58 protein-coding genes (2 of these 58 running past the window's edge) are annotated in these 57,671 nt (G+C 47.2%); 52 read left to right on the forward strand and 6 right to left on the reverse strand.

What is annotated here, in order from left to right; genetic code table 11:
* Positions 1–253 carry the end of an arginine--tRNA ligase gene (gene argS / locus COP04_RS03955; protein WP_100486794.1) on the forward strand. The gene continues 1,418 nt to the left of window position 1, outside the view, so the window shows 253 of its 1,671 coding nt (coding positions 1,419–1,671); its start codon lies beyond the left edge, outside the window; it ends in the stop codon at positions 251–253.
* A gap of 116 nt (positions 254–369) precedes the next feature.
* Here argS and COP04_RS03960 read toward each other — a convergent pair whose 3' ends face one another.
* Positions 370–1,584, reverse strand: coding sequence for a phospholipase D-like domain-containing protein (locus tag COP04_RS03960; protein WP_100486795.1), 1,215 nt, complete (start codon positions 1,582–1,584; stop codon positions 370–372).
* A gap of 430 nt (positions 1,585–2,014) precedes the next feature.
* On the opposite strand from COP04_RS03960, the gene rpoE reads away from it, so the two are divergent.
* From rpoE to COP04_RS04090, 25 genes are all read left to right on the forward strand, one after another.
* Positions 2,015–2,491, forward strand: a complete 477-nt coding sequence (gene rpoE, locus COP04_RS03965) for a DNA-directed RNA polymerase subunit delta (RefSeq protein ID WP_239984754.1) — start codon at positions 2,015–2,017, stop codon at positions 2,489–2,491.
* Between the two features lie 360 nt (positions 2,492–2,851).
* Positions 2,852–4,450 (forward strand): CTP synthase, encoded by a 1,599-nt coding sequence (locus COP04_RS03975; protein ID WP_100486797.1) that lies wholly within the window; start codon positions 2,852–2,854, stop codon positions 4,448–4,450.
* Positions 4,451–4,692: 242 nt separating this feature from the next.
* Entirely contained in the window at positions 4,693–5,073 is a 381-nt protein-coding gene (locus COP04_RS03980) for a response regulator (RefSeq protein WP_100486798.1), read from the forward strand.
* A 289-nt stretch (positions 5,074–5,362) separates the two neighbouring features.
* Positions 5,363–6,658, forward strand: a complete 1,296-nt coding sequence (locus COP04_RS03985; RefSeq protein ID WP_100486799.1) for a UDP-N-acetylglucosamine 1-carboxyvinyltransferase — start codon at positions 5,363–5,365, stop codon at positions 6,656–6,658.
* A gap of 653 nt (positions 6,659–7,311) precedes the next feature.
* Positions 7,312–8,586 (forward strand): transcription termination factor Rho, encoded by a 1,275-nt coding sequence (gene rho, locus COP04_RS03990; RefSeq protein WP_100486800.1) that lies wholly within the window; start codon positions 7,312–7,314, stop codon positions 8,584–8,586.
* A gap of 130 nt (positions 8,587–8,716) precedes the next feature.
* Entirely contained in the window at positions 8,717–8,962 is a 246-nt protein-coding gene (locus tag COP04_RS03995) for a type B 50S ribosomal protein L31 (protein ID WP_100486801.1), read from the forward strand.
* 390 nt (positions 8,963–9,352) lie between these two features.
* Entirely contained in the window at positions 9,353–9,925 is a 573-nt protein-coding gene (locus COP04_RS04000; protein ID WP_100486802.1) for a thymidine kinase, read from the forward strand.
* Positions 9,926–10,041: 116 nt separating this feature from the next.
* Positions 10,042–11,115, forward strand: a complete 1,074-nt coding sequence (gene prfA / locus COP04_RS04005; RefSeq protein ID WP_100486803.1) for a peptide chain release factor 1 — start codon at positions 10,042–10,044, stop codon at positions 11,113–11,115.
* Positions 11,112–11,990 carry a peptide chain release factor N(5)-glutamine methyltransferase gene (gene prmC, locus COP04_RS04010; protein ID WP_100486804.1) on the forward strand — a complete coding sequence of 293 codons (879 nt, stop codon included), beginning with the start codon at positions 11,112–11,114 and terminating at the stop codon, positions 11,988–11,990. The genes prfA and prmC overlap by 4 nt, the downstream gene beginning before the upstream one ends.
* Positions 11,991–12,046: 56 nt before the next feature.
* Positions 12,047–12,775, forward strand: coding sequence for a stage II sporulation protein R (spoIIR, locus tag COP04_RS04015; protein WP_100486805.1), 729 nt, complete (start codon positions 12,047–12,049; stop codon positions 12,773–12,775).
* A 223-nt stretch (positions 12,776–12,998) separates the two neighbouring features.
* The gene (locus COP04_RS04020) at positions 12,999–14,042 is read left to right on the forward strand and encodes an L-threonylcarbamoyladenylate synthase (protein WP_100486806.1); all 1,044 of its coding nucleotides are present in this window, start codon (positions 12,999–13,001) and stop codon (positions 14,040–14,042) included.
* 382 nt (positions 14,043–14,424) lie between these two features.
* Positions 14,425–15,033 (forward strand): manganese efflux pump MntP, encoded by a 609-nt coding sequence (locus COP04_RS04025; RefSeq protein ID WP_193437386.1) that lies wholly within the window; start codon positions 14,425–14,427, stop codon positions 15,031–15,033.
* Between the two features lie 165 nt (positions 15,034–15,198).
* Positions 15,199–15,771 (forward strand): TIGR01440 family protein, encoded by a 573-nt coding sequence (locus COP04_RS04030; protein ID WP_100486808.1) that lies wholly within the window; start codon positions 15,199–15,201, stop codon positions 15,769–15,771.
* Positions 15,772–16,209: 438 nt separating this feature from the next.
* The gene (locus tag COP04_RS04035) at positions 16,210–17,466 is read left to right on the forward strand and encodes a serine hydroxymethyltransferase (protein WP_100486809.1); all 1,257 of its coding nucleotides are present in this window, start codon (positions 16,210–16,212) and stop codon (positions 17,464–17,466) included.
* 106 nt (positions 17,467–17,572) lie between these two features.
* Entirely contained in the window at positions 17,573–18,202 is a 630-nt protein-coding gene (gene upp, locus COP04_RS04040) for a uracil phosphoribosyltransferase (RefSeq protein WP_100489517.1), read from the forward strand.
* A 503-nt stretch (positions 18,203–18,705) separates the two neighbouring features.
* Entirely contained in the window at positions 18,706–18,927 is a 222-nt protein-coding gene (locus tag COP04_RS04045; protein WP_100486810.1) for an AtpZ/AtpI family protein, read from the forward strand.
* A gap of 6 nt (positions 18,928–18,933) precedes the next feature.
* The gene (locus COP04_RS04050) at positions 18,934–19,386 is read left to right on the forward strand and encodes an ATP synthase subunit I (RefSeq protein WP_100486811.1); all 453 of its coding nucleotides are present in this window, start codon (positions 18,934–18,936) and stop codon (positions 19,384–19,386) included.
* Entirely contained in the window at positions 19,334–20,086 is a 753-nt protein-coding gene (gene atpB / locus COP04_RS04055; RefSeq protein ID WP_239984755.1) for a F0F1 ATP synthase subunit A, read from the forward strand. Before COP04_RS04050 ends, atpB begins: the two co-directional genes overlap by 53 nt.
* Positions 20,087–20,160: 74 nt before the next feature.
* Complete coding sequence (gene atpE, locus COP04_RS04060) at positions 20,161–20,385, forward strand: F0F1 ATP synthase subunit C (protein WP_100486813.1); 225 nt, start codon at positions 20,161–20,163, stop codon at positions 20,383–20,385.
* A gap of 96 nt (positions 20,386–20,481) precedes the next feature.
* Positions 20,482–20,967 carry a F0F1 ATP synthase subunit B gene (atpF, locus tag COP04_RS04065; protein ID WP_100486814.1) on the forward strand — a complete coding sequence of 162 codons (486 nt, stop codon included), beginning with the start codon at positions 20,482–20,484 and terminating at the stop codon, positions 20,965–20,967.
* Positions 20,964–21,509 (forward strand): F0F1 ATP synthase subunit delta, encoded by a 546-nt coding sequence (locus COP04_RS04070; protein WP_100486815.1) that lies wholly within the window; start codon positions 20,964–20,966, stop codon positions 21,507–21,509. Before atpF ends, COP04_RS04070 begins: the two co-directional genes overlap by 4 nt.
* Before the next feature lie 7 nt (positions 21,510–21,516).
* A complete protein-coding gene (atpA, locus tag COP04_RS04075) occupies positions 21,517–23,031 on the forward strand; it encodes a F0F1 ATP synthase subunit alpha (RefSeq protein ID WP_100486816.1) in 1,515 nt (504 codons plus the stop codon).
* Positions 23,032–23,195: 164 nt separating this feature from the next.
* Positions 23,196–24,065, forward strand: a complete 870-nt coding sequence (gene atpG, locus COP04_RS04080) for an ATP synthase F1 subunit gamma (protein WP_100486817.1) — start codon at positions 23,196–23,198, stop codon at positions 24,063–24,065.
* A gap of 33 nt (positions 24,066–24,098) precedes the next feature.
* The gene (gene atpD / locus COP04_RS04085) at positions 24,099–25,508 is read left to right on the forward strand and encodes a F0F1 ATP synthase subunit beta (RefSeq protein WP_100486818.1); all 1,410 of its coding nucleotides are present in this window, start codon (positions 24,099–24,101) and stop codon (positions 25,506–25,508) included.
* Positions 25,509–25,557: 49 nt separating this feature from the next.
* Positions 25,558–25,986: a F0F1 ATP synthase subunit epsilon gene (locus COP04_RS04090; protein ID WP_100486819.1), complete on the forward strand. Its 429-nt coding sequence runs from the start codon at positions 25,558–25,560 to the stop codon at positions 25,984–25,986.
* Positions 25,987–26,059: 73 nt separating this feature from the next.
* Here COP04_RS04090 and COP04_RS04095 read toward each other — a convergent pair whose 3' ends face one another.
* Together COP04_RS04095 and COP04_RS04100 are read right to left on the reverse strand one after the other, a co-directional pair.
* Positions 26,060–26,977 (reverse strand): IS3 family transposase, encoded by a 918-nt coding sequence (locus tag COP04_RS04095; protein WP_157800397.1) that lies wholly within the window; start codon positions 26,975–26,977, stop codon positions 26,060–26,062.
* Positions 26,923–27,477 (reverse strand): helix-turn-helix domain-containing protein, encoded by a 555-nt coding sequence (locus tag COP04_RS04100; RefSeq protein WP_100486821.1) that lies wholly within the window; start codon positions 27,475–27,477, stop codon positions 26,923–26,925. The genes COP04_RS04095 and COP04_RS04100 overlap by 55 nt, the downstream gene beginning before the upstream one ends.
* Positions 27,478–28,192: 715 nt before the next feature.
* Between COP04_RS04100 and COP04_RS04105 the strand changes: the two genes are divergently transcribed.
* From COP04_RS04105 to COP04_RS20105, 26 genes are all read left to right on the forward strand, one after another.
* Positions 28,193–28,429 carry a DUF1146 family protein gene (locus tag COP04_RS04105; RefSeq protein WP_100489518.1) on the forward strand — a complete coding sequence of 79 codons (237 nt, stop codon included), beginning with the start codon at positions 28,193–28,195 and terminating at the stop codon, positions 28,427–28,429.
* Between the two features lie 149 nt (positions 28,430–28,578).
* Positions 28,579–29,337, forward strand: a complete 759-nt coding sequence (locus COP04_RS04110; RefSeq protein ID WP_100486822.1) for a YwmB family TATA-box binding protein — start codon at positions 28,579–28,581, stop codon at positions 29,335–29,337.
* Between the two features lie 92 nt (positions 29,338–29,429).
* Positions 29,430–30,767: a UDP-N-acetylglucosamine 1-carboxyvinyltransferase gene (gene murA, locus COP04_RS04115; RefSeq protein WP_100486823.1), complete on the forward strand. Its 1,338-nt coding sequence runs from the start codon at positions 29,430–29,432 to the stop codon at positions 30,765–30,767.
* Positions 30,768–31,166: 399 nt separating this feature from the next.
* Positions 31,167–32,159, forward strand: a complete 993-nt coding sequence (spoIID, locus tag COP04_RS04120; protein ID WP_100486824.1) for a stage II sporulation protein D — start codon at positions 31,167–31,169, stop codon at positions 32,157–32,159.
* A 152-nt stretch (positions 32,160–32,311) separates the two neighbouring features.
* Positions 32,312–33,154, forward strand: a complete 843-nt coding sequence (locus tag COP04_RS04125; RefSeq protein WP_100486825.1) for a stage II sporulation protein SpoIIQ — start codon at positions 32,312–32,314, stop codon at positions 33,152–33,154.
* Between the two features lie 271 nt (positions 33,155–33,425).
* A complete protein-coding gene (locus COP04_RS04130; RefSeq protein WP_100486826.1) occupies positions 33,426–35,033 on the forward strand; it encodes a gamma-glutamyltransferase family protein in 1,608 nt (535 codons plus the stop codon).
* Between the two features lie 32 nt (positions 35,034–35,065).
* Positions 35,066–35,668, forward strand: coding sequence for a chromate transporter (locus tag COP04_RS04135; protein WP_100486827.1), 603 nt, complete (start codon positions 35,066–35,068; stop codon positions 35,666–35,668).
* Positions 35,668–36,198, forward strand: coding sequence for a chromate transporter (locus COP04_RS04140; protein ID WP_100489519.1), 531 nt, complete (start codon positions 35,668–35,670; stop codon positions 36,196–36,198). Before COP04_RS04135 ends, COP04_RS04140 begins: the two co-directional genes overlap by 1 nt.
* 24 nt (positions 36,199–36,222) lie before the next feature.
* The gene (locus COP04_RS04145; protein WP_100486828.1) at positions 36,223–36,708 is read left to right on the forward strand and encodes a hypothetical protein; all 486 of its coding nucleotides are present in this window, start codon (positions 36,223–36,225) and stop codon (positions 36,706–36,708) included.
* Positions 36,709–36,903: 195 nt separating this feature from the next.
* Complete coding sequence (locus tag COP04_RS04150; protein WP_100486829.1) at positions 36,904–37,677, forward strand: nuclease-related domain-containing protein; 774 nt, start codon at positions 36,904–36,906, stop codon at positions 37,675–37,677.
* A 335-nt stretch (positions 37,678–38,012) separates the two neighbouring features.
* Positions 38,013–38,195, forward strand: a complete 183-nt coding sequence (locus COP04_RS04160; RefSeq protein ID WP_100486830.1) for a hypothetical protein — start codon at positions 38,013–38,015, stop codon at positions 38,193–38,195.
* Between the two features lie 243 nt (positions 38,196–38,438).
* On the forward strand, positions 38,439–38,708 hold the full coding sequence (gene spoIIID, locus COP04_RS04165; protein ID WP_100486831.1) for a sporulation transcriptional regulator SpoIIID: 270 nt from the start codon (positions 38,439–38,441) through the stop codon (positions 38,706–38,708).
* 322 nt (positions 38,709–39,030) lie between these two features.
* The gene (gene mreB / locus COP04_RS04170; protein WP_100486832.1) at positions 39,031–40,032 is read left to right on the forward strand and encodes a rod shape-determining protein; all 1,002 of its coding nucleotides are present in this window, start codon (positions 39,031–39,033) and stop codon (positions 40,030–40,032) included.
* Positions 40,033–40,140: 108 nt separating this feature from the next.
* On the forward strand, positions 40,141–40,962 hold the full coding sequence (locus COP04_RS04175) for a flagellar hook-basal body protein (RefSeq protein WP_100486833.1): 822 nt from the start codon (positions 40,141–40,143) through the stop codon (positions 40,960–40,962).
* A 131-nt stretch (positions 40,963–41,093) separates the two neighbouring features.
* Positions 41,094–41,948, forward strand: coding sequence for a flagellar hook-basal body protein (locus tag COP04_RS04180; RefSeq protein ID WP_100486834.1), 855 nt, complete (start codon positions 41,094–41,096; stop codon positions 41,946–41,948).
* 14 nt (positions 41,949–41,962) lie between these two features.
* Positions 41,963–42,295: a DNA-directed RNA polymerase subunit beta gene (locus tag COP04_RS04185; RefSeq protein WP_239984756.1), complete on the forward strand. Its 333-nt coding sequence runs from the start codon at positions 41,963–41,965 to the stop codon at positions 42,293–42,295.
* Positions 42,296–42,346: 51 nt separating this feature from the next.
* Positions 42,347–42,778, forward strand: a complete 432-nt coding sequence (fabZ, locus tag COP04_RS04190; RefSeq protein ID WP_100486835.1) for a 3-hydroxyacyl-ACP dehydratase FabZ — start codon at positions 42,347–42,349, stop codon at positions 42,776–42,778.
* Positions 42,779–43,137: 359 nt separating this feature from the next.
* Positions 43,138–44,391, forward strand: coding sequence for an MFS transporter (locus COP04_RS04195; RefSeq protein WP_239984757.1), 1,254 nt, complete (start codon positions 43,138–43,140; stop codon positions 44,389–44,391).
* A 152-nt stretch (positions 44,392–44,543) separates the two neighbouring features.
* Complete coding sequence (locus tag COP04_RS04200; RefSeq protein ID WP_162297074.1) at positions 44,544–45,314, forward strand: IclR family transcriptional regulator; 771 nt, start codon at positions 44,544–44,546, stop codon at positions 45,312–45,314.
* Positions 45,315–45,507: 193 nt separating this feature from the next.
* The gene (locus tag COP04_RS04205) at positions 45,508–46,776 is read left to right on the forward strand and encodes a Zn-dependent hydrolase (RefSeq protein WP_100486837.1); all 1,269 of its coding nucleotides are present in this window, start codon (positions 45,508–45,510) and stop codon (positions 46,774–46,776) included.
* Positions 46,773–47,555, forward strand: coding sequence for a dihydroorotate dehydrogenase electron transfer subunit (locus COP04_RS04210; RefSeq protein ID WP_100486838.1), 783 nt, complete (start codon positions 46,773–46,775; stop codon positions 47,553–47,555). The genes COP04_RS04205 and COP04_RS04210 overlap by 4 nt, the downstream gene beginning before the upstream one ends.
* Positions 47,555–47,992 (forward strand): beta/alpha barrel domain-containing protein, encoded by a 438-nt coding sequence (locus COP04_RS20580; protein WP_338062829.1) that lies wholly within the window; start codon positions 47,555–47,557, stop codon positions 47,990–47,992. Before COP04_RS04210 ends, COP04_RS20580 begins: the two co-directional genes overlap by 1 nt.
* Positions 47,985–48,332, forward strand: a complete 348-nt coding sequence (locus COP04_RS20585) for a nitronate monooxygenase (RefSeq protein WP_338062830.1) — start codon at positions 47,985–47,987, stop codon at positions 48,330–48,332. Before COP04_RS20580 ends, COP04_RS20585 begins: the two co-directional genes overlap by 8 nt.
* A gap of 12 nt (positions 48,333–48,344) precedes the next feature.
* Positions 48,345–49,739, forward strand: a complete 1,395-nt coding sequence (gene allB, locus COP04_RS04220; RefSeq protein WP_100486839.1) for an allantoinase AllB — start codon at positions 48,345–48,347, stop codon at positions 49,737–49,739.
* A 439-nt stretch (positions 49,740–50,178) separates the two neighbouring features.
* On the forward strand, positions 50,179–52,362 hold the full coding sequence (locus COP04_RS04225) for a glucosaminidase domain-containing protein (protein ID WP_100486840.1): 2,184 nt from the start codon (positions 50,179–50,181) through the stop codon (positions 52,360–52,362).
* 685 nt (positions 52,363–53,047) lie between these two features.
* Complete coding sequence (locus COP04_RS20105) at positions 53,048–53,383, forward strand: hypothetical protein (protein ID WP_204988017.1); 336 nt, start codon at positions 53,048–53,050, stop codon at positions 53,381–53,383.
* 14 nt (positions 53,384–53,397) lie between these two features.
* Here the strand turns inward: COP04_RS20105 and COP04_RS04235 are convergent, their stop codons facing one another.
* The 3 genes from COP04_RS04235 to COP04_RS20695 form a co-directional block, all read right to left on the reverse strand.
* The gene (locus tag COP04_RS04235) at positions 53,398–56,466 is read right to left on the reverse strand and encodes a glycoside hydrolase family 70 protein (RefSeq protein ID WP_239984758.1); all 3,069 of its coding nucleotides are present in this window, start codon (positions 56,464–56,466) and stop codon (positions 53,398–53,400) included.
* A gap of 471 nt (positions 56,467–56,937) precedes the next feature.
* A complete protein-coding gene (locus tag COP04_RS04240) occupies positions 56,938–57,171 on the reverse strand; it encodes a hypothetical protein (RefSeq protein WP_100486842.1) in 234 nt (77 codons plus the stop codon).
* A gap of 235 nt (positions 57,172–57,406) precedes the next feature.
* A protein-coding gene (locus tag COP04_RS20695) for a PTS sugar transporter subunit IIA (RefSeq protein ID WP_420852778.1) crosses the window boundary here: on the reverse strand, positions 57,407–57,671 show its end. Its footprint extends 299 nt past the window's final position; only the last 265 of its 564 coding nucleotides appear in the window; its start codon lies beyond the right edge, outside the window; its stop codon occupies positions 57,407–57,409.

Consider the following 57,671-nt stretch of genomic DNA (forward strand, 5'->3'; position numbering starts at 1 on the left):
TAATCTACTGAAAAAGCTCGGCAATTTTCCGGCCGTTGTTGCCGACAGTGCAGAAAAGCTGGCGATTCAGCACATTCCATCTTATCTGTTCGACCTGGCGTCGAGCCTGCACAGCTTTTACAATGCGGAAAAAGTGCTTGACGAGAGCAATGTACCACTCAGCAAAGCCCGTGTTGCACTGATGAAAGCCGTCCGGATCACGCTGAAGAATGGCATGGATCTGATTGGTGTCGACGCACCGGAAAAAATGTAATCATAAAGTCTGAAAATGGACAAGGATGAAGAAACTTCTTGCTTTTTTCGGACTTTTCGAATGCCCTCTTAATAAAGAATAGGATTATAGCAGCTCCAGTACGGGGCTGCTTTTTATTACAAAAAAGGACTGAACCAGCCGGAACAAAAAGTTTTCAGTTTTTCAAGGGGAGAGCGTCCGGCAATTTTTTTCTCATCCACGAGTACTGAGTCTTCCCGAATTTCTTTATTCAACTGTTCGAGCACTTGGCGGATCAAATCTTTGTCGACGAAAAAACTGCACAGTTCATCATTCCAGAAAAAGCTGCGCCGATCAAAATTAGCGGTGCCAAGGTAGCAGAGAATCCGATCGACAACAAAAACTTTGGAATGGTAGAAGCCCTGGTAAAAATGAAACAGCCGTGCCCCTTTTTCTACAAGCGGCTGGAGATAAATGAAGGAAGCCGGTTTGACCAGGGGATGGTCTTTTTTCATAGGTAGCAGGATTGTCAGCTGGACGCCATTCTCAAGCCTGTCGAGCAGGACATTCATCAGCTTCCGGCTTGGGATGAAATAGGGCGATCCGATGACGATGGATGATTGCGCGGCTTGAAGTTTTTCGGCAAAGAGAGCTTCAATTTGTTTGCCACTGGATCCGATCAAAGTCAGGCGGGAGGCCCCTTTTTCAAGAGGAGGGAAAAATTCCGGGCGGTTCAGAATTTCCTCCCCGGTGGCCAGCTTCCAGTCTTTCAAAAAAAGATACTGCAGTTCGGCAACGCTTTCCCCCTCAACTTTGAGATGGTTATCATGCCACGGTCCTATTTCAGGTTTATTGCCGATATAGTCGCGGCTGACGTTGAAACCACCGAAATAGCCGGTTTTTCCGTCGATGACGGCGATTTTTCGGTGATTGCGCCGGTTCATATAATAAAAAGTGAAAGGGAAGCCCACCTTGCCCGAAAAAGCAACCTGCACACCTGCCTGCAAAAGCTCTGCTCGCTTCTTCCTCATATTGCCTGCACCCAATGAATCAAGCAGCAGACGCACGTCGACACCTTCAGCAGCTTTTTTTTTCAGCAATTCAAGCCATTTATTGCCAACCTGATCGGCTTCGAAAATAAAAAAAGACAGATGGACGTGGCTTTTTGCGTCCTTGATTGTCTTACTCATATCGTTGAAAAGCTCACGTCCGTCAGTAAAATAGCGGAGCCGGTTCAGCCCGTCTGCTGGCTTGTATTCGGGGAGCCCGGGGTGTTTCATTTTGATGCCGGTGAAAATGTCGAGCAGGACACTGGCGATCAGCAGAACGGCAACAAATACAGAGATGAGAATAATGGTAAGCAGCAGCTGCATGAAAACAAAGCCCCTTCTGTCTCGTGATATTTAACTACGTTCATTAATTCATCCTTTTAAAAAAGAAGAAGAAGTTCATACCATCTTTTTTTCGGATACTTCCTTTAATATATCCTAATTTTGCGGATGTATCGACCAAACGTGTGCGGTTGTTCGAATTCCAAATCTCTTACCAGCACAGCAGTACCGGAGTGAACGTTTTTCCGCACGAGAGAAAATCGCTCTGATTTTTTTGCCGGGAGACTTGATTTTGGTATGAGAACCGATTATTGTATTCATTGTATAACCTATAATGAGTCGGGATGTGTCTCCTTTTTAACGCTTTGTGCGGGTGATACCTGTTGAAGGCCGGTTAGAAGCTGCCGGCGTGTTCTCTGGACACAAGGTGAACGGGCTTGCTCATTAAAAGGGTCACTGATGAAAGGAAAGGGTGTTACCATTGACAGAACACGTAATGGAAAAGTCGAAAGTGAATCAATTGTATGATATATTGCTGAACAGCAAAGAACAGACAGATTTTTACGCGCTGGCAGATCAGGTCTTTAAGGAAGGAGAAATCGAAGCTGATAATGGGGAAACCCTTGCACGCCTGTACACGACACTGTCTCTTGACGGCCGCTTTCTGAATGTCGGGCATAACCTCTGGGCACTGCGTAATTGGTACCCGCTGGATCAGCGCGAGGATGACATTGCCAAAACGCTTGGCGATGCCCAGCATGACAAGAACAAGATTGCTGAAGATGGCTTTGATGATTATGATGATTCGGACGAAGACATTGATGACGACGAAACTGAAAACGACGATAATATCACTGACGGCTCTGATGAAGACGACTATGATGATGAAGACGATGACGATGTACAGCGGATCAGAAGAAGCGCCGGGATGGATGACGACGAGGAATAAAAAATGGCAGGCGGCATAGCCAGACTCTTTTCAATGTCTGCCATCAGGGTGAAAAAAGTTTCCTTGATTCGAATCATTAAGTCTGTTAGAATTGCAAAGGGCACAATAGAATCGTTATTAAGAACCAAAAGCGAGCCCTCCGGTAAAGGAGCGGTTTCGCTTTTATTTTTTTATGCTATAAAAAAAAGTATAAAATTTTAGCGGATTATAGTATAAGCGCAACTAAGGCTCAGCCTGCACTAGAGGCTTGGCTTTGCCAAGTTTTCTTTACAGAAATCGTGTGGAGCGATCAAAAAAGTATCTGGTGAAGGGCTTTGCATGGCTTATTTGTATTTTCGCGATAAGGGGGAAACGTGAAGAATGACGAAGTATATCTTTGTAACAGGCGGTGTGGTATCGTCACTCGGGAAGGGAATTACTGCAGCTTCCCTCGGACGGCTGCTGAAAAACAGAGGACTTAGGGTAACGATCCAGAAGTTTGATCCATACATCAACGTGGATCCGGGGACGATGAGTCCTTATCAGCACGGAGAAGTTTTCGTGACTGATGATGGGGCGGAAACCGATCTCGATCTCGGCCACTATGAGCGGTTTATTGATATTAACCTGAACAAGAACAGCAATGTAACAACAGGAAAAATCTATTCATCCGTACTGAAAAAAGAGCGTCGCGGCGACTATCTGGGCAGAACGGTGCAGGTTATCCCCCATATTACCAATGAGATCAAGGATCGTGTGTTCCGGGCGGGAAAAACGACGGGTGCCGATGTTGTGATTACGGAGATTGGCGGAACGGTCGGAGATATTGAAAGCCTGCCGTTTCTTGAGGCAATTCGTCAAATCAAGAGCGCCGTCGGCTTGGATAACGTGCTCTATATCCATTGTACACTGATCCCGTACATCAAGGCTGCCGGGGAAATGAAGACGAAACCAACACAGCACAGTGTCAAGGAACTGCGCAGTCTGGGCATCCAGCCGAATGTGATCGTTGTACGCACAGAACACCCGATTACGCAGGAAATGAAGGATAAGATTGCTCTGTTCTGCGATATCGACAAAAATGCGGTGATTGAAGCACGCGATGCGGAAACCCTCTATCAGGTGCCGCTGCAGCTGCAGGCCCAGCATCTGGACGATATTGTCTGTGAGAAGCTTGATCTCCCGGCCGGGGAAGCGGACATGAGCCAGTGGCATGATTTGGTGGACAAGGTCCTGCACCCGAAACGCCAGGTGAAAATCGGTCTGGTCGGCAAATATGTGGAACTGAAAGATGCCTATATCTCAGTTGTCGAAGCTCTCAAGCACGGCGGCTACAATTTTGGCGCGGAAGTCCATGTTCAGTATATTAACTCCGAAGATTTGCTGCCGGACAATGTGGAGGGTTATCTGAAAGGTGTCCAGGGTGTCATCGTTCCCGGCGGTTTTGGCGATCGCGGGATTGAAGGCAAGATTCTGGCAATCCAATATGCACGGGAACATAAATTGCCGTTCTTCGGTATCTGCCTCGGCATGCAGCTGGCTTCAGTTGAATTTGCCCGTAACGTGCTTGGCATGTCGGGTGCGGATTCTACTGAATTCAACAAAGAAGCAGACGATCCGATTATCGATCTGCTACCTGAGCAGCAGGATGTTGAAGATTTGGGCGGTACACAGCGTCTCGGCCTCTATCCATGCAAAATTCTCAAGGATACGAAGGCTTTTGAAGCCTATGGCAAGGAGATTATTTACCAGAGGCACAGACACCGCTATGAATTCAATAATCAGTACCGCAAAGCTATGTCGGAAAGCGGCATGACTTTCTCGGGGCTGAGCCCGGACAACAGGCTGGTCGAGATGATTGAATTGGAAGGCCATCCATGGTTCGTTGCCTGCCAGTTCCATCCGGAATTCAAATCACGCCCAACACGGCCAGAACCATTATTCCGCGATTTTATTCATGCCTCACTGGAAACTGAATAATTAAGTCCAATAAGAGGACTGTCTTTCAAACCTGGACAACAGGCTGAGGAGACGGTCTTTTTTGCACCACAATTTTATGATCACCGATTTGACAGCTCTTTAAATGTTCAATGTGTTTCATAGATTCGAATTGAAAATGAAGGAAAGGCATTCCAATATGTCGAAATTTATGAAGTGCGGGTTGGTTGTGGAAATCTGAAAAACGGCTGCCACAGCATATCAGTTGAAAGAGGGGAACCATGATGGTTGGCAGTGAGGGGAAAGACTCTGTTAAAGTAATGGTTGTGGATGATCAAGCCGGTATTCGGCTGCTGCTTCATGAGATACTGAAAGGCGAAGGCTACACCGCGCTGCTGGCGGCAAATGGCAGTCAGGCATTGAAAATGATACAAGACCAGGACGTGGCACTTGTCTTGCTTGATATGAAAATCCCTGGAATGAAGGGAACGGAGATTTTGAAAAAGATGAAGGAACTTAAGGCTGGAATCAAAGTTATGATCATGACGGCGTACAGCAATGAACAGATCGTGCAGGACGCAATGAAAAGTGGAGCGATCGCCTGCTTTTCCAAACCGTTTGATATCAGCGAACTGGTGGCGGCGATAAAACGGGCAGTAGAATAGCAGCGCCAATCTAGCGGAACAGAGATCTGTTCGAGCGCTATAAGGATACCGAATGTTTTTTTTATGGTATAATAATTAAAGACAAGCAGTATAGTGATACGTAACTTTTTCGGATGTAATATGACTGATGCCTTTCCACTGAATCTGAAATAATTTGCAGAAAATTTTTTGCAGGACATAGGCGGACTTCTTTGTTCATACATATTTAGCTGTGAAGTCCGGTTCCAGCAGTGCCACAGCCAGGCTGGCGCATGCTCATTTAAGTGACTGAAAAGGAAGTTTTATGAACATGGAAAAATTACTTATTGAGGGTGGTCACCGCTTGGACGGCGCTGTCCAGATAAGCGGAGCGAAGAACAGTGCGGTAGCGCTCATTCCGGCAACGATCCTTGCTGATTCGCCGGTTACAATTGATCAGCTTCCCGATATCTCTGATGTCCGTACGCTTTGCAAGCTGTTGCAGGAAATTGGCGGAAAAATTATTTTTCGTGACAATACTATTGTGATTGACCCGAGGGAAATGGTGGACATGCCGCTTCCAAACGGATCGGTCAAAAAATTGCGCGCATCTTATTATATGATGGGTGCGATGCTTGGTCGCTTTCATAAGGCGGTGATTGGCCTGCCGGGCGGATGCAATCTTGGCCCGCGTCCGATCGATCAGCATATTAAGGGTTTTGAAGCGTTGGGTGCTAAGGTTACTAACGAACGCGGCGCAATTTACTTACGTGCGGATCGGCTTCACGGCGCCCGTATTTATCTGGATGTTGTCAGTGTAGGCGCAACGATTAACATTCTGCTCGCTGCAGTCAGGGCCGAGGGCCAGACAGTCATCGAAAATGCCGCCAAAGAGCCGGAGATCATTGATGTGGTCACTTTGCTGACGAGTATGGGTGCGAAGATCAAGGGTGCCGGTACCGACGTGATACGGATTGAAGGTGTCCGTGAGCTGCACGGCTGCCGCCATATGATTATTCCTGACCGGATTGAGGCGGGCACGTTTATGATCATCGGTGCCGCTCAAGGCCGCGAACTGCTGATAGACAATGTTATCCCGCAGCATGTGGAATCCCTGACAGCGAAACTTCGTGAAATGGGCGCCGACGTTCAGGAAGGCGAAGATCAAATGCTCGTCTCCCGCTGCACAGGTGTGCTGAAAAGTGCTGATGTCAAGACACTGGTTTATCCTGGATTTCCGACTGATCTTCAGCAGCCGCTGACCAGTCTGCTGACTCAGGCACAGGGCACTAGCATTATTACTGACACTATTTATGATGCACGATTCAAGCACATTGATGAATTGCGGCGGATGGGTGCCGATGTCAAAGTTGAAGGACGTTCAGCAATTTTGAGCGGGTCATCGCATCTGGAAGGAGCAAAAGTCCGTGCGACGGATCTACGCGCCGGGGCTTCACTGGTTATCGCCGGATTGATTGCAAGCGGCATTACAGAAATCACCGGTGTTGAACACATCGACCGCGGCTATGATCATCTGATGGAGAAACTGGGCGGCATCGGTGCGCATGTCTGGCGCGAGCAGGTGGAAGACGCCGAAATCCGTGAGAATTTAAGAGAACAGGAATGATTTACAGATAGATCGTGCTTTAAAAATAGGGCCTGAAAACGGTTCTTTTTTTATTGGAGGTATTTCTGATTCAAGCGGGAATACGGGATAATAGTTAATGAATGGTACATTTTATTTGGCGGTTATTAATATAGAATAGGGTGATCACGCGGCGATTGAGTTTTTCAGAATCTATTTGTTTACAGAAAGTGATTTTGGAAATGAGGATCATTTTTCTGCTTTTACGCTGGGGAAGGGTTCGGGAAGCGATGCCGATAGAAGAGATGGTGCGGTCAGGTTTCTTGAAAAGAGCTCATGAGTGGGAATAATAGTTGATAAAATGGGCATAATATGCTAAAAAGGAAATAGATTAAATGATATGAACGTTTGGGCTCTTGGAAAAATTATCCCGCTTCTGACGTTTGGCAGGATTAATTCCGGCCGGATACCCCTATGAATGGCAGCGGGATATGAACCCTGGTGGAAACTTTTCTTTTTCCTCTTCAGGCACGTATCAGTGCTAAATTACAGCAACCGAAAGTGAATGCACAACAAGATGTAAAATGCCCCCATTCATGCATTGGATGCTGTAATGAGAACTTCCTATCTTTTTTCGTTCACTAAACCAATCCATTGGATCAGATAAAGACAATTTAAAGAAATGTGGTGTGGCAATGCCAATAACATTAGCAGAATTAGAGAATATGAAACTCAAAGATCTCTATGAGCATGCTAAGGAATACAAGGTTTCTTATTACAGTAAGCTGACAAAGCGTGAGCTTATTTTTTCAATCCTGAAGAAGCAGGCGGAGCAGGATGGACTTTCCCTGATGGAAGGTGTTCTTGAAATCATTCCTACTGAAGGTTTCGGATTTCTGCGCCCGATCAACTACTCGCCAAGTTCCGAAGACATCTATATTTCCGCATCGCAGATTCGACGCTTTGATCTGCGCAACGGCGATAAAGTTACGGGGAAAGTGCGGCCGCCAAAAGAAAATGAACGTTATTTCGGGCTGCTTCGTGTTGAGGCAGTGAATGGCGAGAACCCGGATACAGCAAAAGAGCGTGTGCATTTCCCGGCGCTGACACCGCTTTACCCGGATCGCCATATGGTTCTTGAAACAGAAAAAGAAAGTCTCTCAACTCGTATTATCGATTTGATTTCACCGGTCGGTTTCGGACAGCGCGGGCTGATTGTCGCACCACCGAAAGCCGGAAAAACCACGCTGTTGAAGGAAATTGCGAATAGCATCAGCATCAACTATCCGGAAGCCGATTTAATCGTTCTGCTTGTCGATGAGCGGCCCGAAGAAGTGACGGATATTGAACGCTCAGTAAAAGGAGATGTCGTCAGTTCGACTTTTGACGAGGTACCTGAGAATCATGTGAAGGTTTCGGAACTGGTGCTCGAACGGGCAATGCGTTTGGTAGAACAGAAACGCGACGTGATTATTCTGATGGACAGCATTACCCGACTGGCCCGCGCCTATAATCTGGTCATTCCGCCAAGCGGGCGTACATTGTCAGGCGGTATCGATCCGGCGGCTTTTCACAAACCGAAGAAGTTTTTCGGAGCGGCGCGCAATATCGAGGAAGGTGGCAGTCTGACCATTTTGGCAACTGCACTGATCGACACTGGTTCGCGCATGGATGATGTTATTTATGAAGAGTTCAAAGGAACTGGCAATATGGAGCTGCATCTTGACCGCCGACTGGCCGAACGGCGCATCTTCCCGGCGATCGACATCCGCCGTTCCGGAACACGCAAAGAAGAGTTGCTCGTCAATGCCGATCACCTTGACAAATTATGGACCATGCGTAAAACAATGGATGAATCTGCAGAATTTGTGGAATCTTTTTATAAACGGATCAGGGAAACCAAATCCAATGAGGAGTTTTTTGACCTGTTTGACAAAGAGAAAAACGGTCTGCTTCATGCACAAAATTAAAAGATCCGATCCTTGGCCGTGTAGCAATGCGCTTGCAAATTGTTTTTTGGTTTGATATAATGGTCGCTGTGCGTTATGTTATCAGACTCTGGTTTGAGAGAATAATCAGGGCGCAAAGGAGATGAATGAAATGAAAACAGGTATCCATCCTGACTATCACAAAGTAGTATTTGCGGACGCAAGTACCGGTTTTAAGTTTTTGAGCGGTTCAACGAAGACTTCGAATCAGACAGTTAAATGGGAAGACGGTAACGAATACCCGTTAATTTCTGTCGAAGTAAGTTCCGACTCACATCCATTCTACACAGGCCGTCAGAAATTCGCGGACAAAGGCGGACGTGTTGACCGGTTCAAACAGAAATATAATCTCAAGTAAGGATTGTATTCAGATGCTTAAAAAAGAAACGGCACTTTCTGGCCACGGCAACAGCGGAATTTTGCTGCTGCAAGTGCCATTTTGGAAACGGCCGTTTTAATTTTGCACGTTTTTCCACCTGCACCGTGGAGAAGCGACAGGCAGGATCTCCTGCCTGTTTTTTGTATATAAATATCTGCTGAAATGCTCATATATGAGAAACGTCCGGTAAAAAATAAAGCTGAGTCAAGTCGGATTTTTAAAACCTAAGCGGGTTGAGAAAAATTCAACTAACTTGTTGCGGTGTCTTAGGCTACTCAAGGCTCGCGCCGAATCAGGCGAATGCGCACCGAAATCGCGAAACAATCGAATGAGCAATTTTTACATATATTGAGAAAGGAAGACTATCCTGTGGCACAGCTTTTTTTCAAGTACGGCGCGATGAACAGCGGTAAATCTATTGAAATCATCAAGGTAGCACACAACTATGAAGAACAAGGGAAGCCGGTGCTGCTCTTTACTTCCGGCATTGATGACCGGGATGAGGTCGGCTCGATTTCCAGTCGGATTGGATTCAAGCGCTCTGCCATTCCGATTTTTAAAGAAACAGATATTTTCAACATTGTTGTCGATTATCAGCCGAGGCCACATTGCGTTCTGGTTGACGAGGCACAGTTCCTCAGTAAGGAACATGTGCTTCAACTGACCAAAATTGTCGATGAATGCGATATACCGGTAATGGGGTTTGGTTTGAAGAATGATTTTCGAAATGAACTGTTCGAAGGCAGCAAGTATTTGCTGCTTTATGCGGATAAGATTGAGGAAATGAAAACGATCTGCTGGTTCTGCGAAAAAAAAGCGACAATGAACCTGCGCATTGACGGTAATGGTAAACCGGTCTACTCGGGAGAACAGATTCAGATCGGTGGCAACGAAAGTTATTATCCAGTGTGCAGACGCTGCTATATGCATCCGCCGATCTGATTCGTTTTGGCGGATACACTGCCTTTTTTTGACGCCCAAAACCTGCGATAATATAATTAATATATAATGGAAGATATCGGTTAAAACGCTTCCCCTAAATGGATGAGGTGGAAATTATGTTTGAACGTCTGCAGTCGATGGAGGAACGGTATGAAAAGCTGAATCAGCTTCTGGCTGATCCTAACGTGATTAATGATCCGTCAAAACTGCGCGATTACTCAAAAGAACAGTCTGATCTTGAGGAGACTGTTACTGTTTATCGAAAATACACAAAAACCGAACATGAACTTACTGACGCGAAAACGATGCTTGACGATCGGCTGGATGATGGAATGAAACAGATGGTTCAGGATGAAATGGACCGTCTTGAGGTGCAGAAGAAGAGCCTGGAAAATCAGCTCAAGCAGCTGCTTATTCCTAAAGATCCGAATGATGACCGGAATGTTATTGTTGAAATCCGCGGTGCGGCCGGCGGGGACGAGGCGGCACTGTTTGCCGGTGATCTCTTTCGGATGTACTCCCGTTATGCTGAACAGCACGGATGGAAAACGGAGATTATCGATGAAAGCCCGAATGAAATCGGCGGGTATAAGGAAATTGTCTTCATGATTACCGGGAAAGGCGCGTACTCCAGGCTGAAGTACGAAAGCGGAGCCTACCGTGTGCAGCGTGTGCCGGAGACTGAAAACGGTGGGCGGATACATTCATCCACCGCGACGGTAGCCGTATTGCCGGAAGCGAAAGATGTTGAAGTTGAGCTGAATGATAAGGATATCCGCGTCGACCGGTTCGCCTCAAGCGGTCCCGGTGGGCAGAGTGTTAACACAACGATGTCGGCGATCCGGCTGACCCATATTCCAACCGGAATTGTGGTTTCCTGTCAGGAAGAACGTTCACAGATCAAAAATAAAGAAAAAGCGATGAAAGTCTTGCGTGCCCGTGTCTATGATAAATATCAGAAGGAAGCTCAGGAAAAATATGATTCAACCCGAAAATCAGCGGTCGGGACGGGCGATCGGTCGGAGCGGATTCGCACCTACAATTTTCCGCAGAATCGGGTGACTGATCATCGGATCGGGTTGACCATTCATCAGCTCGATCAGGTTCTGGGCGGCAAACTTGACGATATCATTGACGCACTGATTTTAAATGATCAGGCGAAAAAAATAGAACAGGCGGATGCCCGGTGACACTTAAAAGATTCGAAGCACTCAGATGGGCGTCTTCTTTTTTGAAAGAACATCATCGTGACGAAAATATAGGGGAGATTTTGCTTGAGAGCAGGCTTCATCTTTCCCGAACGGATTTGTTAGCCGATCTTAAGGAACCGCTCTTTCCGCAGGATGAGGAGTGGCTGAAGAAACGCGTGAGTGAACATGCGATAAAAGGCATTCCGGTTCAGTATATGATCGGTCAGGCACCTTTTTATGGAAGAAATTTTAAAGTCACACCTGATGTGCTCATCCCGCGCCAGGAGACAGAAGAACTTGTCTACCGGTGCGGTGCATGGACGGCACGTTTTTTTCCTGATCGGAAAAACATGTCGGTCTGCGACATCGGAACCGGCAGCGGGGTGATTGCGATTACACTGGCGCTGGAACATCCGGACTGGGACGTTACCGCTGTTGATATTTCACCCCAGGCGCTGGCGGTTGCCAAAGAAAATGCAGTGGCTCTGGGCGCGAAGGTCAGATTTAAGCAGGGCAATCTGCTTGATCCTGTAAAAAATCAACCATTTGACCTGCTGGTTTCTAATCCTCCTTATATCTCACAGCAGGAAATGAATGAACTCAACGATACAGTCAAAAATTATGAACCGCATCTGGCTCTGTTAGGAGGTAGAGACGGGCTGGATTTATATCGCTGCATCCTTCGTAGCCTGCCTTCCATCTTCAAAGCAGACCGTCTCCTGCTTGCTTTCGAAATTGGTGCATCCCAAGGGAAAACCGTCAGCAATCTGATCCGTAAAGAATTTTCCGACCAAATTGAAGCATTAGCGGTTGAGCAGGATCTGGCGGGACTTGACCGTGATGTGATGGCTGTTCTTCGCAGAAATAATTTTTGATCGACGTTTAGTTTTCTCGTTTCCTGACCACAATGTCTGGTAAGGAGGCGGGCAAAATGAAAAAAGTTTTAGCACTTATAATTATATTATCTATTAATCTAGTAGTTTTCGTTTTCTGGCAGAGCAGTGCAACAAAGGCTGACGCGAGTGGACCAATCCCGGAAAACGCCATCCGGCTGCGTATCCTCGCAAACAGTGACTCTCCGGCCGACCAGACCGTGAAGCGTCAGGTGCGCGATGCGGTCAACGGAGAGATCACCGGATGGGTTCAGGATCTCAAATCTTCCGGCCAGGCTGAAAAAGTAATCCGCGCGCATATGCCTCAGCTGCGGCAAACAGTGGAGCGGACACTGAAGCAGCTTCACGCGAACAGTGCCTTTAAAATAAAACTCGGGAAGGCGGATTTTCCGACCAAAATGTATGGCAGTTACGTTTATCCCGCCGGCAATTATCAGGCTCTTGTCATTTCGTTAGGCGATGGGAAGGGTGCAAACTGGTGGTGCGTCCTGTTTCCGCCTCTGTGTTTCCTTGATTTTTCAAACAGCGAAGCGGTACGCAACAATACCACTGCCGACCCGTCAACAAGCACACAATCCACTGTTCAGTCTGCGAATCCCGATGACACACAGGCAAGTTCACCGGGCAATGTGCAGCAACCGGTGAGCCAGCCTGATCCCGGTTCAAGCGGATCGGCGGGCCAACCAAAAAACACGCAGGACCAGGTTGAGGTTCATTTCTTCATTGTCGACTTTTTTTCGAAAATCTGGCACTCTGTGACAAAATGATGGACAGCAAATAAAAGTGGAACGATCTCTACTCCTGGCCGGTGAGCCTGAAACAGGGAAAAGGTGTATACTGATACTGTTGTGAAGACCGGCGGAGAGCCGGTCTTATTTAAGCGTGTTCTGTTTCTTTGGAGTGAGAATCCGGCATTTTTGGCCTGCTTGCTCACGGCCTGAATTTATGAATCAATCGAAACAGTAATTTTGGAAAAAAGGAGATTTGATGATGATAGAGACTCAGCTGTGGCGGGTGAATCCTGAAACCGCCGATCTCGAAAATGATCTGCAGATCAAAGCAGCAGCAAAATGTCTCAGTCAGGGCAAAATTGTTGCTTTTCCGACTGAGACGGTTTATGGACTGGGCGGCAATGCGAAATTCCGCGACTCAGTCCAGAAAATTTATGAGGCCAAAGGGAGGCCAAGCGACAATCCGCTGATTGTGCATGTAGCGACCGCGGAACAAGTGCGTGAAATCTGCACGGAAATCAATCCGATCGCAAAAAAATTGATGGACGCTTTCTGGCCTGGGCCGCTGACTCTTGTCCTGCCCTCGCGGGGTGAGGTATCTGATGCGGTGACAGCAGGACTGTCGACCGTAGCAGTCAGGATGCCGAGCCATCCGGTCGCCCGTGCACTGATCCTGGCGTCCGGACTTCCAATCGCAGCGCCGTCTGCGAATAGTTCAGGGCACCCGAGCCCGACAAAAGCAGATCATGTCCTGCACGACTTATATGGAAAGATCGCCGGAATTGTTGACGGAGGTGAAACTGGCGTGGGCGTCGAGTCGACAGTCGTCGACTGCACGACCACACCGGTGACCATTCTCCGCCCGGGTGGTGTCTCCCGCGAACAGCTCGAAGAAGTAATCGGACCTGTGGCCGACGATCCCGGACTGACCAGGCCCGATCAGACACCGAAAGCGCCAGGCATGAAGTACAAACATTACGCACCTGAAGCAACAATGTACCTTGTTCCGGCAGGCGAATCACGGATACAGGAACTTGTGGCACATGAAAAAAACAGTGATCGCCGTGTAGGCGTCCTGACGACTGAAGAAAATCAAAAAGATTTTCCGCAAGCTGATGTTGTGCTTACCTGTGGCCGGCGCAGCGATCCAGAAAGTGTGGCCCACAGCCTTTTTGCTATATTACGGGCCTTCGATGCTGAAAATGTAGATGTTATTTACAGTGAAACTTTTTCGGAAGCCGGTATTGGGAAAGCTGTCATGAACCGCCTTTCTAAAGCAGCAGCCGGCCGCGTGATCGAATAAACCGCACAAAAAGCTTAATTAAACGTTTGTTTATTGTTTTTGCAGGCATCGTTTCCTCCTGATCGCGGGGAACGGTGCCTTTTTATTAGTGCCTAAAAGGAATACCGATTATCACCTGTTCATAAACAACAAAAGATTCAGCAGAACTTCTGGAATACGGAATCCCTTTTTACCGACTTGTCCTGAATTTTACTTATTTACGGCAACTTCTGGATCGGTAGGATGTTTCACCGGTTCGGCAGAAATTTTTTTCAATTTGGTCCAATTTCAGACTGAGATAGAAATTCATCCACATTCCGTTAAATTTTTTTCAATCAACCTGAATTCACTCGTCCAACTCCGCTAAAATTGATCAGTTTTCTTCTTCTAATGCTTCTTGGACATGCATAGATTCTTCTTATGGACAAGGGGGGGAATAGATTTGGCCGCAGATCTGATCAGTCAGGGTTTTGCACTCTGCATTATGGCGCTGGCTCTCGGAATGGATGCATTTTCTGTTTGTATGGGCATGGGCATGACCGCGTTCCGGATAGGCCAGGCGGCAAAAATAGGCCTGTGGATCGGCCTTTTTCATGCTCTGATGCCTCTGTCAGGCATCGTTCTGGGACATCTGCTCTCACATCGTTTTGGCGAGATTGCGGGATTGGCCGGCGGACTTCTTCTTGTTCTGATCGGAACCCAGATGATTCTTTCTTTAGCCAGGCAGGATTATGGCAAAAAAGACCTGGCCTACACATCGGATGCCGGCGTTGTGCTATTTTCGCTCAGTGTCAGCATTGACAGTTTCTCTGTTGGCTTGAGTATGGGACTGTTTGGCACACGCGTTCTGGTAGCGATTACCCTTTTTGGTCTGATCAGTATGCTGATGGCCTGGGCCGGATTTTTCATTGGCCGGCGTACCAAACGATATTTTGGCCGTTACGGCGAGGTGCTTGGCGGCCTAGTTATGCTTTTCTTCGGCTTAAAACTTATTTTTCACATCCCGCTGTAATGGAGCTCAGAATAGCCGGATTTTGTTACGAATCGTTTAAAAGTGATTCCTTCCGACAATAAATTTCCCGGGAAATTGTCGATTAATGCCCGCTTTCGGGCAACCTGTTATAATGAAAAAGAACCATTCTTTAAGAACATTGCTTAACAGGAAAGGACATATAAAATGGCAGTAATGAACCGGCAAATTATTGATGAAGTCAGCGGAGCACTTGCAGATCTGGAAAAAGTAATGCCGTTTGATTCACGGCACTTGCTTGTTATTGGATGCAGCACGAGTGAAATCGGCGGCAGCCGGATTGGCACATCCGGATCAATGGATGTTGCTGCGTCTATTTATCAGGCTTTGAGAAATAGTCACGTTCAGACAGGTGTCCACTTTGCTTTTCAATGTTGTGAACACCTGAACCGGACGCTCGTCCTTGACAGAAAAGTTGCAGAGCAGCGTGGATATGATCCTGTCACTGTCCGCCCGGTTCAGCATGCCGGAGGATCAATGGCAACCTATGCATATGAGCACATGGATGATCCGGTTGTTGTAGAATACATCAAAGCAGACGGCGGCATTGATATTGGAGACACGCTGATCGGTATGCATCTGAAACCTGTGGCAGTTCCTGTACGCAGCGAAATCAAACGAATCGGCAGCGCTAATCTTGTAATGGCGAGAACACGACCGAAACTGATCGGCGGCGAGCGGGCTGTCTATCCTGAGATAGAAACTTCGGGTAAAATATAAATAGTGTCGACTGGGAAAAATTCCGTGCTTTTAAATTGCGAGCACAGGGTTTTTCCTTATTTATAGTCGAGAACAATCATATCCCAGTATTCAAGTGACGGGACTGCCATGGCGGATACTTATGTTACGAGGAATATGATGTGACTCTGAATCAAAAACTATGCGGACTGATTCAAGTAATCAGTTTAAAAACAGAAGCCGCGCGAAACAACTCGATCTTTTCTTTATGGATGGTGGTGCCTGCCCGGATAAAAATGAACGTGTCAAGAACAGCAAGTCTCCTCGCTCAGAGTGATAAAATATGATAAACTTTACTTGAAGAAAACTTGTTGCCAATTGGCAAGCTTGCGGCATAGTTTTGACGGCTATGAATGGCCTAATGCCGTTTTTTAACGGTATAATCAGACATCGAATGTTGAGAGGAGTTGCACGCAATCCATGAGTGGAATTGAAGCACAGGATCCGGATGTTTTCAATGCAATCGAGAAAGAGCTGGGAAGACAGAGAAACAAAATTGAACTGATCGCTTCTGAAAACTTTGTCAGCGAAGCAGTGCTGGAGGCAGCGGGGTCAGTCCTGACGAATAAATATGCGGAAGGTTATCCGGGACATCGCTACTATGGCGGCTGCGAATATGTCGACATTGTCGAAGACCTGGCAAGAAACAGGGCACTGAAATTATTTGGCGCAGAGCATGTGAATGTCCAGCCGCATTCAGGTGCGCAGGCAAATATGGCTGTTTATGATGCCATTCTTGAGCCCGGCGATACAGTGCTTGGCATGCGTTTGTCACACGGTGGACATCTGTCGCACGGCAGCAGCGTAAACTTTAGTGGACAGCTCTATCATTTCGTTGATTACGGGGTAACTAAAGAGACGCAGCGCATTGACTACGACGAAGTAAGAAATCAGGCACTGAAATATAAGCCGAAGCTGATTGTTGCAGGAGCGAGCGCGTATCCGCGTATTATTGACTTTAAAAAATTCCGTGAAATTGCCGACGAGGCGGGTGCAATGCTGATGGTTGACATGGCGCATATCGCCGGACTTGTTGCAACAGGATTGCATCCGAACCCGATTCCATACGCTGATTTTGTGACGACGACAACCCACAAAACACTCAGGGGACCGCGTGGCGGGATGATTTTCTGCAAAAAAGAATATGCCAAGAAACTGGACAAAGCGATTTTCCCCGGTATTCAGGGCGGGCCGCTCATGCATATCATTGCGGCAAAAGCTGTGGCACTGGGCGAAGCACTACAACCTTCTTTTAAAAAATATGCCGCACAGATCATTGCTAATGCCCAAGCATTTGCCACCGCACTGGAGGATAACGGGCTGAACCTCGTCTCCGGTGGTACGGACAACCACCTTCTGCTTGTCGATGTCCGCAATCTGGGCATTACCGGTAAAAAAGCCGAAGCGGTTCTTGACAGTATAGGAATCACAACAAACAAGAATGCAATTCCTTTTGATCCGGAAAAACCGTTTGTGACTAGCGGCATCCGCATGGGCACGCCGGCTGTAACTACTCGCGGGTTTAAGGAAGACGACATGAAGGAAGTAGCAGCTATCATTGCTGCGGCGTTGAAAAATCCTGATGACGAATCAGTGCTGTCCACAGCCGCCGGACGCGTCCATGCGCTGACAGAGAAATATCCGCTTTATGCATCAGGCACCGGCGTTTTTGCCTGATTGCCAATCCAATTATTATAGAAGAAATCCGCCGCATCGCTCGATGGATGGCTGGAAGACTTCCGGAAAACAGAGCATTTATGCTCAAAAACTGGAGGTAGAAACAATGGGGAAACTGGTCGTATTGAATCATCCCTTGATTCAGCACAAGCTGACCATGATTCGTGACTACAGGACAGGCACGAAAGCATTCCGCGAACTTGTCGATGAGGTTGCTACGCTGATGGCATTTGAAATCACGCGCGATCTTCCGCTCGAAGAGGTCGAGGTACAGACGCCCGTGGATAAGGCGAAAACCTATCGCATTGCCGGAAAAAAGCTCGGTATTGTTCCGGTGCTCCGGGCGGGGCTTGGTATGGCCGACGGAATACTGAAGTTGATTCCGGCTGCCAAAGTTGGCCATGTCGGACTTTTTCGCGATCCAAAAACACTCAAGCCGGTCGAATACTATTTTAAAATGCCGCCGGATATTTCCGAGCGGGACTTGATCATTGTCGACCCGATGCTGGCGACTGGCGGTACGGCTTCGGAGACAATCACTCTGCTGAAAAAACACGGGGCCACCAACATCAAGCTGATGTGTCTGATTGGAGCGCCTGAAGGCGTGAAGACTGTCCGGACGGCACATCCGGACGTCGACATCTATCTGGCGGCACTTGATGAAAAGTTGAATGAGAATGGTTATATCGTTCCTGGTCTCGGTGATGCCGGTGACAGACTATTCGGAACAAAGTGATTAACAAGCAAAATATAGATAACGAGCGGCCTTTTATGAAAAATATTTTCATTAGAAAACCTATTTTATAAGGATTTATTTTCATTGTTGGTGATTTGTCACATTTTAAAGGTGACGTGCGCAGGAAAAGTGATTAAAATTCTAGTTATAAAGAACTTGCGGAAAAAGTGACATCATTCAGCATAAATCTTCACATTACAATGTGACAAAATTCACAATTTGTGACGAATTGTTGACATCGAGACAGCGCTTTCGCTAAAATAAAAAGGTATATCCGTTCACAAGGCTTTTTTCAGAACTTTTCTGTTCAGTAGTTGCATGGAATGATGCTGGGATGTCGGTGGGTTTTGTATGGAATTTGCCCTGTGTCCCGAGTTTACAGATTTTGAGTCGAAAAATTGTCGACAGTGGGGAATTTACTTTCTCATAACTTTTCCAGCAACTGGGCAGTTCTAAACATTGGACAGTCAAAAGAGGCAGAGTAGGTTCTGGGGGGGTCTTGCATGAGCGGGAAAAAAGTCAACAGTCCGCTGCAGATGGCAGCCATGGTCAGTGCGATGGGATTTGAGATTTTTTCTTTTATTATCATCGGCGCACTGTTAGGAAAGTATTTGGATGGGCATTTTGCCCCATCACATCTGTGGTTGCCGTTATGCGCGGTTGCCGGTTTCTTATTCGGACTGTTCAGTTGCTACTATACCATCAAATCTTTTATGAAGGATTGATCGGCGATGAAACAGCTTATCGCATGGTCTTCCCGCGTGATATTAATCGTTTCGGCAGTTTACCTCGTGACTTTCGGGTTAATCTGGTTTTTCAAACCGATGAGGGCGCTTGCGAACGGCTTTCTTCTCGGTGGGTTAATCAGTTTATATAACATTTTTCATCTGGCATTTCGATTAAGGATAGCCGGGCTTCGCGTTCGCTCGGGTTCTCGGAAGCCCGCGGGTTTACATATGACCGTCCGTTTTCTGACAGTTATTTTCGGTGCACTGCTGGTGTATCGTTTTCCGACCCGTATCGACTATCACTCGTTTGTGCTGTCTCTGCTTTTTGGTTACCTTTTGCTTGCGACGGTGATCAGCTTTTACTATTTACGTAAGAGAAGCACAATTTCTTCAGATGAAGGGGGTGAGACTCTTGGATCTGACTCCGAAAGTAAAGTTTCTCGGAATGACGTTTGATGTAACGATGATGATCGGTACGGTAGTTACTGCACTGATCGTGATGCTGATTGTGTTTCTGCTGACGCGTAAGCTTACTATGAGGCCGTCGGGAAAACAGAATCTGATGGAATACATCATCGACTTCATCAGCGGGATTACCGGAACGATGCTTGAGAAGAAGCAGGCCGCGAGATATCTGAGCTTTGCGCTGACGATATTTTTATTTATTCTTGTGGCCAACCTGCTCGGTGTTGTGGTGATGGTGACAGCAATAGTCCACAGCCCGATACCTGCACTGGGCATTACAGCTCAAAACATGAAGCTGGCCAAGGATTCCGTCAGCTGGTTCAAATCGCCGACTTCCGACTTGAATGTCACTGTGGCGATGGCGGGGGCAATTTTCATTTATTCGCATTTCGCTGGCATCAAAAAAAACCCGCTTGGGTACTTGAAGAATTACGTCAAGCCATATTGGTGGATGCTTCCGATTCACCTGATTGACGAACTGTCCAAACCGGCGACACATGCTCTCCGGCTCTGGGCCAACATTTTCGCAGGCGAAGTACTGATTATCATTCTGCGTGAGGCACCATTTTACTTTACGGGGGTGCCACTGTTCGTATGGATGGGCTTTTCGGTATTTGTCGGCTGCATCCAGGCCTACATTTTTACGGTACTGGCAATGGTTTATATTTCGCAGAAAGTGGCAGCCGAATGATCAGATACTGACAATCGGTTTCCCAGTTTCACGTGTGTTTACAAAAATATAGACATACTAGGAGGAATCTTTTTATGAGTTTCGCAGTTCTAGCTGGTGGTATTATGATCGCATTTGGTGCTCTTGGAGCAGGTATTGGTAACGGCTTATTGTTCAGCCACTATTTGGACGGCATTGCCCGTCAGCCGGAAGCCCAGGGCAACCTCTTTGGACAGTCCATGATCAGTTTGGGCTTGATTGAAGCTATGCCAGTCATTTCGATAGCATTCGGTATTTTGGTGCTCTTCGGCCTTATCTGACCGGAAACCCGGCGGAGATTCGGAGAAACACGCTGTGTTCCCGAATGGATTGACTAGGGAATCCAGTAAATCTTCAGATTGAAAGGAGTGGCAGATGTGTCTTTTTCACTGGGAAGTATTGTCTTCCAGTTGGTCGTCATGCTTCTGCTGATGATCTTCGTTGCATGGGTCGGCGTTAAGCCGGTTTTGGCGATCATGGACAAGCGTAATAAATATATCAATAACCAGATCGACAGTGCGGAGAAGAGCCGTACGGATGCTGAAAGCTATCTGGCCAAACAGAAAGCTGAAGTAGACAAAGTACGCGAAGAATCGCACGAAATTATTGAACAAGCGAAAAGTCAGGCATCCGCAGAAGCAAAAAGCATTATTGATGCCGCAAAGAATCGTTCCGACCTGCTGATTAAAGAAGCACACGAAGAAATCAGCCAGGAGAAAGAAAAAGCTATTGCCTCCATTCGTGACGAGGTTGCCGATCTTTCAGTACTGCTTGCATCGAAAGTACTGGAAAAAGAAGTCAATGCAAAAGATTACTCTAAAGAAATTGATCAGTTGATGAAACAGGTGGGAAATCAGCGATGAGTGAAATTGTAGCGAACCGTTATGCGAAGGCGCTTTTTGAAGTTGCTGAAGAACGCAATGCCATTGATTCAATTGAAGACCAGTTGTCTTTGATCACAAAAACACTGGATGACAACGAGGATATCAGCCGGGTGCTGATGCATCCCCAGGTTAGTGCTGAGAACAAAAAAGCATTGGTTGGCAAACTTTTCGAAAATGAGGCAAGCCTGGAAGTTATGAATCTGCTCAGACTGCTCATTGACCGTAAACGCGAATCGATAATCGATGACGTGCTTGAAGCTTATACTCATATGGCGGATTTCAAAAGAGGCATCCTTGATGTAACAGTAACGACCGCAGTGCCGCTGGATGAAGAGGAAGAACAAGATCTGGCCGGCAGGCTTGGAAATGTTCTTGGCAAGCAGCTGCGCATGCATGCCAAAGTCAGGGAAAATATCATCGGCGGTATTTTGCTCCGCATCGGCGATCGCCTTTATGACGGTACGATAGCCGGCAAACTGGCAGGCTTCAAACAGGAGATTAAAGTAGGTAAACAGGGGTGAAAATATCGTGAGCATTAAAGCGGAAGAAATCAGCTCACTGATCAAACAGCAGATTGAGAATTATCAATCGACTGTTGAAGTGAGTGAAGTCGGCACTGTAATCACTGTCGGCGACGGGATTGCCCGCGTCCACGGCCTTGACAGTGTTATGTCGGGCGAGCTTGTCGAATTTTCCAACGGTGTCATGGGTATGGCTCAGAACCTTGAAGAGGACAACGTTGGTATCGTCATTCTTGGCCCATTCACAGATATCCACGAAGGTGACGAAGTTAAAAGAACCGGCCGCATCATGCAGGTTCCCGTTGGCGAGGCTCTGCTCGGCCGCGTCGTAAACCCGCTGGGTCAGGCGATTGACGGTAAAGGTCCGATCGTCACAGACAAGACGCGTCCTGTCGAAAAGAAAGCACCGGGCGTCATGCAGCGTAAATCCGTATTTGAACCACTGCAGACCGGCATTAAAGCAATCGACGCGATGATTCCGATCGGCCGTGGCCAGCGTGAATTGATCATTGGCGACCGTCAGACCGGTAAAACGGCAATTGCGATTGACACAATTATTAATCAGAAAGACCAGGATGTTATTAGTATCTATGTCGCCATCGGACAGAAGGAATCGACCGTTGCCGGCGTTGTGAACACACTTAAAGAATACGGCGTTATGGATAAAACAATTGTTGTTTCAGCGGGAGCTTCCGAACCTGCACCGCTGCTTTATCTGGCGCCTTATGCCGGCGTTACAATGGGTGAGGAATTCATGTACAGCGGCAAACACGTTCTGATTATTTATGATGACCTCTCCAAACAGGCAGCGGCATACCGTGAACTTTCTTTGCTGCTTCGCCGTCCGCCGGGCCGTGAAGCATTCCCGGGCGATGTTTTCTATCTGCACTCAAGGCTGCTGGAACGCGCAGCTAAGCTGAGTGACGAACTTGGCGGCGGTTCAATTACCGCACTGCCAATTATTGAAACGCAGGCCGGGGATATTTCAGCCTACATTCCAACAAACGTTATTTCCATTACAGACGGCCAGATTTTCCTTGAATCAAACCTGTTCTATTCAGGTATTCGTCCGGCGGTCGATGCCGGGACTTCCGTATCCCGTGTCGGTGGTGCCGCACAGATCAAGGCGATGAAGAAAGTTGCCGGTACATTGAAGCTGGATTTGGCTTCTTATCGTGAACTGGAAGCCTTCTCACAGTTTGGTTCAGATCTGGATAAGTCGACAAAGGCGAAGCTGGATCGTGGTGCTCGCACCGTTGAAATTCTGAAACAGGACTTGCACAAACCATATCCGGTTGAAGATCAGGTTGCTGTACTCTATGCGCTGACGAAAGGTTATGTCGATGACGTGGCCTTGGCTGATGTCAAACGTTATGAAAAAGAGCTGCTCGCATACCTGAGGCAGAATCATTCGGAAATCCTGGACAAAATCAAGGAATCCGGAAATCTGCCTGATGATAAGGCATTTTCAGCTGCAATTACTGAATTCAAAAAAACATTTGTTGCGTCGAAGGCTGAATAATAACGCTTTTGCAGGTTAAAATGCGGAATTAAGCCATTCGATTCGCTGCTCATCACATTGTGATGAAATACGGAGTCCGCACGAAAAGGAAAGCAAAAGGAAAACCTTTTGAAAGGACTTTTCGGGCGCCTCTTTTAACGACCTTTCAAAGGTGGTGAACGAACATGCCTTCAATGCGTGACATAAAGGAAAAAATAGCGTCAACAAAGAAAATGAGCAAGATTACCAAGGCGATGCAGATGGTTGCCGCGGCAAAGCTTAATCGGGCTCAGGAAGGCGCACAGCACTATTCAGCCTATGCTGACAAGCTGCGCGAAGTCGTAGCGAGCATTGCCAGCGGGTTGCCGGAAGGTAACAACAGCAAGCATCCGATGCTCGCATCCCGCCCGGTGAAGAAGACAGCTTATCTGGTCATGACGGAAAACCGTGGGCTGGCCGGGGCTTATGACAGCAATGTCCTGAAGTACGCTCAGAACCTGATCCGTGAGAAACATCAATCCAAAGATGAATACACCGTCATCGTCACGGGAAAAATCGGGTTAGCATTTTTTGAAAAGAGGAATTATCCGGTTGCATTCAGTAAAACTGATGTTCAGGATGAGATTCTTTTTGATGATGCAGTCGGCTTTGCCAAACAGGTGATTGCTCTGTTTGATGATAAGAAAGTCGATGAATTGCATTTGATTTATAATCATTTCGTCAATGCTATTTCCCAGAACGTGGTTGACAGGCAGCTTCTTCCCCTCACGGATCTAAGTGACGAACCCGCGAAAAAGGCGAACTACATTTATGAACCGGATGAGGACGAAGTGCTGGAGAGTCTGCTGCCGCTGTATGCGGAAGGTCAGATCTATGGTGCCCTGCTTGATGCCAAAGCCGCTGAACAGGCAGCGCGAATGACCGCTATGAGAAGCGCATCCGACAACGCAAGCGATATTATCGATCGCCTGTCGCTGTCGTATAACCGTGCCCGCCAGGCGGCGATCACTCAGGAAATCACAGAAATTGTCGGCGGTGCTGCCGCACTCGAATAAATGTGCTTAGAAAAGCTGATAGGAGGTAGTTCAATGAACAAGGGGTATGTTACTCAGGTCATGGGCGCGGTTGTCGATGTTAAATTCGAACGCGGCCAGCTGCCTGAAATCTACAATGCTCTGACCATTAATTATAAAGCCCAATCCTCCAATGAAGCGGATATTCATCTGACGCTGGAGGTTGCGCTTCATCTCGGCGATGACTCCGTACGCACGATTGCCATGGACTCGACAGATGGTCTTGTCCGCGACATGGAAGTCGTTGACACGGGCGCACCAATCTCTGTCCCTGTCGGCGATGCGACACTTGGACGTGTATTCAACGTACTTGGCGAAGCAATCGACGGCAAGCCGATTGCATCTGATGTTGAAAAAAGCTCGATCCACAAAGATCCTCCGAAATTCGCCGATCTGTCGACGAAGACGGAAGTGCTCGAAACCGGTATTAAAGTTATCGACTTGCTGACTCCATACATCAAAGGTGGAAAAATCGGCCTGTTCGGCGGTGCCGGTGTTGGTAAAACCGTGCTTATTCAGGAACTGATCCATAACATTGCTGAAGAGCACCACGGTGTGTCGGTATTTGCCGGTGTCGGCGAACGTACCCGTGAAGGCAACGATTTATACTATGAAATGACAGATTCCGGCGTTATCAAACAAACGGCCATGGTTTTCGGTCAGATGAACGAGCCGCCGGGTGCCCGTATGCGTGTGGCTCTGTCCGGTCTGACAATGGCGGAATACTTCCGTGATGTTGAAGGTCAGGATGTGCTGCTGTTCATTGACAACATTTTCCGTTTCACACAGGCTGGTTCGGAAGTTTCTGCACTGCTTGGCCGTCTGCCGTCTGCCGTTGGGTATCAGCCAACGCTGGCTACAGAAATGGGCCGTCTGCAGGAACGTATCACATCGACGAAGAAGGGTTCTGTCACATCGATTCAGGCCGTTTATGTGCCTGCCGATGACTACACCGACCCTGCTCCGGCGACAACATTCTCACACTTGGATGCAACAACCAACCTGGAACGTTCACTGACCCAGATTGGTATTTATCCGGCCGTTGACCCGCTGGCATCGACATCGCGTGCCCTGTCGCCTGATATTGTTGGCGAGGAACACTACGAGATTGCTGAACGCGTTCAGATGACACTTCAGAAATACCGCGAATTGCAGGATATCATCGCCATTCTTGGTATGGATGAACTTTCGGATGAAGATAAGCTGACTGTCAGCCGCGCCCGCCGCATCCAGTTCTTCCTCGGCCAGAACTTCCATGTTGCTGAACAGTTTACCGGCGTCCCTGGCTCTTATGTCACGGTTGAAGACACAATCAAGGGATTCAAAGGTATTCTCGACGGTAAATATGATGATGTTCCCGAAGAAGCTTTCCGCAACACGGGAACCATTGAAGACGTTCTGGAAAGAGCGAAACAACTGGTCTGATGAGCGGATTTGTGAATGACCGCCCGGACCGGATAAAGGGGGCTGGCAGATGAGCACAGTGCATACGGATATTGTCACACCCGCGGGCAAAGTGTATGAAGGAGACGTGCACATGGTTTGCGTGCGCGCCACAAGCGGCGAAATGGGTGTCCTGCCGCACCACATACCGATCGTCGCCCCGCTGGAAATCGCCTTGGTCCGCCTGAAACACGAAGACGAAAATCACATTGATTACGCCGCCGTGCATGGTGGATTCATCCAGGTAAGCCGTGACAAAATCACGATACTGTCGGAAGCCGCTGAGATGAAAGATCAGATCGACGTCAAACGCGCTGAAAAAGCGAGAACCGAAGCTGAAGCCCAGCTTGAGAAACTTCACGCAACCTCTGAAGGTTACGCTGAAGCTCAGCAAAAGCTGAAACGCTCCAAACTCCGCATTTCCACGGCAGCGATCAAAGACAGCGTTTCCGAAGCATAAAATAAAAATCAAAAAAAGAAGAGCTGCAGAGCTCTTCTTTTTTTGATCTGAACCCCAAAAGCTGGACACATTTTTAAGCTGTTTGCTCGGTAGTCGAAATCCGATAATCAATCGGACTTAGACCCCCGAGTTTTTCTTTGATTCTGGATCTATTATAGTACTTAATCCATTCACGCATGGCCCGTTTAAGTTCTTCCCGAGTCTGATAATCATGAGAATGGACTGTTTCAGCCTTCATGATGTGAAAGAAGCTTTCCATCTGGGCATTATCTAAACAGGTGGCCTTCCGAGACATACTCTGATAGACCCGATGCGATTTAAGTTCTCTGCACCACGCCTCATTCTGGTATTGGAACCCCTGATCTGTGTGCACATAGGTACGATAGTGATGCTCAGGAAGATGCTCCAGGGCCTCATGAAGCGGTTTGAGCGCAAAAGCGACAGTTGGATGGTCACTGATCGCAAAGGATAGGATTTCGTCGGAATAGAGATCCAGCACAGGTTCAAGATAAAGGCGTTCTCTCGTCGTTTTGCGGCCCCAACGAAATTCAGAGACGTCCGCCACCAGTTTCTGGAATGGACGGTCGGTTATGAAGCGGCGGCGGAGCCGATTCTTAGCGATTTTCCCAACGGTCCCCTTGTACGAGTTGTATTTACGCATCCGTTTGGTATAGAAGGTTGACTGGAGACCTTCGGCTTCCATAATGCGCTGCACTTTCTTATGATTTACAGTCACGTGCTGATTATTTTTCAGAGCTAAGAAGACACGACGATAACCGTAATCTGGATGGTCCTGCTTGATTGCTTTTATTTCCGAGGTTACCGGGTCATCCCCCTCTGCCTGTGGGCGGTGAAGCTCATAATAATACACGCTCTTAGGCAGTTTCACCACTCGAAGAATATCACTCAGAGAGTCGTGCTGCCTCAGCTCAGTAACTACTTGCGCTTGTTCCGTTCGTGTTGCTCTCTCTGACGAACTAAGGCCTCTAATTTTTTTAAATACTCATTCTCGATCCGGAGTAATTTGTTTTCTTTCTCCAGATCCTTAAGTCGTTGTTGATCTGATTCAAATGGTTCTTCCACTTTTTTATTTCTCTTAACTTGATTTGTAGGATCTGATTTCTTTCGTTTCCCCATGGGTGGACGCCCTCGCTTTGTTCTCAATCCATCCAATCCCCTTGCTTGAAACCGTCGATCCCACTGATAGATCGTAGAGGATGTAGAGATATTAAAGTGGTTGGCGGTTTCATTAAGAGATGAATGGTTCTCCTTCATCCACTTTAATACTTCCAGTTTGAAATTGCTGGCGTACTCCGACCGTTTTTCACGATTTTTGAATCCTACAGAACCATTCGATTGATATTGATGCATCCATTTCAGGACAGTGTCATGTCCTGGTATATGATATTTATGGTGTAGAAAAGTGCTGCCTGCCCCGACCAGATACTCACTAATAATTTTCACTTTAAAATCATTAGAGTACTTTGTCACATGAAAACCCCCTAAAGTTGGTTTGTTGTCCAACTTTAGGGGGTCACTTCATTTTATGCTTTTTTTATTGATAATTTACAGATTTTTACTGATGAATTTACGAATTTCTTCATTGGCATTTTCTTGATTTTTCTGATATCAGATGGAAATTCGTTGATGATCCATAAATTTTGGCGAGAAAATTTCTTCAGCGAATGAATTCGCCCTCAACGGATGAAAGGAGAGACAGAGTGTACCGCTTTGAATCCACAAAAAACGAAGTGAACCGTCTGGTTGAATCTGTTCTTGTTTCTACTGATAAAATCAGGCTCCGCTGAAAACTTCATCAGATCCTTTAGCTGATAGAATTTGATTTCCGCTGATACCCTCTTCTGCATCCACTGCATTAACTTATTCATTGTTCAGCTTTTGTACAGATTCGTCGTTTATAATCAGAAAAGATTCGGCAACATAGGCCCAAGTCAAGAAAATCTTTTCGATATCCCTGTATTAATTCTGAAAAAACAATCATTAAGAAAAAGTATGGTTATTTTGTGTCAATCGCGCTAAAATAATAACGAACTCAAGATTATTGTTTCATTAATTTATTGTTACAGAATGGTTACAAACAGGAGATGGGTGCACATCCCGGCTGCGGCTTGCGAATTTATATATGAAGCAGGCTGATTTCAGCAAGGGAAAGGCATTACATAGTAGAATTGGGCAGGTGTCAAAGATGATGACGAATGTCGGGATTCAGGCGCTGATAAGCATTTTTGTTCATTTACTTGCCTTTGTTCTGACTTGGTGGGCATTGCAGAGTTTAAAATTTGATCTCTTGTTCCGGCACCCGAAAAACCTTCAGGCGAGAATATTGTATATCCTGCTGTCTGTCGCCATCAGCTATCCAGTGGCTCAATTTTTTCTGGATTATGTAAATTGGTCGTTGTTGCTTCCACAAATTTACGGTTGAGAGCAAAGGTTTCCATCCCAAATTTGTTCCGCTCTTTTTGCTGCAACTGTCACTGAACTTTGAAAAATGGGCTTTTTTGACGAAAAGTTCCACGTATGAGCCCCTCTCTAAGCAGGCAATACTGAAGACAGGGAGAGGGGCGCAAGAAAATGAAACGGAATATTACTCTGATACTTATTGTATGGTTGGTTATTTTGATGGTCGGCGGAGCGCAAGGTAAAGCATTTTGGGGTGCCGCACCGACAACAGATACGATAGACCGGGTTCAGCTATTCGCTCAGACACTACAGAAGAATCAAGCAGAAGTTGTCGGCTGGTCAGTCTTTGCACGCGAAGAACAGTCATCTCTGATCACTCAAAAAGAGTTTGAACGGGAAACAGACAGCGAAAGGAAAAATCAGAGGGGCTTCAACTGGCATTTTTCCAAAAACGGCGAAGGAGTGCTCAGCTGGGAGGGCCTTAAAAATGTGTCTTTAGGCATGAATATCAGATTAATTTATTTTGCCTACCCGGCCGAAGGAAAATATCGGACGGCCACGCTTTACCAGAGCCAGTCCGGCTCTTTTAAACAAACGGACTGGCTCCGGCAAAAACGGGAAATGCGCGAAGATATCGCTAAAATTTTCCACAAACAAGTGAACATCTTCTCTTGTGTGAGGGCTTATGACAGTGATAAAATGAAACTTGGCTTACTGAAACAGGGAGACCGTTATCTGAAGCTTTTTTCAGCCGCTCCAATTGAACGGGATAATGAAAAAACCTTTGTTTCGATTTCCGCATATAATGAGGCATGGAACAATAGCATAATTTCTGGAAACCGGCAAATGAACTATCAGGTGGCACTGAGAAATGACGGTGAACGGACCACTATCACGATGGGGACACCGATCATTACACTTGAATATTGAAGACGGGTTGTCAATTCCTGTCCCGGGGAAGGAACCAGGCAAGGACAGCGGGTCAATCGAAGAGATATAAATGGACGCGGAGGGGAAATAGTTTGGAGAAGATTATTGTTCGTGGAGGAAAACGGCTTTCAGGCTCGGTGAAAATTGAAGGCGCAAAAAATGCAGTACTTCCCGTCATTGCCGCATCGATGCTTGCAAGCGAAGGCACAAGCAAAATATATAATGTGCCGGAACTGGCTGATGTATACACAATCAATGAAGTTTTGCGTTATTTGAACACGTCGGTAAATTACGAAAACAAGACCATCTTGGTGAACGCTGTAGCAGAGTTATTTACAGAAGCGCCATTTGAATACGTTCGGAAAATGCGAGCCTCATTTCTGGTCATGGGTCCTCTTTTGGCCAGAATTGGTCACGCAAAAATAGCACTGCCCGGCGGCTGCGCAATCGGTTCGCGTCCGATTGATCAGCATCTCAAAGGATTTGAGGCAATGGGCGCACATGTTTCGATCGGCAATGGGTCAATCGAAGCAAGTGTTGACGGCAGATTAAAAGGTGCCGTGATTTATCTCGACTTCCCGAGCGTTGGCGCGACGGAAAACATCATCATGGCTGCTTCTCTTGCGGAAGGCAAGACAGTGCTTGAAAACGCGGCCTGTGAACCTGAAATCGTCAACCTGGCCCAGTACCTTAACACGATGGGGGCAAAGATTGACGGAGCAGGCACCAGCAGGATCACCGTCGATGGTGTCGAGAAGATGCACGGCGCGGAGCACACGATTCTGCCTGATCGGATTGAAGCCGGTACCTATATGATTGCGGCTGCAATTACTGGAGGCAACGTGCTGATTGAAGATTCGGATGTGGAAGATCTCCGTCCGCTGATCGCCAAACTGCGCGAAGCAGGAGTAGAGATTAAAGAAGAACTGGGCGGACTCCGTGTCATTGGCACAGATTATCTCCAGGCAGTTGATGTCAAGACGATGCCGCATCCCGGTTTTCCGACCGATCTTCAGGCTCAGATGATGGCGCTGATGCTCAAGGCGAGAGGCACCTCGGTCATTACGGAAACTGTTTTTGAAAATCGGTTTATGCACGTTGAAGAATTTCGCCGAATGAACGCTTCTATTAAAATTGATGGACGCTCTGCGATTATCAGCGGTCCGTGTGATTTGCAGGGTGCTGAGGTGTCGGCCACCGATTTGCGTGCAGGTGCGGCGCTGGTGATCGCCGGCCTTGCTGCGAAAGGTTATACCCGTGTCAACCGGCTTCACCATATTGATCGCGGCTATGTGGATCTTGCCGGCAAGCTGAGAGCGCTTGGCGCTGACATTGAACGTGTGCGCGTCGGCGAGGCTGAACAGGAAGCACCTGCGGCCGCAGCTGAAGAAGTTCGGGCACAGATCAGTGTCAATCCTAAGTTCGCCTGAGACAATCAGAATAACAACACAGAGGTGCTGAACTTCCGCGCCTCTTTTTAAATCAAAACGATTACATACAATCGCGAGCCGGCCGGGCTTTGTATCGGCCGGCTTTTATTTGGGATGTCCAGTGACTCTTTCGCCACCACTAGTCTATTTTGGTCATCGCAACTAAGGCTTATCTGCTTCGAGCACTCGGTTCCGCCAGATCTTCTTTAGGAAAATGAATCTACCGGGCAAACAACACCCAATCAGCAGTATATGCCTGGCAATTATTTTTATTCCGATTTCCCCTGCAAAGGACTATTGTTCCCAAAATGTTAAAAAAGATGCAGCCCATCTGCACGGCGTTCTATAAAAAAAGGACCGGCATAAAATAAGATAAAAACACATCTGCCGGAGGACTTAATGAAAAAAACCGCTACACTGATTCTTGTCTTCGCACTCGTCATCATCGCCATTCCGGCCGCGGTTGTTTTGCCCTATTCGCAAAAACAGGCGGAGCAGCCTACCAATCATCTAAATCTCGTACCGGCGGCAAAAAAAAATACGGCAACATCCATCATGGTCTCTGTGCAGCGTTCTGCCAGTGGAAAAACTGAAAAAGTTGCTCTGGATCAATACCTGATCGGCGTTGTCGGTTCGGAAATGCCGGCAAAATTTTTACCCCAGGCACTTGAGGCCCAGGCGCTGGCGGCACGTACCTATATCATGGCCCGGATTATTGGCGATCCCAGCGCCAGTGTCACTGATACAGTAAGCAATCAAGTCTATCACAACCCTCAAGAGCTTCGGCATATCTGGGGTAAAGATTACAGTTGGAAAATGGCGAAGATCGGGAAAGCAGTTTCAGCGACAGATAACCAGGTCATCACTTATAAAGGAAAGCTGATTTCTCCAGTGTTCTTTTCAACAAGCAACGGCCGCACGGAAAACGCCAAAGATTATTGGACAACCGATGTGCCTTACTTGAGATCTGTACCCAGTCCCTGGGACAAACTCTCCCCAAAGTATAAAGTTGAAAAAAAGATGAATGCATCTGATGTATCGAGTGCGCTAGGGGTATCACTTCCCGGCAATGATGGGGAACTGGGCAAGGTGGTACAGTGGACAGGGACAGGGCATGTCGCCCAGTATCAGATTAACGGGAAACAGTTTACCGGGCGGGATATCCGCGAAAAGTTGAGCCTGAGCTCCACTGATTTCAAGCTAACGCGGAATGGCAACACGATTATCGCCGACACCCTTGGAAGTGGACATGATGTCGGCATGAGCCAATACGGCGCCCAGGGCATGGCAAGTGAAGGAAAAACTGCCGATCAGATTGTCACATATTTTTACCAGGGCACTGAGGTCACCAGAATAAAGGTGAATCCAGGGAAATCACTCACAAAAAAATAACGGCACCAAATCGCTTAAATCTCAAAAAATAGCGGAATCCGTGTGACATTCACAAAAAAATTGCTAATTTTTCAGAAAAAAACAGCCTTTTTTCACAGAAAATGTATAGATCACCGGCAATCTGATCAGAATGATTGCTGAGGTGATACTATTTGACAGAAAAAAGAGATCAGAAGAAATTGCAGGAAAAAGAGCTGTCCGGTCTGCGCAAACTAGCAAAACGGCGCTGGTTCTATCCCGCGTTATATTTATGTGTCGCATCACTGATCCTTACCGGCGCGCTGTTGTTTCAAGTGCGTGGGAATGATCAGGCGAAGAAGCAGGAGGAACAGAACCGTGTCGTGTTCAATCAGAACAAGCCTTCCAATCCGCTGAACGCGGGTGAAGAGGTCTTCCAATGGCCGGCGGCAAAAGCGGATACGCAAGTCGTGCAACCATTCTATGACGCGAAAGGAACCACTGAGGAACAGCAAGCCGCTCTCGTAAACTATAACAACACCTTTGTCCAAAATACGGGCATCAACATTGGCGCAAAGGATGACAAATCGTTTACGGTCACAGCGGCATTAAGCGGGAAAGTCACTGAAGCAAAGAAAGACAGTCTGCTCGGTTACACCGTTACACTGAAACATCCGGATGGTGTTGAATCACTCTACCAGAGTCTCGCATCCATCAATGTGCAGCCGGGTCAGGAAATCAAGCAAGGTGAAACAATCGGCACGGCTGGAACCGAAGCTTTCAACAAACCGATGGGCATTCATGCACACTTTGAAATCCGTAAAAACGGTATCCCTGTTAACCCTGTTGTCTATATGGACAAGACAGCAGCCGACATCAAGGCTGTAACAGTGGGCGCGCAGTCAACAACAGCACCGTCCGCTTCTGAAAAGACACAAACGGATCAGGGTAACAGCACCGGAACGCCGGGAGCACCAAACCAGGGCAAGTCAAACACCGGCACCGGCGGGCCAACACCGGGTTCATCAGGCAACTAAAGGCACAGCAAAATAATAAATGAGCATGGAACCCGGCAATTCATTCGGCCGGGCATGCAGGATTCAAGCGATGCGCAGCCGTGCATCGCTTTTTTTTTCTGATTAATTTTAGACGGGCATGAGGCATCAAAAGAATCATCATCAGGCACTGTATACAAACTTAAAGATAGATTCTGTCAAAGCTGATATTGTTTAGAGATTTTTTCATCACTATAATAAAAATATAGTCTATCAGTTAAAAATAAAAGATTTACCTGAAGGAGGCCCTTTGATGTTCGACTATCAGGATTTTCCATATGCTTCGAGAAGAACTCCATTGTTTGCAAAGAGGGGTATGGTGGCAACTGCACAACCACTCGCGGCACAGGCGGGCCTGGACATTCTGAAAAAAGGTGGTAATGCAGTCGACGCAGCAATTGCGACCGCCGCTTGCCTGACCGTCGTCGAGCCAACATCAAATGGAATCGGCAGCGATGCGTTTGCCCTGATTTGGATAAAAGGAAAATTACACGGCCTGAATGCGAGCGGCAATGCGCCCCGGCAAATTTCTATTGAAACAATGCGGGAACGCGGATTTGATTCAATGCCGGCGCACGGTCTTGAGCCGGTGATGGTGCCTGGTGCGCCCGCCGCATGGGCGGAGTGCTCACGTCGTTTCGGCTGCCTGCCGCTCACAGAGGTGCTTGAGCCAGCCATTGACTATGCAGAAAACGGTTACCCACTGTCACCTGTTGTCGCAGCCAACTGGAATCATGCGTACAAGAAGTACCGGGGGATTTTAAGTGACCCGATGTTTGAACCGTGGTTTCAGACTTTTGCCCCTGACGGGCACGCACCGCATGACGGCGAACTATGGGCATCACCCGGTCATGCCCGGACGCTCCAGGCAATCGCAGATACATATGCGGAAGCTTTCTACAAGGGGGATCTCGCTGAAAAAATCGACCGTTTTTCCAAAGCCCACGACGGTTTTATCAGAAAAGAAGATCTTGAAGCATACCGACCTGAATGGGTCGAACCGATTTCGTCCCGTTACCGCGGTTACGATGTTTGGGAACTGCCGCCGAACGGCCAGGGGCTTGTTGCTCTGCTCGCTTTGAACATACTCAAAAATTTCGATTTGACTGGGAAAGATACCGTTGATACTTATCACAAACAAATTGAATCACTGAAGCTTGCATTTTCAGATGGAAAAGCCTACATCACTGATCCGCGCGACATGAATCCGATGGCGGCTGCACTGCTGTCAGAAGAATATGCCTCCGAACGGAGCAAGCTAATTGGTGCGAGGGCTATTAATCCGGCGCCGGGCACGCTGCCCAAGGGCGGTACCGTTTATCTGGCGACTGCTGACGGTGAAGGTAATATGGTCTCCTATATTCAAAGCAATTACATGGGATTCGGCTCTGGAATTGTCATTCCGGATACTGGAATCTCTCTGCAGAACCGCGGCCACACGTTCTCACTTAATCCGGCAGATGCCAACTCGCTTGCGCCGGGGAAGAAAACTTATCATACGATTATTCCCGGCTTCCTGACTAAAGATGGTCAGCCAGTCGGACCTTTCGGTGTTATGGGGGGTTACATGCAGCCGCAGGGTCACCTGCAGGTTATCAGCAATACTATCGATTTTCATCTCCATCCTCAGGCGGCACTTGATGCACCTAGATGGCAATGGGTGAGCGGGAAAACGGTTTTTGTCGAACCGAATTTTCCGAATCCTGTTGCCCAGGCGCTTATTCGCCGCGGACACGACATCAGAGTAGCGCTCGATACGGGGTCTTTTGGCCGCGGGGAGATAATCTGGCGTGATCCCGGCTCTGGTGTGCTTTGCGGGGGCACTGAATCCAGGGCTGACGGAATCGTCGCCTGCTGGTAATAAATTTGATTGAAACAGAAAGGTTTGATTTGATGAATAACAAAAATCGGGAGGCAGGTAAAACTCTTCCTGCCCGCTACACCGATATTCTTATCGCTTTTTCCCGTTCCAGTGTTCTCAGTTTTGGCGGTGGTCCGTCGGGAATCCCAATGATCGAAACGGAAGTGGTCAAGCGGTATCACTGGATGACAATTGAGGAGTTTGGCGATATGGTGGCCATCGCCAACGCACTCCCCGGGCCGGTGAATACAAAGCTCGCCGGCTATGTCGGCTGGCGCGTCAGAGGCATCGGCGGCATGCTGGCGGCACTGGTTGCTTGCGTCCTGCCAATGGTCATCGCGATGATTGTGCTGCTTGGCTTCCTGACTGCATTTCAGAATCAGAGATGGGTACGCGGCATGACCCAGGCGGTTCTGCCGGTAGTCGGTGTGCTGATGGCACAGTTGACCTGGAGCTTTCTGTACAGCGCTAAGAAAGGACTTGGCTGGGTTGTTAGCCTGTTATTGGTCGGGCTAAGCTTCATCCTGATGCAGCTACTTCATGTCCAGGCTCCGATTCTGATTGCGCTGACGCTGCTCTTTGTTCTCCTGAAACGGTGGAAAAGAAAACAAACCTCGGCAGGTGAGCACAAATGATGCTTCAATGGCAAATTTTCATTGCATTTTTTATTCCTGGAATCCTGGGTTACGGCGGCGGTCCGGCATCCATCCCTCTGATTGAAAACGAAGTCGTCGGGCGCTTCCACTGGATGACCGTCACTCAGTTCAGCAATGTTCTGGCGTTCGCAAACTCCCTGCCGGGCCCGATTGCGCCGCAGATGGCAGGCTATATTGGTTACCAGGTGGGCGGTGTTCTTGGTTTGCTTGTAGCCCTGATCGCAACGATCGCACCGTCACTGATCCTGCTGATGGTACTGCTGCGAATTTTATACAAGTTCAAAGATTCTCCCAAAGTCAAGTGGCTGACTCTTTTGATTCGGCCGATCATTGTCATTATGCTTGGCGTTATGGCCTGGAATTTTTTTGCTGCATCAGAACAGGCATCCGGCTGGGTCCCAATGATTCTGATCGGCGCGACCAGCTTTGTGCTTCTGGAGCGTTTTCGAATTCATCCCGCTTTTATCATCGCCGGTGCGCTGCTGATAGGCGCCCTCTTTATGGGATAAATTTAGTAGAGGCAGGGTGAAGTCATGTATTCCTGGAGAATCACAAAATATGATCCGGCCAAAAGGAATCCTGACGGCAGTTATGGTGAACCTAAGGAATGGACTTCTTTTTCGGATGTCGGGGAATCGGTCGATGAAGGAACCTACTTACAGACAGAAGAAAACTACCTTCAGACAATAAAAGCATTCATGAATGAGCTGGACATCACAGAAGTGTATGTAGGTGCGCTGGAGGAAAATTCACATGGAAATAATGTTCAGAACGGGGCAATTGATTTTTTGAAAATCTGGCAGGGTAAGAAAATCAGTGCGAAGGAAGCAATGAAACTGGCCAGATTAACGCTGCGGGAAAAATTATGGTGCAAATTGATTGTGCCAGAACAGTTTTTTGTCCATTTCGGTTACGACTATCACCTGTACATTGGGGCGTATAAGGATTGTCCCCAAGCAAGAAAAAAGGCTGAAATGTCAGGACTTTATGTTGAAAATTTTAGATCTCCTTATCTATAAAAGGCTGCCTCTCTATGAGACGGCTTTTTTATAAGGGCAAGGAATGCAGTATGCACAGTTTGAATCACTGTGAAAAAATCATGAGCTCAGAAAAAGCGTCAAGTCCACCTGTCACACAATTTTAAAAATTAAGGAAGAATTGCCCAGACAGCGGTGCGAAATCAATAACTAACTCATTGAAAAGGAAGATGACGTTTGAATGTAAAAGAACAATTCATTCCGCTGCGGATGCTTGCTGCCCGCGCACTTCTCGATCATATGCCACATGGCATCACTGCCCGCGCCCCGATTGAAGATGAGTTCGCCAGGCTCCAGTCCGGCTGGCGCGGCGAGCAGAACCTCGCCTATCACCTTGAAACGGTCACGGACCCCGACACTCGAATTTTCTACAATCTTCGCCAGACGGCACTGAATCATATTTTCCAGATGGACACCCTGCTCCTAAACGACACATTCGCCCTGATCATGGAAGTCAAAAATTATTCTGGGACGCTCCTGTTTGAGTCCAGTTGCCGCCAAATGATCCGGACCATTGGCAACCGACGCGAAGGCTTTTCCAATCCATTGATTCAGGTGAGCCGTCATCGCGATATGCTCACCGCCTGGCTCGCCGATCACTGGCTGTCCCCGATTCCCATTGAGCCGCTCGTTGTCATCACCAACACCTCCACCATCATCGACAGCCCTGGTAACTTACGGGAAGTCATCGGAAAAGTCATCCATGCCGAGCAATCCATTTCCAAAATTGATCAGATTAAAGCGAGGTATCAGCACAGCCCGAGTATCGGAAGAACGGTGCCGCAGATCGAGCAGTTTCTGCTGCAAGAACACACTGACCCGCCGCTCGATCTTTTGAAGAAATATAATGTGGATCCTGCCGACTTGCAGCACGGTGTCCGCTGTCCCAACTGCTACCTCTTCGCCATGGGCCGCGCCTATGCCAACTGGATCTGCCGAAGGTACGGCTGAAGGTACGGCTGAAGGTACGGCTGAAGGTACGGCTGAAGGTACGGCTGAAGGTGCGGCTGCACATCCAGAACCGCTCACATCCAGATGACCTCGACTACTTCCTCCTCTTCGCCCAACCCTGACCTACAAACAATGCCGCGACTGGCTGGGAGTGGAGGATCATTATCTCATCACGCGGCTGTTAAACAATATGAAACTTAAAAGATTTGGCAACGGTACAGGATCAGGCCTTTATTATCAATGCCCAACTCATAGGTGGATTGATCGATATTATCACGAAAAAAAAGCTTAAGCAGTCGCACCGAAATAGAGAACTTGCACCGAAGTGAGGGAAAGTGGCACCGAAATCAGAGGAAGTCGCGCCGAATTCGCAAAAATTCGCACCCAATCCAGTGACTGCTTCTACAAAGTCAACCAATCTGACACGCTATCAAACTGAGACAACTTTTCCTTCAGCTGTCAGCGGAAAAGTTGCTTTTTTTCCGTCAAATATGTTTGGAATTTTTCTACAGTCTTAACTGAGAATCCCCGCCGCCCAACTAATGATTACCCAAAAAGTCTCGCACCGCCCCCTCCGAACCCTTGTCCCTATTGACTTTTTCGGTATATAAAAGGAACTCGTTTAATAAGATGTTACAAACTCACATACGGGGTTTCGAGGTGAGCGCGGTGGGCCTGGAACGAGCAGAGAGCGTTTGGTTTCCGTTTCCCTCCAAAGAATGTCTCATTTCGCATCTTCATAATTTCAGGAGGCGAGTGGTGTGCACGATTACATCAAAGAGCGTACGATCAAGATTGGAAAGCATATCGTGGAGACAAAGAAAACGGTGCGGGTGATTGCCAAAGAGTTCGGGGTATCAAAAAGTACGGTTCACAAGGATCTGACGGAGAGGCTCCCCAACATCAATCCCGAACTCGCAAATGCCGTTAAAAATGTGCTCGATTATCACAAGTCCATCCGCCACCTGAGAGGAGGGGAAGCAACTCGGCTGAAATACCAGAAAGACTCTGAGAAAGCGGTGCAGTCCTGAATCGGCGCCGGATCATAACGTTAAAATTTCATAAATTCAAGCACAATCCTCCTCACCTCACCCGACACTGCACCTTGTTCCATACAAGCATGACTAAAACTTTCAGCTGCACTCATCCATTTCAAGACAACGATCCATCACTCGCAAAATGTTGCATGAAAACCAGCTACAACGCACTCATTCGACACTATTCATTAAAAAAAATTAATGATGTGTTTTTTTCGACTGCCTCCCTGTTTGAATCTTTTTATGATAAAATGGGATAATGAATGATAAATGTCCCAGCGTGAGGACTGGGTATTTTGGCAGGGAGGATTATACGGTGTTTTCAAGAGACATTGGAATAGATCTCGGAACAGCAAATGTTCTTATTTACGTAAAAGGCCAGGGCATCGTTTTGAATGAGCCTTCAGTTATTGCACTGGATACAGAAACGAAACAGTTGCTTGCCGTCGGTGAAGAGGCGCGGCGCATGGTGGGACGTACACCGGGCAACATTGTTGCCCTGCGCCCGCTCCGTGACGGTGTAATCGCAGATTTTGAAATTACTGAGATGATGCTGACTCATTTTATTGATAAAATCAATGTCAGAGGCTTTCTGAGAAAACCGAGGATTCTGATCTGTACGCCGACGCACATTACTTCGGTTGAGCAGAAAGCGATCCGTGAAGCCGCCGAACGCAGCGGCGGAAAACAGGTTTATCTCGAAGAAGAGCCGAAAGTTGCCGCAGTCGGCGCCGGTATGGATATTTTTCAACCGAGTGGCAATATGGTTATTGATATCGGTGGCGGGACGACAGACATCGCTGTTTTGTCCATGGGGGATATCGTGACTTCCCAATCGATTAAACTGGCAGGCGACAAGTTCGATCAGGAAATTCTGAACTATATCAAGAAAAGATACAAACTGCTGATCGGTGAACGGACGGCGGAACAAATTAAGATTCAGGTGGGAACGGTCTTTAAAAATGCCCGTGACGAAAGCATGGATATCCGTGGTCGCGATATGGTTACCGGACTGCCGAAAACGTTAACGGTTCATTCCAATGAAATTGAGGAAGCGCTGGCTGATTCGATCGGTACACTGGTACGGGCCGCGAAAAATGTGCTTGAAACAACGCCGCCGGAACTGTCTGCGGACATCATTGACCGCGGCGTCATGCTGACGGGCGGCGGTGCCCAGCTTCACGGCATCGATCAGCTGCTTGCCAGCGAATTGAAGGTCCCTGTCGTTGTCGCCGAGAATCCGATGACCTGTGTTGTGGAAGGCGCCGGAAAAATGCTTGAACATCTGGAAAAACTGCCAAAGCGCAAAGCCAATTAATGCTCTGCGCTTTTCGCGTCCCATACTAAAGTAAAATTTACGGGTTACCGCGCACGCCGGAAGTGCAGTAAGGGGCCCGGCATCATCTAAGAGGGCGGGTGACAAACAATGATCAGAGGACTCTATACATCAGAAACAGGTATGTTGTCGCAGGAGCGGCTTATGAATATGCTGTCGAACAACTTGAACAACGTGGACACACCAGGCTATAAACAGGATCAAGGCGAATTGAGGACATTTCCCGAAATGCTGATCAGCCGGATCGGGGGTGATGCACCATCACCGTCGACAGTCGGTGATCTCTCAACGGGCGTTTACATGGACGAGACAGTTCCTGATTTCTCTCAGGGAACAATCACGCAGACCGGCAAGTCAACTGATATTGCTTTGTCTACTTCTCAGTTGCCGGTCAATCCGCGCACTGGTGCTCAGGAGGGGGCGCTGCTCTTTAATGTGCGAACCCCTGCAGGAGCGATCCGCTACACAAGAGACGGGCACTTCACGCTCAGCCCGGCCGGCCAGTTGACTGATGACAACGGCGATGCAGTGCTCAATACAGCAGGTCAGCCGATCCAGTTGCCTTCCGACCAGTTTCAGGTGGCAGGCAACGGTACGATTTTGGTCAATGGCACCCCTGCCGGACAAATCGGAGTCAGTTACGCAGCCAATACCAATCAACTGGTGCAGCAGGGCGGCGGGCTTTTCATGCTGAACGGTGCTGGGAATCTTCCGGCCGCTGCCGGACAGGCAAATGTCAGCTATCAGCTGAAGCAGGGCTTCATGGAAGGATCCAATGTTTCAGCGGATCAAACGATGACGGATATGATGGAAGCATACCGTACGTTTGAAGCCAATCAGAAAGTGATGCAGATCGAGGATCAGACGCTTGACAAGGCAGCCAGCCAGGTTGGTCAGGTCAGTGGCAACTGATCGCCATGATGATGACGGACAGCTTTAGCCTTATTGGATTGCACATAGAAATTTTTCATCTGATGACTTGAATCACAGAATTTACAGATCCCGGCACATTAGCCGGATTGCAGAAAAAGGCGGGTGGAACAATGGAACGGCAAATGATGGCGACAGCAGTTACTATGGGACAGATCCAGCAGCAGCTGGCAACGGTTGCGGACAATATAGCTAACATCGATACGACCGGTTATAAGAGCCGTGACGCGGAATTCAGTGATCTGCTTTTTCAGAATATCAGGAATATGAATCCGAACGTCGATCAGACCGATCGCGCCAACCGGTTGACGCCGTCAGGCATTCGTTCAGGATCCGGTGCACGGGTAGGCGATACACAGATTAATATGTCAATGGGTACTCTGCAGCAAACCGGAAATCCGCTTGATCTTGCCCTAACAAATGACCACCAACTTTTCATGGTCGGCCTGACGGGCGCAAACGGCCAGATGACCACGGCTTATACACGTGCAGGCGCGTTCAATGCCCAGATCGATCCGCAGAATCCGAACCGGCTCCGGTTGATGACAAAAAGCGGCCAGCCTGTGCTGAACCAGAACGGTCAAGCAATTTATCTGCCCGCCGGCTACACAAATCTTCAGATCAGCGGCAATGGTACAATCACGGCTACAATGCCGAATGGCCGGTCGATTAACGCCGGCCGATTGGGCCGCGTGACCGTCAGCCGGCCGCAGCTTCTTGAGAGCCAGGGCAATGATCTGTATACGTTGCCGAACCTTGGTCCGCTCGGCGTCGGCCTGAATCAGGTGATACAACCGGTTGCGGCAGGCAACACTTCAGTCGTTCAGGGTGAACTGGAAAATTCAAACGTTGACCTGACTCAGGAAATGACTAACCTGATTAATCTGCAAAATGACTACCAGCTGAATGCCAAATCCATTACATTGAGCGATCAAATGTCGGGACTGGTCAACAGCCTGATCCAGTGACGGGTGTGCGGGGCATGATGGTGAATCATACAAACGCTGAAGATAAAACTAAAAATAGATTGGCCCAGATCGGGGAGACACGGGAATCCATCCGCCGCGCCGCGCGCGAAGCTAAGAAAGCGCAAAAGGGACAGCAGGAAGAGAAGCCGCCTTACAATCCCTTCTTTAACTATCACAAGCGGCGTTTTCCAATCTGGAAGCGCCTGATTTTGCTGATCGGTCTTTGCGTTTTTGCACTTGTCGCCGGAGCAATGTTTGGCTATGGAGCACTTGGCCATGGCAATCCGTTCGCTGTCTTTAATCCGGTGACTTGGCGGCACATTCTCGACTTTTTCAAAACTAATTAACTGAAAGGAGAGAAGTGTCCACTCCGAATGCAGAAGAGGGATACATAGCCCATGTTATCAATTGATGAAATAAAAAAAATACTGCCCCACCGCTATCCGTTCCTGCTTGTCGACCGCGTGCTTGAAGTCGAAGACGGGAAACGGGCGGTCGGCATTAAAAATGTTTCGGTCAATGAACCGTTTTTTACTGGACATTTTCCGGATTATCCGGTGATGCCCGGTGTGCTGATTGTTGAGGCACTTGCTCAAGTCAGCGGCATTGCTGTCCTTCATCAGGGGGCAGCCAAAAATATGCTGACGCTGTATGCTGGCATCGATAAATGCCGCTTTAAGCGGCAGGTGCGTCCGGGAGACCAACTCCGGCTCGAATCGGAAATTCTTCGCTTCCGTTCCGGTTTTGCCAAAGCCAAGGGCGTGGCGACCGTTGACGGTGAAGTCGCCTGCGAGGCTGAGATGATGTTTGCTTTGAAAGAAGCGGAGTAATAAGAAACAATAAAATCTGATGAGCTTACTTCTTCTCGCCGAATAATCAGTGGGTGAAGGAAGCTCTTTTTGCGCACTGGACCTCTTTTTCTTCACCCGTCAAAGCTTGCATTAGTACAGCAGTTAAAAAAGCTGTTGAAATAATGAACAAGCACTTTTTTTATCTGAACTTGGTTAAAAAGGTGTGGGATCTTAAAAAAGTGTGTAAGATTTTGTTACACATGCCCACAAAAATCTGAATAATGTGCTTATAATGAATTTGTTGATTTAAGTGACGCTTTGTTTTTAAACAAAAATGAAACGATGTTCCACTTACCGGAACATAAATCAGCAATATAAATAGAGGGGTAGCGTGAAGTATGTCGGAAACGGGTACACAGGAAAGTTTGGGGGGCATGTCCTTAAACGAGGATAACCAGGCGATCGGCAAATATCAGCATCAGACGGTGTGGGCCGCTTCGATCGGTTATGCCATGGATGGGCTGGATATGATGATGCTTTCATTCGTCTTGCCATTAATTATTACTTATTTCAGCATCAATCCAGCACAGGCCGGCAGCATCTCTACGATCACGTTAATGGGCGTCGTGGTCGGTGGTATCGCATTTGGTATCATGGCCGATGTTTATGGACGTGTTCGCGTGTTCACTTGGACTATTCTGATCTTTTCATTATTTACTGGGCTGTGTGCTTTCGCACCAAACCTGGCGACGTTCAACATTTTCCGGTTCCTGTCCGGGCTCGGACTTGGTGGTGAATTTGGCATCGGCATGACACTTGTCACTGAATCATGGCCAAAAAAGTTACGGACACGCGCCACGTCATATGTCGCGCTCGGCTATCAGGCCGGTACTATTCTGGCCACACTGTGCGCTGCATGGATTGCGCCGCACTTCGGCTGGCGCGGTGTCTTCCTGGTCGGCGTTGTTCCTGCACTTTTTGCCTGGTGGTCAAGACGCAGACTGAAAGAACCTGAGATGTGGCTGAATGTTAAAAAAGAAAAGAAAAACAAAGTGTCTGTTCTTGAACTGTTTCGTTCTCCTAAAATATCATTGACAACTATTGGTCTGATTCTAATCTGCAGTGTCCAGAACTTTGGTTATTTCGGAATTATGTCATGGATGCCAACTATGCTTGCAACACAGCATCATTATACTATTGCCGGAACGGTCTATTGGACCATCTCGACAATCGCTGGGATGGTAATCGGTATTTTGGTTTTTGGTATCCTTGCCGATAAGTGGGGCCGCAAACCGACTTATATTACTTTTCAGATCTGTGCTGCACTGATTGTCTGGATCTATTTCAAGATACCGAATCCGATCTTGCTTGTCGCTCTCGGATCAATCCTCGGTTTTTTTGTCAATGGTATGATGGGCGGCTACGGCGCGCTTCTGGCGGAACATTATAAGACGGAAGCAAGATCAACAGCCGAGAATATTATCTTTAATGTTGGCCGTTTCTTTGGCGGCTTCGGTCCGTTGATCATCGGATTCTTTGCACTCAATCATTCGTTGAGCGCGGCGCTTGGGATTATCTCATTCGTTTATATCCTTGCGGCGCTATCGATGCTGTTCCTTGTTCCGGAAACCAAGGGCAAAGAACTGGCCTGACAAGTGTTGCAGGTACTTCGGACTTGTACTTGAAGTTACGCATTAAAGTAGCAGAGGAAAATAACAAGTAAACAAGCCGTTTTTAAAGCTATTAAAAGCCTTTTATGGAGAAAGATTATTGTGTTCGCATTTGCAATGAGGGGGTTTCATCGATGGAATGGATGGACCGGTTTGTAAAGCTGATGGATACAATCAGCGACTGCCCTCCTTCGGGTATCGGGATTACGGAACTCTCCAAGGAGACACTGCTCAGCAAAGGCACTTTGCACCGGATGCTGCAGTGCATGCTGGACCATAAAATCGTCTTACAGAGTCATGAAACGAAAAAATATATGCTTGGACCGAAATCAATGAAGTGGGGCAGCACTTTTCTGCAAATGCAGGATCCTGTCGGGTTGCTCGCCCAATACTGCAACAGGCTTGGTGAAGAGACGGGTTTATATGCCTTCATTTGCCGGTTTCAAGGGGATGAAATTTTCTGTACCTACACACACCAGCCCTCCGAGATGCGCAATAGCTTCTTCGTTCATGTCGGTCAGCGCATGCCTCTACACTGCGCGGCTGCCGCCGAGATCATTCTCGCCTATCAGGCGGCTGATATTATTAAGACTATGATAGAAAAAGAGAAACTGACCGCCTATACTCCGTTCACCGTCACCGATGAAACGGAAATCGCTCGCAGATTACGATTGGCACGAGGTGCCCGGATCGCTTCTTGCATGCAGGAGCTTGAGCTTGGCCAATCTGCGCTCTCGGCTCCAATCTTCCATCAGCCCGATCAAACGGTCATCAGCATCAGTGTTGTCGGTGATCATCACGATATAGAGGCCAGGACAGAAGACTTAATCAAAGCACTGAAGAAAATATCCGCCGAGGCCAGCGAACACCTGATGTCAATGAATACATTAAGTTCGCTGATCTGACAGTGGAAATGGACTAACAACTAAAAATCGGCTGACTGCGGCAGGAGCCCAAAGGAATCAGGCAGAAAACCGTGAATGTTGGCCGTTTCTTAATTTAGAGGTTGCGGTCACGGATCGACCTTAGAAAACCCAGGTCTGATTAGAGTAAAAAATCATTGAACTTTCGGGGAATGAATTAAGGACGGCGAAACGAATGGTGAACATAAAGCGATTCAAACAAACATTTGACCATGTCAATGAGTATGGAAAAACAGATAAAGGGATGACCCGGCTCGCCTACAGTGAAGAAGAAAAAGGCGTGACTGACTATTTTATCAGCTGTTGCCGGGAAGCCGACCTGTCCGTCACGTTTGATGCGGCAGGGAACGTAATCGCGCGGCGTCCCGGGCTGGATCCTGAACTCTCGGCAGTCGGGCTCGGCTCGCACCTCGATACCGTTATTGAGGGTGGAAAATATGATGGTGTGACCGGTACGCTTGCCGCACTTGAAATTATTCGCGATCTGAATGACAAACACATACAGACCCGGCATCCGATCGTAATCTTTGCTTTTGCATGCGAGGAATCGGCACGTTTCGGTTTCTCTCAAATCGGCAGTAAAATTTTTGCCGGACTGATCGGAAAAAAAGAACTCGCACGTCTTACTGACAAAGAGGGAAAAGACATCCGTTCGATTCTTAATGAACGCGGGCTCGATTTCGACCGGATTGAAGAAGCCAGATGTCCCGCACCAAAATTGTCGGCCTTTCTCGAACTGCATATTGAACAGGGTCCGATGCTCGAATCCTATAACAAGGATGTTGGCGTGGTTACTGGCATCGCCGCACCGACCCGTTTCTCGATCTGTGTCAAGGGGCATGCCGCCCATTCCGGATCAACACCGATGAACCAGCGGCAGGATGCGCTGATCGGCGCGGCTGAAATTGCTCTTGAGCTTGAGAAAGCTGCCCGTCGGGAAATGGAACATGGAACCGTAGCTACGGTCGGCGACATCGAAATCGAGCCTGGGGCGATGAATGTCATCCCTGGGGAAACCCAGTTGAAAGTAGACATCCGCAGCATCTCCCGTTCGTCGAAGGACCGTGTCGTCCGGACGCTCTATGATACCGTTGACCGTTTGTATCAGACCCGCCATCTGAAAATCGAGACGACTATGTTGAGTGACGAAACACCGGTCCGGATGAATCCGAAAGTGATCGACTCTTTTGAAAACATCTGTGAGAAACAGGGGATAAACTATTTGACGATGCCCAGCGGCGCCGGCCATGACACGATGAACATGGCCGCGCTCTGTCCGGCCGGCATGATTTTTGTCCCGTCGGTCGGTGGGATCAGTCATCATCCTGATGAACACACGGCTATACCTCAGATTGAAAAGGGTATCAATGTTTTGGAACAGGCTGTTCTTCACTGGGCAGAACCAGTGGATATTCCGGTGCCTAGGGAGCAGATCATCCGATGAAATATCTTTGCGGTACAATACTGGCCAATCAGCAGGTCAGCAAACGTTACTGGCGGATCGCAACGGAAGTCTCAGGACTCGATGAACCTGTCCGGCCGGGGCAGTTTTTTCATGTCCGGTGTAGCGATAACCTGAAAAATATGTTGCGACGTCCATTCAGTATCTACAAATGGAATCCGTACAACCGGATTATTGAATTTCTTTACCTTGTAAAAGGTGAGGGGACAGCCGCGTTGACAGAAAAAAGACCGGGGCAGTTGCTTGACATGATCGGGCCACTCGGGCACGGATTTAGTCTCCCGCCTAATCAGGCCCCCATTTTACTTGCGGCAAGAGGAGTTGGTGTGGCTACTCTGAACGCACTTGCTCAGAAAGCTTTAGTAGAAAAACATAATGTTTTTGTACTGATCAGCGCTCGGACACGCGCCGATCTGCTGGCGGCATCTGATCTGGAGCGAGCCGGTGCAACCGTTTTGAACGTCACTGATGAGGAAGGAACGAGCTCCGTACCTCGGGTCGCTCGTCTGGCACAGGACTTAATCACGGAACAAAGCATTTCCGCTGCCTATACATGCGGTTCAAAAAGGCTAGCCAGACTGATACGAGAGCTGGCGGCGCAGAGCGGCATTAATGCCGAAATCGCAATCGAAGCGCACATGGCTTGCGGTATGGGAGATTGCTATGCCTGCGCCGGCAGGCTTCGTGATGGCGATCAGATCCGGACGGTACGGGTCTGCAGCGAAGGGCCTGTCTTTCCGATCCGGAAGGTGGTGCTTTAATGGTGAGCGAACCGGACTTATCCGTAAAAATCGGCAGCCTGGTTTTGAAAAATCCCGTCATGCCTGCCTCAGGGACATTCGGCCCGGAAATGGCCGCATTCATTGATTTTAACCGTCTTGGCGCAATCGTGCCGAAGAGTATTACAAAAGCCGCGCGTCCGGGGAACAAGATTCCGCGCGTTTGTGAAGTTGAGGGTGGGATGATCAATTCGATCGGTATTCAGAGCAAAGGTGTCGAAGCGTACATCAGGCATACACTGCCTGTCTACACGGACTTTGATGTGCCGCTGATTGCCAGCATCTCCGGAGAATCCGTTGGCGAGTTTGCGGAACTAGCCGAACGTCTCTCGAAAGACTCGCGGGTTGCAGCGCTGGAACTCAACATATCCTGTCCGAACCTACGCAACAACGGGCGCGGACGCGCTCACCGTGGCTAATACATTTCTGGCTATGTCGATCGATATCGAGACACGGAAACCGAAGATTGGAAACATTATGGGCGGTATTTCCGGCCCGGCCGTTAAACCACTTGTCGTCCGCCTGATTTTCCAGGTGCATCAAGCCACGAAATTGCCGATTATCGGCAGCGGCGGTGTGATGAACGGGCGTGACGCCATCGAAATGATTCTGGCCGGCGCAACTGCTGTGCAAGTTGGCACGGCGAATTTTATCAGTCCAACTGCGATGCCCGAAGCCATTGACGAAATACGCCGATACATGGTAAGCCATAATATAGAAACAATCGCCGAGCTGATCGGAAAAATAGAACTGGAATAGAGGGGTGCCAGCATGGAATGGGATTATGTCATAAAAAATGGAACCATCGTCACGCCCGGAGAGACGTATCAAGCCAATCTCTACATTAAAGACGGAAAAATTGCGGCAATTTCCGGCGAACCGCTCGAAGGAACCGCTAAGAAGGAAACGGATGCCGAGGGAAAATACATACTGCCTGGTCTGATTGATGTTCACGTGCACTCGCGCGACCCAGGCCCGACTTATAAGGAGGACTTCTTTACATCTACTCAGGCCGCTGCTGCCGGCGGAATCACCACCATCTTTGATATGCCGAATACAACGCCGCCGACAAGAGATATTGAAAGTTTCCATGCACAGGTCGCAAATCTGACACCAAAGGCCCATGTCGATTTCGGTCTCTGGGGCATTTGTCTTGGCCACATGAACAATAAGGATATTCCGGCATTAGCCGAAGCCGGTGTGATCGGCTTCAAATATTTTTGGGGCTACGCCATCAACAAAAAGACTTTTCAGCTGACTTATAATTACAAAGCCGGTATGGATGACGTCATTCCGCCATTCTCAGACGGAGAAGTTTATGAAATCTTCCAGAATATTGCCAAGACCGGGAAAGTTCTCGCTGTTCATGCCGAGGACAGCAGCCTGATCTTGAAGCTGACGGAAAAGGTGAAAGAAAACGGCGGCACCGATTATGATGCCTTGCTCGAAGGCCGGCCGAATCTTGCTGAAGAAGTGACGATACAGATGGGCCTGTCCTTCTCGCAAGCATCCGGTGCCCACCTGCATGTGCTGCACGTGACCACAGCCGAAGGCGTTGATGCGATTCAGCAAGCCAAAGCCAAGGGCTCGCCGGTCAGTGCCGAGACATGCCCGCACTATCTGTTTCTGAGCAATGAGGATTATCCGAAAATCGGGCCAGTGATGAAGATTTATCCGCCGGTCAAATATGAAAAGGACAAAAAGCGGCTCTGGCGGGGAATCAATGACGGAACGATCACGATCATCTCTTCAGATCACGCACCGCATACACCCGAAGAGAAGAACGGTGATCTTTGGTCTATTCCGGCTGGCATGCCCGGCACGGAAACAATGGTGCCGCTGATGTTGAATGCCGTTAACGAGGGCAGGATCACGCTGCAGAAACTGACCGCACTACTCTCTGAGAATCCGGCCAAACGTTTCGGCATCTATCCGCAAAAAGGTTCGCTTGAAGTTGGTACCGATGCCGACATCACGATAGTAGACATGAACAAAGAATCAATCATTAAAGCGGAAAACCTGCACAGCAAAAGCAAAATCACTGCCTATGACGGCTGGCACATCAAAGGCCTACCCGTCGAAACAATCGTCCGTGGTGAAACTGTCATGAAGAATGGCGAAATTGTTCATAAACCGCTGGGTCATGTAGTCAGACCCAAAAATTAAAAAACGAAAGCAGAGGTCATCGGGCTTTTGCTTCTATAATCAAAAACAGCCTCCGTTCCTTCACTTCGGAGGTTGTTTTTGGACCCGAAAGAAATCTTGCCGCTGTATTCTGCTTCAACCGCACCTGGGAAATATACGCCAAAGTAGCTCCGTTTTGATTAGTTATTTGAAATCTACTATATTCCCATATATTGGATTAAGAAAAAATTAATTTTCATCATTTACAATAAATTGTGATACTCAGTTTATGTGTGTTTTAATTGATCCTATTGAACTTTGGTTCAATCATTTGTTGTTAGCCCAAAAACGAATCATCCATTCCAATTAAACTAAAAGTCTAATGCTTCAAAGTCAGGCCGATTGAGTGGGCACAAGCTCACTATTGATCTACCACAACTTTTGAATAGTCGCACGGGACTGATCAAAGGAGATTAGATCAATGTCAGAAAAACAAAGAAAAGAAAACAGATCAGTAAAGATGGGAAAATGGGGAAAACCACTGCTGATTCTATCAGCACTAACATCATTATCAGTTCCAAGTGTTCACGTCGCGCTGGCCGATAACGGCGAATCTGTGAGTCAGACCTCGTCAACAGGCAGCCCAACCGGGAAGACTTCATCAAATGTGGACGGTTCAGATAATCCTTCACAGCAGCCGACAAATGTTGGGCAAACAAGCACAACAGGCCCCTCAGTTCAGAATAATACTTCATCGGATACCGGCACACTCGGAGACACTCTTCCTTCGATAGCCACTTCATCATCTTCATCCATAACGAGCACAAGCTCTGCTTCCACTCCAAAATTGGGCAACACGGCTAATGTGCAGAATAACGAGCAGCCGATCGAGCCGAATAAAGTCACGAATAATGTCGGAAGCAGTACAAAAACAGTCAGCCAGAGTGTGGTGCAGAAGGCCAGTGTTAAAACGGTCCAATCACCTCAGACCAATTACACAGCAGTGCAGAATATGGTAGATTCGAGCAGTACAAATGATGTTACTGGGCAATTTATCTCTGAAATAGGCAGCGAGGCTCAGGAAATCGCTTCTGAAAATGATCTTTACGCCTCTGTTATGATCGCTCAGGCTATTCTTGAGAGTGCCTCCGGGCAAAGCGGCCTTACGCAGGAAGCAGACAACCTGTTTGGTATTAAGGGAACGTACAATGGTCAATATGTCACGATGAACACATATGAAGATGAGGGCGGAAATACGGTAGAAGTTGAGGCTCAGTTCAGGAAATATCCCTCTCTGTCCGCTTCCATGCAGGACTATGCCAATCTTCTGAAAAACGGCTTATCCTCGAACCCTGATTATTATGCAAAGGTCTGGAAGTCAAACGCGCCGACCTATCAGGATGCAGCGCAGGCGCTGCAGGGGACCTATGCCACCGATACGACTTATGCGTCAAGTCTGGATCAGTTGATTTCGGAATATGATCTGACAAAATACGACAGTGGAAAAGCCGTCCAGGACCCGGCAGGTTCTACCCAATCAGATAAGGTTCCGTCTGCTACTGTTGCAGTTGGTTCAACAGTAGCAACAAACGGTATCCTCTACGCGTCATCAGATGCTAGCAGTTCGGTCAAAACGAATTTGTCCACGGTAAAAGTCAGTAAGATCTATCCCTTGGCGATCAACAAATATCAGGTAACAAACAACGGAACAGTGGTCGGCTATCTGCGCACATTGTCTACTGCAAGTTCAGAAAAAACGCCAACAACCGCGGGCAGTCCTACTGCTGCATCTCAGCCTTCATCGGGTTCAGTGGGATCCACGGTTAAAACGAATGGTATCCTCTACGCATCATCAGACGCTGACAGTTCGGTCAGAACCAGTCTGACCACGGTAACAATCAGCAAAATTTATCCTTCGGCAACCAACAAATATCAAGTAATGAACAATGGAACGGTAGTCGGTTATCTGCGCACATTGTCTACTGCAAGTTCAGAAAAAACGCCAACAACCGCGGGCAGTCCTACTGCTGCATCTCAGCCTTCATCGGGTTCAGTGGGATCCACAGTTAAAACGAATGGTATCCTCTACGCATCATCAGATGCTAGCGGTTCGGTCAAAACGAGCCTGACAACGGTAACAATCAGCAAGATTTATCCTTCGGCAACCAATAAATATCAAGTAATGAACAATGGAACGGTAGTTGGCTATCTGCGCACATTATCAACAGCAAGTTCAGGCAACAGTACATCCGGTTCTACGGTTAACTCTTCCGCCATATCGGTAGGATCAACAGTTAACACGAATGGAGTGATCTACCTGTCCTCAGATGCAGCTGCTCCGCTGATCACGAGCCTAACGAAAGCTCAGGTCAGCAAGATCTATCCTTCTGCAAAAAATAAATATCAGGTCGAAGTCAATGGCGTCGTTGTCGGTTACCTTCGTTTTGCATCGGCAGTGTCGGCTTCAAAAAACAGTTCACCAGATCCAGCCAGTGAATCTGTGGGTTCCACAATAAATACCAACGGCATTCTCTATGTTTCATCGACTGATGCAACTTATGTAAAAACGAGTCTGACCACGGTAACAATCAGCAAGATCTATCCTTCTGCAACCAATAAATATCAAGTTGAAGTAAATGGGACAATCGTGGGATATTTACGGTGAACCATTCTAGAACGACTAAGAACTGAGCTGGACAGTACCTTATCGCTTGACGGAGCCTAAGCGGGCTATTAAAATTTTAGTTGTGTAATCATTAAACACATTGGATTACTGTATTATATAGTACATGCAGTTTGTGCGCTATCATGAGAGGAGATTTGATTTTAAATCATGGCTGCCGTTTCTTTAAAGAGCAACACAGGACTGGAACATAATACATCTTCCTGAATATCATCCTAAGGGCCACCTCCATGTTTGTTAGGACAAGGCTCAGGTATTTGCCGGCATCAAATCAATTGCCTTCATAACAAGCATAAATGTCTTGAAGTTCATTCAGCTTTTGAATAGCCGGGATAGCGGCTTTTTCTGAATTTTTTCATCAAAATCCTCCTAAGTTATAAAAGCGACAGCCACCAAACTTTATGAGACTATCCCTTGTCGCACCTCTGTGCGACAAAAATTGTGATTAATCGAGATCAACTACTCACTAACTTGGTGATAAAAAGAGATCAATATCGACAATTAGACCTATCGAACTCTACACGGCATTGTAGCATGTAATTTGGTAACAGAGTGGTAACAGATTGACAAATGCACTATTTGGATGGGTAAGTGCTTTTTTGGAACACCAATCGACGTTTGTTGTTTCTCATTGTGAAGGTATGTGCTTTATTGGTGTGTGCTTTCTGTGATGAGTTCTTTGAGCCTTGTCTTGAATTTTTCCTGTTTTGTGGCATTGAGATTATGCTCCAACTTCTTCGACGTTCCTTTATACGCTGCAAGGATTGTCTACATTCCATTCAATTTGGTGTATTTAAAAATATGGAATGAAGATATTTTTGGTGGAATCAGTAATGGAGTCATCGATGATTTTGAAGCGAAGTATATAAAGCATTTAATAGGGATGTATTTATTACAAATGAGGCCGGAATATTCTTATGTCGCCTATGCCAAGCGCGCAAAAAATCCGGATCAGAAAATCAAATTTCCGATCCGGATCTGTATGGCTGGCCTGCTTTTTTAAGAATCGTTTATCCTTTATCTTCGAACGTAATTCTTCCAGACATATCCAATTCTGCCGTTATAAACAACTTGCACCCAATAGGACCGGCTGTTAATGACTGTTATCGTAGAATTTTTATACAAATTTCTGAAGCTATGCGATCTGAAAGATGTACTCGTATACAATTTTGTATCTCTCGTCAGCTTCGCATACCACGGCTTCTTAACATCAGCACCCCAGATGTAATAGCTGGAGCCTCTGTAGCTTACTTTAGTCCACCTTCCCGGCTGCTGAACACTGACTGCGGACCCGGCCGGAAGTGTTTTAATAATCTTGCTCTTCACCCAAGCGCCAGTGTGCATCGCTTGAGTCTTATCCAGATAACCTGTGTAGAGAACCGGCTGTGTCATACTAACACTGCCGTTGACATACGCAATCCGGTTATTATATAAAATGGTGTACCAAGTTCCATTTGCCAGTACTTGTACTGCTGAACCCTTCTTCAAAGTAGCTATCGGGCGATTATTGGTGGAAGGACTTGTCCGTATCGACTGATCTTTTGTCAAATATCCAGTGTAAAGAACCGGCCTTGTCTTACTGACACTATGACTACCATTGATGTACGCAATCTGGTTATTGTATAAGATTTTGTTCCAAGTCCCACTTGCCAGTACCTGTACTGCCGTACCCTTTTTCAAGGTAGCTATTGAAGAACCTTTAGTGGAAGGACTTGTCCGTATCGTTTGATCACTCGTCAGGTAACCCACTGAGGCTGACTGTCCTGGTACCCAAACACCTAAATAGCCATGGACAATCGGATTACTGACACCCTTCACAGGGACCGTCAAAATCCCATTATTATCAGTTGCCAATTGTTGTTTGTTAAATCCTGTGGCATCCGTAAACAATTGATTGGCATGCTGTTTGCCCATGTCTACTTTAATCGTGGTATTAGTATTCGGATTATTTCCGATCACTACAGCAACCCCTGATTGTGAAGAAGTGCCATAACGTACACTTGAAATCAAATCCTTGCCAGCTTGACTGGAAGTATTTGTTTTATAGTAGGTCACTTTCTGATTTCCCGACACATACTGCTGTCTCAACTTCAAAAGGTTGACAATCGGATTGTAGTAAAGTGTTCTATCTTGCATATACGTGCCGTTCGTCTTAAATAGGTCGCCATAATAAACTGTGGGAACTGTGTCTTTGTTTGTCAACAAGTAAGCATAGGAACTGACCACGTTATATGGTGCATATTTTTTGACTGTGCTTGCCATATCATTCTCATATACGTCAAGTGCCTTGGCTTCTGTCCCTTTGTCATATTCAAACTGGAAGGATTTAGGCGTTGTTGAACCATATTGCATATTTGGAGTGATACCGTACATATCTTCCATAATCTTATTGACGCGGTTCTTTTCCTGATCATGGTTCGTCACAAACGACCAGTTCGGTATAGCAGTCTGTCCGTTTGGATATGTTCGGTTGACTGCTGAATTTGTGGCGAGCATAGTCAGTGACTGTGCCCCTGATGCTTTCCCCAATGCGTTCTGGAGCGTGTAAAAAAGTGACGAATCATAGGCAAGCTGACCATTTCCAATACTGTTTTCAAACCCATTTTGCTGTCCTTCATAGGATTCAATGTAGCTGAGATGGTTGTTCAGATCTGACCCATAGTATTTCTGCATCAAAGCTGCTTCATCTTTCAAAATCTGTGTATCATAGCAGCTTGCAGCGTCAATTCTGAAACCATCAAAATGGTATTCTCCGATTTCGCCCTTCTTCTCCATAGGGAGCCCAAGCAGAAATTCCTCCCAATTTTTCTGTTCAGTCTGAACCGTCGGGTTAGCATTATCAATATCATTGCCAACAAGAAACTCATTCTTACCATCAAAAGTATGATTGATATCATTCTCATGGCCGGCAAACAATAACTCATCATCCATATCTGTTCCTGAAACATCGTTCTGATAGGATGGCTCCTCAGAAGTAAAACTGTATTGTGATTTTGATGGCAGATACTGATTGTTCAACAAGTCCGCAATGACCGTGTTATCTCCATTGACAAGCGCATCATAGGTACTAAAACCGTGAAGTTTCATAAATGACTGAAAATCAGGATCATTGATCAGAAATGGCTTCCAATTACCTCCTCCAACATCATACCAGCCATTGGCGGGTAAGTAACCATCCACAGTGTTGATATTGCCTGTCTTTGCAGCATCATCCAAATAACTTGGGACATTATTTTTAGGATTGCCTACTCCATAATAGTGATAGTAACCGTCACTGCTGCTTGAATTCTGTAATGCTTCTACACTTTCTTGTGCTGCAACGGCAGGTTGAGCTGATGTCGCAGTTTGGACATTATTTGGGACAAGCGATTGTTCTGACGAAGTATCCTTCATTGCAGATCCCATACCTACACCCTGAATTGATGTTCCGTTAAAATAATTCTTATTCCATTCCGGTATGTATCCATATTTTTCCTGACCCAGTCCACCACCCTCTGTATAAGCCAAATAAACTTGATTGATAATTTTAGTTGGTTGGTGTGTTGTAAATGGATTCATGAATAAGTTCCCATTATGATCCACTCTTGTTACTGTAACAGCCTGTTGTTGAGATAACCCAAGCATTTGGTTCGGGACCAAATCTTCTTCGACTTTAAGTCCCTGGCTATGTAGGCTGCTGATCACCGCTTTTAGTTCATCACTCGTTCCATACTTAGTAGCTTTTGTACCGTTTGGGCCCTGATTGAACTCTCCTAAATCGTAACGGTCTGTCATCGCGTAGCCTTCCTGATAGCGGGACATAGAGAAGGCACGATAGGCCGGAGGCATCCAGACATCCGTGATTCCCCAGCTTTTAAGTAAAGATGTGTTCTTATTCAAAGTCGAGTACATGTTGTTATTACTATTGTTGCCGTCATATGGCTGGTACAGGCTGAAGCTTTGAAAGATCACATGCTTGTCCAATGCAGCATTCGAAATATAGCCATGAGTTGTTCTAGCTGCTTTGGCTGTCTCGGGAACGCTATAAACATTTCCAAAAATAAAGATTACCATCATAAACACTAGTAACAATTTAACGTTCTTCAAAGTTCCCACCCCATAACGACAATTAATATATTTTTCCGATCTGCTACAGAAAAGAAGAACAATTTTAAAGAAAACTTGCCGATTGGCAAGCCTTTAGGCGATGCCAGAGGCCTAGTTGCACTTACACTTTATTTCTTGAAATTTTATACTTTCTTAAAGTGTAAAAAAAACTTGGTAATCAAACTAAAGAATAGAGTGACAGACATGTAGATTCAGATACGGTAATTCGAACTTTAGGTCAGAATAAACACCTTATAAATACACCAATACGCCGCAGAAAACGTAATTTTTATCCACTAATTATCTATCGTGCCATTTTTTATAAACATTTAGCATTATAGCACAAAAGGTGGAGACAGATAGGGAGAATTTGGGAAGAAAGTTTTACAGAGGAATGGGTAGAAAAGGTACAAATATCGGATATGTTTTAAGCATCAAAACGGCTAAAGTTCGGATATGTATAGCCCCCTGTCAATGAATCAATGCGGTCAACGGCTTGTGCCTGCATAAACTGGAGGGATCCTCTGGTTTGGTTACACGTAAAAGTGCCCTATCTTCTTCAACAATATATTTCTGCTTTTTAAATGAAATAATTTCACCTTTTTCATAGTGTGATTTGCTGCAATTGATCTTGACTTCTTTGACCCTATACCATCCCGACTTTTTGTCATCCAGAAATTTAATAATTTCCATTGTTCTTTTCACAGGAGATTCCCCTTCACTTAATGTATTTAGGCAGTGAAATACCATTCATCCTCTTACCACTTTAACATTTAAAAATTAGATATTCATTAGAATGAAAGCGGCCGCCTTAGCACCAAAAAAACAGCCCGAATGATGATCGGACTGTTTCCGAGTTTTTCTACCTTTTGAAATCGTTATTCGTTTGTCTGGCTGCAAGAAGCCCTCACTTCTCAATATCGGCGTTTCATAAAACCATTCACTTTGTCTGGCTTTCAAAAAGAATCGTTTTACCGGCCTCCACTTTTCCGGGATCCGACCAGTCAAAAATGAATTTATTTTCCATGCTGTTGGTCACCACAATAGAGGTGATGTCCGATTTAGCCTTTTCCCGAATAATAGACAAATCCGCTGTAATAATCGTTTGTCCGGCCGAGACACGATCACCCGATTTGACGTGCGCTGTAAATCCTTCGCCTTTCAGGGCGACTGTGTCGAGTCCGATATGAACGAGTATTTCCTCA

Source organism: Sporolactobacillus pectinivorans (genome assembly GCF_002802965.1).
GTDB classification, from domain to species: domain Bacteria; phylum Bacillota; class Bacilli; order Bacillales; family Sporolactobacillaceae; genus Sporolactobacillus; species Sporolactobacillus pectinivorans.

Excerpts from the sequence above, each read along its gene's own strand:
- COP04_RS04175 (WP_100486833.1), top strand. The coding sequence starts at position 40,141 with ATGATCAGAGGACTCTATACATCAGAAACAGGTATGTTGTCGCAGGAG.
- COP04_RS04130 (WP_100486826.1), top strand. The coding sequence starts at position 33,426 with ATGTTCGACTATCAGGATTTTCCATATGCTTCGAGAAGAACTCCATTG.
- COP04_RS03975 (WP_100486797.1), top strand. The coding sequence starts at position 2,852 with ATGACGAAGTATATCTTTGTAACAGGCGGTGTGGTATCGTCACTCGGG.
- COP04_RS03980 (WP_100486798.1), top strand. The coding sequence starts at position 4,693 with ATGGTTGGCAGTGAGGGGAAAGACTCTGTTAAAGTAATGGTTGTGGAT.
- COP04_RS04140 (WP_100489519.1), top strand. The coding sequence starts at position 35,668 with ATGCTTCAATGGCAAATTTTCATTGCATTTTTTATTCCTGGAATCCTG.
- COP04_RS04210 (WP_100486838.1), top strand. The coding sequence starts at position 46,773 with ATGAAATATCTTTGCGGTACAATACTGGCCAATCAGCAGGTCAGCAAA.
- COP04_RS04195 (WP_239984757.1), top strand. The coding sequence starts at position 43,138 with ATGTCGGAAACGGGTACACAGGAAAGTTTGGGGGGCATGTCCTTAAAC.
- COP04_RS04035 (WP_100486809.1), top strand. The coding sequence starts at position 16,210 with ATGAGTGGAATTGAAGCACAGGATCCGGATGTTTTCAATGCAATCGAG.
- COP04_RS04025 (WP_193437386.1), top strand. The coding sequence starts at position 14,425 with ATGCATAGATTCTTCTTATGGACAAGGGGGGGAATAGATTTGGCCGCA.
- COP04_RS04045 (WP_100486810.1), top strand. The coding sequence starts at position 18,706 with ATGAGCGGGAAAAAAGTCAACAGTCCGCTGCAGATGGCAGCCATGGTC.
- COP04_RS04070 (WP_100486815.1), top strand. The coding sequence starts at position 20,964 with ATGAGTGAAATTGTAGCGAACCGTTATGCGAAGGCGCTTTTTGAAGTT.
- atpE (WP_100486813.1), top strand. The coding sequence starts at position 20,161 with ATGAGTTTCGCAGTTCTAGCTGGTGGTATTATGATCGCATTTGGTGCT.
- COP04_RS03960 (WP_100486795.1), bottom strand. The coding sequence starts at position 1,584 with ATGCAGCTGCTGCTTACCATTATTCTCATCTCTGTATTTGTTGCCGTT.
- upp (WP_100489517.1), top strand. The coding sequence starts at position 17,573 with ATGGGGAAACTGGTCGTATTGAATCATCCCTTGATTCAGCACAAGCTG.
- atpG (WP_100486817.1), top strand. The coding sequence starts at position 23,196 with ATGCCTTCAATGCGTGACATAAAGGAAAAAATAGCGTCAACAAAGAAA.
- atpD (WP_100486818.1), top strand. The coding sequence starts at position 24,099 with ATGAACAAGGGGTATGTTACTCAGGTCATGGGCGCGGTTGTCGATGTT.
- COP04_RS04200 (WP_162297074.1), top strand. The coding sequence starts at position 44,544 with ATGGAATGGATGGACCGGTTTGTAAAGCTGATGGATACAATCAGCGAC.
- COP04_RS04090 (WP_100486819.1), top strand. The coding sequence starts at position 25,558 with ATGAGCACAGTGCATACGGATATTGTCACACCCGCGGGCAAAGTGTAT.
- COP04_RS04185 (WP_239984756.1), top strand. The coding sequence starts at position 41,963 with ATGATGGTGAATCATACAAACGCTGAAGATAAAACTAAAAATAGATTG.
- COP04_RS04110 (WP_100486822.1), top strand. The coding sequence starts at position 28,579 with ATGAAACGGAATATTACTCTGATACTTATTGTATGGTTGGTTATTTTG.
- rho (WP_100486800.1), top strand. The coding sequence starts at position 7,312 with ATGCCAATAACATTAGCAGAATTAGAGAATATGAAACTCAAAGATCTC.
- allB (WP_100486839.1), top strand. The coding sequence starts at position 48,345 with ATGGAATGGGATTATGTCATAAAAAATGGAACCATCGTCACGCCCGGA.
- COP04_RS04105 (WP_100489518.1), top strand. The coding sequence starts at position 28,193 with ATGATGACGAATGTCGGGATTCAGGCGCTGATAAGCATTTTTGTTCAT.
- COP04_RS04020 (WP_100486806.1), top strand. The coding sequence starts at position 12,999 with ATGATAGAGACTCAGCTGTGGCGGGTGAATCCTGAAACCGCCGATCTC.
- spoIIR (WP_100486805.1), top strand. The coding sequence starts at position 12,047 with ATGAAAAAAGTTTTAGCACTTATAATTATATTATCTATTAATCTAGTA.
- spoIID (WP_100486824.1), top strand. The coding sequence starts at position 31,167 with ATGAAAAAAACCGCTACACTGATTCTTGTCTTCGCACTCGTCATCATC.
- COP04_RS04205 (WP_100486837.1), top strand. The coding sequence starts at position 45,508 with ATGGTGAACATAAAGCGATTCAAACAAACATTTGACCATGTCAATGAG.
- COP04_RS20580 (WP_338062829.1), top strand. The coding sequence starts at position 47,555 with ATGGTGAGCGAACCGGACTTATCCGTAAAAATCGGCAGCCTGGTTTTG.
- COP04_RS04225 (WP_100486840.1), top strand. The coding sequence starts at position 50,179 with ATGTCAGAAAAACAAAGAAAAGAAAACAGATCAGTAAAGATGGGAAAA.
- COP04_RS04180 (WP_100486834.1), top strand. The coding sequence starts at position 41,094 with ATGGAACGGCAAATGATGGCGACAGCAGTTACTATGGGACAGATCCAG.
- prfA (WP_100486803.1), top strand. The coding sequence starts at position 10,042 with ATGTTTGAACGTCTGCAGTCGATGGAGGAACGGTATGAAAAGCTGAAT.
- COP04_RS03985 (WP_100486799.1), top strand. The coding sequence starts at position 5,363 with ATGGAAAAATTACTTATTGAGGGTGGTCACCGCTTGGACGGCGCTGTC.
- COP04_RS03995 (WP_100486801.1), top strand. The coding sequence starts at position 8,717 with ATGAAAACAGGTATCCATCCTGACTATCACAAAGTAGTATTTGCGGAC.
- COP04_RS04145 (WP_100486828.1), top strand. The coding sequence starts at position 36,223 with ATGTATTCCTGGAGAATCACAAAATATGATCCGGCCAAAAGGAATCCT.
- COP04_RS04050 (WP_100486811.1), top strand. The coding sequence starts at position 18,934 with ATGAAACAGCTTATCGCATGGTCTTCCCGCGTGATATTAATCGTTTCG.
- COP04_RS04030 (WP_100486808.1), top strand. The coding sequence starts at position 15,199 with ATGGCAGTAATGAACCGGCAAATTATTGATGAAGTCAGCGGAGCACTT.
- fabZ (WP_100486835.1), top strand. The coding sequence starts at position 42,347 with ATGTTATCAATTGATGAAATAAAAAAAATACTGCCCCACCGCTATCCG.
- COP04_RS04135 (WP_100486827.1), top strand. The coding sequence starts at position 35,066 with ATGAATAACAAAAATCGGGAGGCAGGTAAAACTCTTCCTGCCCGCTAC.